54 protein-coding genes and 1 pseudogene (2 of these 55 cut by a window edge) are annotated in these 55579 nt (G+C 72.2%); 36 read left to right on the top strand and 19 right to left on the bottom strand.

What is annotated here, in order from left to right; translation table 11 throughout:
- The 5 genes from sucB to ACIHEJ_RS12250 form a co-directional block, all read left to right on the top strand.
- A protein-coding gene (gene sucB / locus ACIHEJ_RS12270; protein WP_400134547.1) for a 2-oxoglutarate dehydrogenase, E2 component, dihydrolipoamide succinyltransferase crosses the window boundary here: on the top strand, positions 1-288 show its 3' portion. The gene continues 1515 nt to the left of window position 1, outside the view; the window shows 288 of its 1803 coding nt (coding positions 1516-1803); the start codon falls outside the window, past its left edge; it ends in the stop codon at positions 286-288.
- A gap of 183 nt (positions 289-471) precedes the next feature.
- Positions 472-1095: a GntR family transcriptional regulator gene (locus ACIHEJ_RS12265; protein WP_031173098.1), complete on the top strand. Its 624-nt coding sequence runs from the start codon at positions 472-474 to the stop codon at positions 1093-1095.
- A gap of 262 nt (positions 1096-1357) precedes the next feature.
- Positions 1358-4060, top strand: coding sequence for a pyruvate dehydrogenase (acetyl-transferring), homodimeric type (gene aceE, locus ACIHEJ_RS12260; protein ID WP_400134545.1), 2703 nt, complete (start codon positions 1358-1360; stop codon positions 4058-4060).
- A gap of 86 nt (positions 4061-4146) precedes the next feature.
- Positions 4147-5133 (top strand): helix-turn-helix transcriptional regulator, encoded by a 987-nt coding sequence (locus ACIHEJ_RS12255; RefSeq protein ID WP_400134543.1) that lies wholly within the window; start codon positions 4147-4149, stop codon positions 5131-5133.
- 66 nt (positions 5134-5199) lie between these two features.
- Positions 5200-5718, top strand: a complete 519-nt coding sequence (locus ACIHEJ_RS12250; RefSeq protein WP_400134541.1) for a DUF4240 domain-containing protein — start codon at positions 5200-5202, stop codon at positions 5716-5718.
- A 13-nt stretch (positions 5719-5731) separates the two neighbouring features.
- On the opposite strand, the gene ACIHEJ_RS12245 is transcribed toward ACIHEJ_RS12250, so the two are convergent.
- Both ACIHEJ_RS12245 and ACIHEJ_RS12240 read right to left on the bottom strand, forming a co-directional pair.
- Positions 5732-5959 carry a hypothetical protein gene (locus tag ACIHEJ_RS12245; RefSeq protein WP_400134539.1) on the bottom strand — a complete coding sequence of 76 codons (228 nt, stop codon included), beginning with the start codon at positions 5957-5959 and terminating at the stop codon, positions 5732-5734.
- Between the two features lie 73 nt (positions 5960-6032).
- On the bottom strand, positions 6033-6851 hold the full coding sequence (locus ACIHEJ_RS12240) for a peptidoglycan recognition protein (protein ID WP_400134538.1): 819 nt from the start codon (positions 6849-6851) through the stop codon (positions 6033-6035).
- A 196-nt stretch (positions 6852-7047) separates the two neighbouring features.
- On the opposite strand from ACIHEJ_RS12240, the gene ACIHEJ_RS12235 reads away from it, so the two are divergent.
- On the top strand, positions 7048-8232 hold the full coding sequence (locus ACIHEJ_RS12235) for a MarP family serine protease (protein WP_400134535.1): 1185 nt from the start codon (positions 7048-7050) through the stop codon (positions 8230-8232).
- A gap of 18 nt (positions 8233-8250) precedes the next feature.
- On the opposite strand, the gene ACIHEJ_RS12230 is transcribed toward ACIHEJ_RS12235, so the two are convergent.
- A complete protein-coding gene (locus tag ACIHEJ_RS12230) occupies positions 8251-8739 on the bottom strand; it encodes a GNAT family N-acetyltransferase (protein ID WP_400134534.1) in 489 nt (162 codons plus the stop codon).
- Positions 8740-8812: 73 nt separating this feature from the next.
- On the opposite strand from ACIHEJ_RS12230, the gene ACIHEJ_RS12225 reads away from it, so the two are divergent.
- Together ACIHEJ_RS12225 and ACIHEJ_RS12220 are read left to right on the top strand one after the other, a co-directional pair.
- A complete protein-coding gene (locus ACIHEJ_RS12225) occupies positions 8813-9706 on the top strand; it encodes a TIGR01777 family oxidoreductase (RefSeq protein ID WP_400134532.1) in 894 nt (297 codons plus the stop codon).
- A gap of 192 nt (positions 9707-9898) precedes the next feature.
- Positions 9899-11263 carry an NAD(P)/FAD-dependent oxidoreductase gene (locus tag ACIHEJ_RS12220; RefSeq protein ID WP_400134530.1) on the top strand — a complete coding sequence of 455 codons (1365 nt, stop codon included), beginning with the start codon at positions 9899-9901 and terminating at the stop codon, positions 11261-11263.
- A gap of 96 nt (positions 11264-11359) precedes the next feature.
- Here the strand turns inward: ACIHEJ_RS12220 and ACIHEJ_RS12215 are convergent, their stop codons facing one another.
- Positions 11360-12811 (bottom strand): regulator, encoded by a 1452-nt coding sequence (locus ACIHEJ_RS12215; protein WP_400134528.1) that lies wholly within the window; start codon positions 12809-12811, stop codon positions 11360-11362.
- Between the two features lie 232 nt (positions 12812-13043).
- On the opposite strand from ACIHEJ_RS12215, the gene lipB reads away from it, so the two are divergent.
- The 4 genes from lipB (at position 13044) to ACIHEJ_RS12195 (ending at position 16101) form a co-directional block, all read left to right on the top strand.
- On the top strand, positions 13044-13841 hold the full coding sequence (lipB, locus tag ACIHEJ_RS12210; protein WP_400134526.1) for a lipoyl(octanoyl) transferase LipB: 798 nt from the start codon (positions 13044-13046) through the stop codon (positions 13839-13841).
- Positions 13842-13960: 119 nt separating this feature from the next.
- Positions 13961-14926 carry a lipoyl synthase gene (gene lipA / locus ACIHEJ_RS12205; protein WP_400134525.1) on the top strand — a complete coding sequence of 322 codons (966 nt, stop codon included), beginning with the start codon at positions 13961-13963 and terminating at the stop codon, positions 14924-14926.
- Between the two features lie 229 nt (positions 14927-15155).
- Entirely contained in the window at positions 15156-15353 is a 198-nt protein-coding gene (locus ACIHEJ_RS12200) for a hypothetical protein (protein ID WP_208901281.1), read from the top strand.
- A gap of 58 nt (positions 15354-15411) precedes the next feature.
- On the top strand, positions 15412-16101 hold the full coding sequence (locus ACIHEJ_RS12195) for a DUF4191 domain-containing protein (protein WP_400134522.1): 690 nt from the start codon (positions 15412-15414) through the stop codon (positions 16099-16101).
- Between the two features lie 22 nt (positions 16102-16123).
- Here ACIHEJ_RS12195 and ACIHEJ_RS12190 read toward each other — a convergent pair whose 3' ends face one another.
- Positions 16124-17260: a ferritin-like protein gene (locus tag ACIHEJ_RS12190; RefSeq protein ID WP_400134521.1), complete on the bottom strand. Its 1137-nt coding sequence runs from the start codon at positions 17258-17260 to the stop codon at positions 16124-16126.
- 203 nt (positions 17261-17463) lie between these two features.
- Here ACIHEJ_RS12190 and ACIHEJ_RS12185 point away from each other — a divergent pair, with 203 nt between their 5' ends.
- Both ACIHEJ_RS12185 and ACIHEJ_RS12180 read left to right on the top strand, forming a co-directional pair.
- The gene (locus tag ACIHEJ_RS12185) at positions 17464-18588 is read left to right on the top strand and encodes a nitrous oxide reductase family maturation protein NosD (protein WP_400134519.1); all 1125 of its coding nucleotides are present in this window, start codon (positions 17464-17466) and stop codon (positions 18586-18588) included.
- Positions 18589-18724: 136 nt separating this feature from the next.
- Positions 18725-19720, top strand: coding sequence for a methyltransferase (locus ACIHEJ_RS12180; protein WP_400135135.1), 996 nt, complete (start codon positions 18725-18727; stop codon positions 19718-19720).
- Between the two features lie 76 nt (positions 19721-19796).
- On the opposite strand, the gene ACIHEJ_RS12175 is transcribed toward ACIHEJ_RS12180, so the two are convergent.
- Genes ACIHEJ_RS12175 through ACIHEJ_RS12145 form a run of 7 tightly spaced genes read right to left on the bottom strand, consistent with a single transcriptional unit; the run spans position 19797 to position 24948 of the window.
- Positions 19797-20129 (bottom strand): TcmI family type II polyketide cyclase, encoded by a 333-nt coding sequence (locus ACIHEJ_RS12175; protein WP_400134517.1) that lies wholly within the window; start codon positions 20127-20129, stop codon positions 19797-19799.
- 20 nt (positions 20130-20149) lie between these two features.
- Positions 20150-20629, bottom strand: a complete 480-nt coding sequence (locus ACIHEJ_RS12170) for an SRPBCC family protein (RefSeq protein WP_400134515.1) — start codon at positions 20627-20629, stop codon at positions 20150-20152.
- A 1-nt stretch (position 20630) separates the two neighbouring features.
- The gene (locus ACIHEJ_RS12165; protein WP_400134513.1) at positions 20631-20885 is read right to left on the bottom strand and encodes an acyl carrier protein; all 255 of its coding nucleotides are present in this window, start codon (positions 20883-20885) and stop codon (positions 20631-20633) included.
- A 22-nt stretch (positions 20886-20907) separates the two neighbouring features.
- On the bottom strand, positions 20908-22152 hold the full coding sequence (locus ACIHEJ_RS12160) for a ketosynthase chain-length factor (RefSeq protein WP_400134512.1): 1245 nt from the start codon (positions 22150-22152) through the stop codon (positions 20908-20910).
- The gene (locus ACIHEJ_RS12155) at positions 22149-23417 is read right to left on the bottom strand and encodes a beta-ketoacyl-[acyl-carrier-protein] synthase family protein (protein WP_400134510.1); all 1269 of its coding nucleotides are present in this window, start codon (positions 23415-23417) and stop codon (positions 22149-22151) included. Before ACIHEJ_RS12155 ends, ACIHEJ_RS12160 begins: the two co-directional genes overlap by 4 nt.
- Entirely contained in the window at positions 23414-23851 is a 438-nt protein-coding gene (locus tag ACIHEJ_RS12150) for a cupin domain-containing protein (protein WP_400134509.1), read from the bottom strand. Before ACIHEJ_RS12150 ends, ACIHEJ_RS12155 begins: the two co-directional genes overlap by 4 nt.
- Before the next feature lie 35 nt (positions 23852-23886).
- Entirely contained in the window at positions 23887-24948 is a 1062-nt protein-coding gene (locus tag ACIHEJ_RS12145; RefSeq protein WP_400134507.1) for a SchA/CurD-like domain-containing protein, read from the bottom strand.
- 199 nt (positions 24949-25147) lie between these two features.
- On the opposite strand from ACIHEJ_RS12145, the gene ACIHEJ_RS12140 reads away from it, so the two are divergent.
- On the top strand, positions 25148-26794 hold the full coding sequence (locus tag ACIHEJ_RS12140) for an FAD-dependent oxidoreductase (protein ID WP_400134505.1): 1647 nt from the start codon (positions 25148-25150) through the stop codon (positions 26792-26794).
- 144 nt (positions 26795-26938) lie between these two features.
- Here ACIHEJ_RS12140 and ACIHEJ_RS12135 read toward each other — a convergent pair whose 3' ends face one another.
- Positions 26939-27409 carry an RDD family protein gene (locus tag ACIHEJ_RS12135; RefSeq protein ID WP_400134503.1) on the bottom strand — a complete coding sequence of 157 codons (471 nt, stop codon included), beginning with the start codon at positions 27407-27409 and terminating at the stop codon, positions 26939-26941.
- A gap of 209 nt (positions 27410-27618) precedes the next feature.
- On the opposite strand from ACIHEJ_RS12135, the gene glnA reads away from it, so the two are divergent.
- From glnA to ACIHEJ_RS12105, 6 genes and pseudogenes are all read left to right on the top strand, one after another.
- Entirely contained in the window at positions 27619-29028 is a 1410-nt protein-coding gene (gene glnA / locus ACIHEJ_RS12130) for a type I glutamate--ammonia ligase (protein ID WP_400134501.1), read from the top strand.
- Positions 29029-29122: 94 nt separating this feature from the next.
- Positions 29123-29572, top strand: a pseudogene (locus tag ACIHEJ_RS12125) (GlxA family transcriptional regulator); the annotation flags it as partial.
- A gap of 100 nt (positions 29573-29672) precedes the next feature.
- Positions 29673-29930 (top strand): hypothetical protein, encoded by a 258-nt coding sequence (locus tag ACIHEJ_RS12120; RefSeq protein WP_366016065.1) that lies wholly within the window; start codon positions 29673-29675, stop codon positions 29928-29930.
- Between the two features lie 8 nt (positions 29931-29938).
- On the top strand, positions 29939-31342 hold the full coding sequence (locus ACIHEJ_RS12115; protein WP_400134499.1) for a hypothetical protein: 1404 nt from the start codon (positions 29939-29941) through the stop codon (positions 31340-31342).
- Between the two features lie 108 nt (positions 31343-31450).
- On the top strand, positions 31451-32371 hold the full coding sequence (htpX, locus tag ACIHEJ_RS12110; RefSeq protein ID WP_400134497.1) for a zinc metalloprotease HtpX: 921 nt from the start codon (positions 31451-31453) through the stop codon (positions 32369-32371).
- Between the two features lie 2 nt (positions 32372-32373).
- The gene (locus tag ACIHEJ_RS12105) at positions 32374-32958 is read left to right on the top strand and encodes a hypothetical protein (RefSeq protein ID WP_400134496.1); all 585 of its coding nucleotides are present in this window, start codon (positions 32374-32376) and stop codon (positions 32956-32958) included.
- A gap of 16 nt (positions 32959-32974) precedes the next feature.
- Here the strand turns inward: ACIHEJ_RS12105 and ACIHEJ_RS12100 are convergent, their stop codons facing one another.
- Entirely contained in the window at positions 32975-33247 is a 273-nt protein-coding gene (locus ACIHEJ_RS12100) for a hypothetical protein (protein ID WP_400134494.1), read from the bottom strand.
- 134 nt (positions 33248-33381) lie between these two features.
- Here ACIHEJ_RS12100 and ACIHEJ_RS12095 point away from each other — a divergent pair, with 134 nt between their 5' ends.
- Positions 33382-34128 (top strand): alpha/beta hydrolase, encoded by a 747-nt coding sequence (locus ACIHEJ_RS12095; RefSeq protein ID WP_400134492.1) that lies wholly within the window; start codon positions 33382-33384, stop codon positions 34126-34128.
- A 315-nt stretch (positions 34129-34443) separates the two neighbouring features.
- Here the strand turns inward: ACIHEJ_RS12095 and ACIHEJ_RS12090 are convergent, their stop codons facing one another.
- The gene (locus ACIHEJ_RS12090) at positions 34444-34758 is read right to left on the bottom strand and encodes a hypothetical protein (protein ID WP_400134490.1); all 315 of its coding nucleotides are present in this window, start codon (positions 34756-34758) and stop codon (positions 34444-34446) included.
- Positions 34759-34977: 219 nt separating this feature from the next.
- Between ACIHEJ_RS12090 and ACIHEJ_RS12085 the strand changes: the two genes are divergently transcribed.
- Complete coding sequence (locus ACIHEJ_RS12085; protein WP_400134489.1) at positions 34978-35346, top strand: arsenate reductase family protein; 369 nt, start codon at positions 34978-34980, stop codon at positions 35344-35346.
- Positions 35347-35466: 120 nt separating this feature from the next.
- Positions 35467-36192, top strand: a complete 726-nt coding sequence (locus ACIHEJ_RS12080) for a hypothetical protein (RefSeq protein ID WP_400134487.1) — start codon at positions 35467-35469, stop codon at positions 36190-36192.
- Positions 36193-36195: 3 nt separating this feature from the next.
- Here the strand turns inward: ACIHEJ_RS12080 and ACIHEJ_RS12075 are convergent, their stop codons facing one another.
- On the bottom strand, positions 36196-37053 hold the full coding sequence (locus ACIHEJ_RS12075; protein WP_400134485.1) for an alpha/beta fold hydrolase: 858 nt from the start codon (positions 37051-37053) through the stop codon (positions 36196-36198).
- A gap of 82 nt (positions 37054-37135) precedes the next feature.
- Between ACIHEJ_RS12075 and ACIHEJ_RS12070 the strand changes: the two genes are divergently transcribed.
- The 7 genes from ACIHEJ_RS12070 to ACIHEJ_RS12040 all read left to right on the top strand — a co-directional run bounded on the left by ACIHEJ_RS12070 (position 37136) and on the right by ACIHEJ_RS12040 (position 44672).
- Positions 37136-37618 (top strand): MarR family transcriptional regulator, encoded by a 483-nt coding sequence (locus ACIHEJ_RS12070; RefSeq protein WP_400135134.1) that lies wholly within the window; start codon positions 37136-37138, stop codon positions 37616-37618.
- Between the two features lie 140 nt (positions 37619-37758).
- Entirely contained in the window at positions 37759-38790 is a 1032-nt protein-coding gene (glnII, locus tag ACIHEJ_RS12065; RefSeq protein ID WP_400134483.1) for a glutamine synthetase, read from the top strand.
- A 559-nt stretch (positions 38791-39349) separates the two neighbouring features.
- A complete protein-coding gene (locus tag ACIHEJ_RS12060; protein WP_400134481.1) occupies positions 39350-39922 on the top strand; it encodes a winged helix-turn-helix domain-containing protein in 573 nt (190 codons plus the stop codon).
- 65 nt (positions 39923-39987) lie between these two features.
- Positions 39988-41043 (top strand): NAD-dependent epimerase/dehydratase family protein, encoded by a 1056-nt coding sequence (locus tag ACIHEJ_RS12055; protein WP_400134479.1) that lies wholly within the window; start codon positions 39988-39990, stop codon positions 41041-41043.
- Between the two features lie 31 nt (positions 41044-41074).
- Complete coding sequence (locus tag ACIHEJ_RS12050) at positions 41075-42340, top strand: sensor histidine kinase (protein WP_400134477.1); 1266 nt, start codon at positions 41075-41077, stop codon at positions 42338-42340.
- On the top strand, positions 42325-42975 hold the full coding sequence (locus ACIHEJ_RS12045) for a LuxR C-terminal-related transcriptional regulator (protein WP_400134475.1): 651 nt from the start codon (positions 42325-42327) through the stop codon (positions 42973-42975). Before ACIHEJ_RS12050 ends, ACIHEJ_RS12045 begins: the two co-directional genes overlap by 16 nt.
- A 137-nt stretch (positions 42976-43112) precedes the next feature.
- Entirely contained in the window at positions 43113-44672 is a 1560-nt protein-coding gene (locus ACIHEJ_RS12040; RefSeq protein WP_400134473.1) for a DUF1996 domain-containing protein, read from the top strand.
- Between the two features lie 79 nt (positions 44673-44751).
- Here the strand turns inward: ACIHEJ_RS12040 and ACIHEJ_RS12035 are convergent, their stop codons facing one another.
- Positions 44752-45150, bottom strand: a complete 399-nt coding sequence (locus tag ACIHEJ_RS12035; protein ID WP_400134471.1) for a hypothetical protein — start codon at positions 45148-45150, stop codon at positions 44752-44754.
- A 113-nt stretch (positions 45151-45263) separates the two neighbouring features.
- On the opposite strand from ACIHEJ_RS12035, the gene ACIHEJ_RS12030 reads away from it, so the two are divergent.
- The 5 genes from ACIHEJ_RS12030 (at position 45264) to ACIHEJ_RS12010 (ending at position 50465) form a co-directional block, all read left to right on the top strand.
- Complete coding sequence (locus ACIHEJ_RS12030) at positions 45264-45764, top strand: tetratricopeptide repeat protein (protein WP_400134469.1); 501 nt, start codon at positions 45264-45266, stop codon at positions 45762-45764.
- Positions 45765-45813: 49 nt separating this feature from the next.
- Positions 45814-47721 (top strand): hypothetical protein, encoded by a 1908-nt coding sequence (locus tag ACIHEJ_RS12025; protein WP_400134467.1) that lies wholly within the window; start codon positions 45814-45816, stop codon positions 47719-47721.
- Between the two features lie 69 nt (positions 47722-47790).
- Entirely contained in the window at positions 47791-48690 is a 900-nt protein-coding gene (locus ACIHEJ_RS12020) for a metal-dependent hydrolase (RefSeq protein WP_400134465.1), read from the top strand.
- Positions 48690-49739 carry a PDR/VanB family oxidoreductase gene (locus tag ACIHEJ_RS12015; protein ID WP_400134463.1) on the top strand — a complete coding sequence of 350 codons (1050 nt, stop codon included), beginning with the start codon at positions 48690-48692 and terminating at the stop codon, positions 49737-49739. Before ACIHEJ_RS12020 ends, ACIHEJ_RS12015 begins: the two co-directional genes overlap by 1 nt.
- A 36-nt stretch (positions 49740-49775) precedes the next feature.
- On the top strand, positions 49776-50465 hold the full coding sequence (locus ACIHEJ_RS12010; protein ID WP_400134462.1) for a TetR/AcrR family transcriptional regulator: 690 nt from the start codon (positions 49776-49778) through the stop codon (positions 50463-50465).
- Positions 50466-50477: 12 nt separating this feature from the next.
- On the opposite strand, the gene ACIHEJ_RS12005 is transcribed toward ACIHEJ_RS12010, so the two are convergent.
- Entirely contained in the window at positions 50478-50837 is a 360-nt protein-coding gene (locus ACIHEJ_RS12005; RefSeq protein WP_400134460.1) for a 5-carboxymethyl-2-hydroxymuconate Delta-isomerase, read from the bottom strand.
- Positions 50838-50869: 32 nt separating this feature from the next.
- On the bottom strand, positions 50870-55579 hold the 3' portion of the coding sequence (gene pulA / locus ACIHEJ_RS12000; protein ID WP_400134458.1) for a pullulanase-type alpha-1,6-glucosidase. The gene runs 663 nt beyond the window's last position; the window shows 4710 of its 5373 coding nt (coding positions 664-5373); the start codon falls outside the window, past its right edge; the stop codon is at positions 50870-50872.

Here is a 55579-nt window from a genome sequence, read left to right as displayed (position 1 = left end):
CTGTCCGGTGCGACCTTCACCATCTCCAACACCGGTTCGCGCGGCGCGCTGTTCGACACGATCATCGTGCCGCCGGGCCAGGTCGCGATCCTCGGCATCGGTGCCACGGTCAAGCGTCCGGCCGTCATCGAGACCGAGGAGGGCACGGTCATCGGCGTCCGCGACATGACCTACCTGACCCTCTCCTACGACCACCGCCTGGTGGACGGCGCCGACGCGGCCCGTTACCTGACGGCGGTCAAGCAGATCCTGGAGGCGGGCGAGTTCGAGGTCGAGCTCGGCCTGTAGTCCCCGGCTCCTGTGCCTGTACGACGCCCCGTCCGGAGCTTTCTCCGGACGGGGCGTTTCGTGTTTGTCGGCACACGGTGCGTGTAAGGCTCGTCTCACCTGCGCAAAAGCGCCCCCGCACGCCGTACCCCCGGAGCGAACCCGCCGTATTGTCTAAACGTCAGCCCTCCCTAAGGAGCCCCCATGACCGCGCCCGTCGTCCACTCGCTGCGCGAGCAGATCCGCGAGCACATCGTGGAAGGAATCGTGAGCGGGCGCTGGCAGCCGGGAGAGCGCATCGTCGAGCGGCGGATCGCCACGGAGCTGGAGGTCAGCCAGACCCCGGTACGCGAGGCCCTGCGCGAGCTGGAGTCGCTGCGCCTGATCGAGTCGGCCCCCAACAAGGGCGTCCGTGTCCGCAATCTGACCGCGGCGGACCTGGAGGAGAGCTACCCGGTCCGGGCCGGCCTGGAGGCCATCGCGGCGGAGCTCGCGGCCGAGCGCCTCGCGGTGGACTGCTCGGCCCTGGAGCCGCACGTGGCGGCGCTCTACGACGCCGACCGGCAGGCCGACGGCACCGCGCAGGTCCGTCACACGGTCGGCTTCCACCGGGAACTGGTCCGCGCGGCGGACAACTCGGTGCTGCTGCACACCTGGGAGGGCCTGGGCATCGAGGTGTTCACCGCGCTGTCCATCCGCTGGCTGGGCACGGTGCAGCAGTCGTACGCCGAGGAGCACGAGGAGCTGGTGCAGGCGTTCAAGCGCCGGGATCCACGGATCGCGGAACTGGTGAAGGCACACGTCCTGGGGTGCGCCCCGCGCCCGTGACCGCACCCGAGCGTCCCCCCGCTCACCTGCGAAAACCCACCCTTTTCGGCGTCACCCGGTGCCATCGGCAAAGGCACCCGGTGCCGACTTTCTCGAAATCGAGAGGTTTTCGCCCTCAACCCTTTGATCGATCATCGATCAGGGAGTTACAGTCGCCGACGGACCTCCACCGAGGTCCGCTGCCCTGTCCTGCCAAAGACACAAGGGCACACCCGAACCCTTACCTGTGAGGGAACCCCCTTCGACTGAGGAAGGCGGCGACATGACCGACCCCAACGCCATCCAGCCGAGCGCGCTCGACCAGCTCCCGGACCGCGACCCGGAGGAGACCGCCGAGTGGCAGGCCGCCCTCGACGCCGTCGCCAGGGAGGCCGGGCCGCACCGCGCCGCGTACCTGATGCGGCGCACGCTGGAGCGCGCCGAGGCGGGCGGCATCGCGCTGCCGAAGCTCCTCGAGACGGACTACGTCAACACCATCCCCACCTCCGCGGAGCCGGGCCTGCCCGGTGACCCGGAGATGGAGGCCCGGATCACCGCGTGGAACCGCTGGAACGCGGCCGCGATGGTGACCCGTGGCGCCAAGCACGGCGTCGGCGGCCACATCGCCACCTTCGCCTCCGCCGCCTGGCTGTACGAGACCGGCTTCAACCACTTCTTCAAGGGCAAGGAGGGCGACGGCTCCGGCGACCAGCTGTACATCCAGGGCCACGCCTCCCCCGGCATCTACGCCCGCGCCTTCCTCGACGGCCGGCTGAACGAGGCGCACCTGGACAACTTCCGCCAGGAGGCCGGCGGCAACGGCCTGCCGTCGTACCCGCACCCGCGCCGGCTGCCCTGGCTGTGGGAGTTCCCGACGGTGTCGATGGGCCTCGGCCCGCTCTCCGCGATCTACCAGGCGCGCTTCAACCGCTACCTCACCAACCGCGGCATCAAGGACGTCTCCGCCTCCCACGTCTGGGCCTTCCTGGGCGACGGCGAGATGGACGAGCCGGAGTCGACGGCGGCCCTCGCGCTCGCCGCCCGTGAGGAGCTGGACAACCTCACCTTCGTCATCAACTGCAACCTGCAGCGCCTCGACGGCCCGGTCCGCGCCAACTTCAAGATCGTGCAGGAGCTGGAGGCCCAGTTCCGCGGCGCCGGCTGGAACGTCATCAAGACGCTGTGGGGCACGGCCTGGGACGAGCTGTTCCAGCTCGACACCACCGGCGCGCTGGTACGCCGGCTGCGCGAGGTACCGGACGCGCAGATCCAGACGTACCAGACCCGCGGCGCCGCCTACATCCGCGAGGACTTCTTCGGCAAGGACCCGGCGCTCGCCGAGTTGGCGAAGCTGCTGAGCGACGACAAGATCCTCGAGTGCTTCCACCTCTCGCGCGGCGGTCACGAGGCCCGCAAGGTCTACGCCGCGTACAAGGCCGCCGTCGAGCACAAGGGCGCGCCGACCGTGATCCTGGCCCAGACGGTCAAGGGCCACACCCTCGGCGAGGGCTTCGCGTCGAAGAACGCCAACCACCAGATGAAGAAGCTGACGGTGGACGAGTTCAAGACGATGCGGGACCTGCTCGGCCTGCCGATCAAGGACAGCGACTTCGTCGACGGCGTGGTCCCTTACGGCCACCCGGGCGCCGACAGCCCCGAGGTCCGCTACCTCCAGGAGCGCCGCGCGGCCCTCGGCGGCCCGGCCCCGGCCCGCCGCACCCACGCCCTGGCCCCGCTGCCGGTCCCGGCCGAGAAGGCGTTCGCCTCCTTCGACAAGGGCTCCGGCTCGCAGAACGTGGCCACCACGATGGCCTTCGTCCGCCTGGTCAAGGACCTGGTCCGCGACAAGGAGACGGGCAAGCGCTGGGTGCCGATCGTCCCCGACGAGGCGCGCACCTTCGGCATGGAGTCGCTGTTCCCGTCGCTCGGGATCTACTCCCCCAAGGGCCAGACGTACGAGCCGGTCGACCGCGACCAGCTGATGTACTACAAGGAGGCCAAGAACGGCCAGATCCTCAACGAGGGGATCACCGAGGCCGGTTCGATGGCCGACTTCATCGCCGCGTCCAGCGCGTACGCGACGCACGGCGAGGCGATGATCCCGTTCTACATCTTCTACTCGATGTTCGGCTGGCAGCGCACCGCCGACCAGATGTGGCAGCTCGGCGACCAGCTCGGCCGCGGCTTCCTCGTCGGCGCGACGGCGGGCCGTACGACCCTCACCGGTGAGGGCCTGCAGCACGCCGACGGCCACTCCCCGGTCATCGCCGCGACCAACCCGGCCGCGCTGACGTACGACCCCGCGTTCGCCTACGAGATCGCGGTGATCGTCCGTGAGGGCCTGCGCCGGATGTACGGCGAGGCCAAGCCGGGCGAGGACCAGAACGTCTTCTACTACCTGACGGTCTACAACGAGCCGCTGCCGCAGCCGGCCAAGCCGGCCGGGCTCGGCATCGACGAGGGCATCGTCAAGGGCCTGTACCGCTTCAACACGGCGGAGTCCGCGGGCGTCACCGCCCCGGCCAACGCCCCGCGCATCCAGCTGCTCGGCTCCGGTACGGCGATCCACTGGGCGCTCGAGGCCCAGAAGCTGCTCGCCGAGGAGTGGGGCGTGGCCGCCGACGTGTGGTCCGCGACCTCCTGGTCCGAGCTGCGCCGCGACGCGCTGGAGGCGGACGCCGCCCTCCTGCGCGGCGAGGAGCGGGTGCCGTTCGTCCGCCAGGCGCTGCAGGGCGCCGAGGGTCCGGTGCTGGCCGTCTCCGACTACATGCGCCAGGTCCCGGACCAGATCGCGCAGTGGGTGGAGCAGGACTGGTCCTCGCTGGGCGCCGACGGCTTCGGTCTGTCGGACACCCGCGAGGCCGCCCGCCGCCACTTCGGCGTCGACGCCCAGTCGATCGTCGTCGCGGCCCTGGCCCAGCTCGCCCGCCGCGGCGAGGTGAAGGCCACGGCCGTGAAGGAGGCCCGGGAGAAGTACGGGCTGTAGTCACCGCTGTGTGACCGAGGTCCTGTGAAGGGGTACGGCCGTGGCCGTACCCCTTCCTTGTCGGTGGCCCCCGGCATCATGGGCGCATGCGTGCCGCCCGCCTCATCAAGATGGTGCTCCTCCTGCAGTCCAGGCCGTCCATGACCGCCGCCGAGCTCGCGCGGGAGCTGGAGGTCTCGGAGCGGACCGTGACGCGGGACGCGCAGGCGCTGTCGGAGGCGGGGGTCCCGGTGTACGCCGACCGGGGGCGGGCCGGCGGGTACCGGCTGGTCGGGGGGTACCGGACGCGGCTGACGGGGCTGGCCCGGAGCGAGGCCGAGGCGCTGTTCCTGAGCGGGGTGCCGGGGGCGCTGCGGGAGATGGGGCTCGAGGACGCCGCCTCGGCCGCGCGACTGAAGGTGACGGCCGCCCTGCTGCCCTCCCTGCGGGACGCCCCGGACAGCGCGGCGCGGCGGTTCCATCTGGACGCGCCCGCCTGGTTCCGGGAGCCGGAGACGCCTCCGCTGCTGCCGGCGGTGGCCGAGGCGGTGTGGGACGACCGGTGTGTCCGCGTCCGCTACCGGCGCGCGGACGGCGAGGTGGAGCGGACGCTGGAGCCGTACGGGCTCGTGCTGAAGGCGGGGGTCTGGTACCTGTGCGCCCGGGTGGCGGGCGGCGGCCCGTTCCGGACGTACCGGATCGACCGGTTCGGCGCGGTGGACGCCCTGGACGAGTGCTTCGACCGGGATCCCGGTTTCGACCTGCCCGGCCACTGGGCCGGACAGGCCGAGCGGTTCGCCCGCTCGATCCTGCGGGCCGAGGTCGTCGTACGGCTGTCCCCGGAGGGCGCGCGCAGGCTGCCGTACGCCGTCGATCCGCTCTCCGCTCGGGAGGCGCTGGCCGGGGCGCGGGAGCCGGACGCCGAGGGGTGGGTGACGGTGACCGTGCCGGTGGAGTCCGAGGAGGTCGCGCACGCCCAGCTGACCGCGCTCGGGCCGGAGGCGGAGGTGGTGGCACCGGCGGCCCTGCGGGAGCGGTTCGCGGGGGACGCGGCCCGGCTCGCCGCTCGGTACGGGCGTCCGGACGCCGGATAACGATCCGCCGTACTCCGCCCTACTCCGCGTGCGCCCCACCGGTGGAGGCCCGATGCTGGAGCCGTGATGGACGAGACGGAGTTCTGGGAGCTGATCGACGCCAGCCGCGAGGCCGCCGAGGGCGACCCCGAGGAGCAGGCCGACCTGCTGGTGGAGCGGCTGCTCCGGATGGACCCCGAACTGGTCCTGGACTTCGCCCGTCACTTCGAGGCCCGCTACAACCGCGCCTACCGCTGGGATCTGTGGGGCGCCGCCTGGGTGCTGCTGGACGGTGCCAGCGACGACGCGTTCGACTTCTTCCGGTGCTGGCTGATCGGCCAGGGGCGGGAGGTGTTCGAGGGGGCACTGCACGACCCGGACTCGCTGGCCGAGCTGCTGGACGACTTCGACGAGGAGGTCGACGGCGACGGCGAGGAGCTGGGGTACGCGGCGGACGAGGCCTACGAGCAGCTGACCGGCACGGTCGCGCCCGAGCTGGGCATCGCCCCGGCGCCCGCCGAGCCGGAGGGCAGGCCGGTCGACTTCGAGGACGAGCGGGCGCTCGCGGAACGGTATCCGCAGCTGTGGGACCGTTTCCGGGAGTAGCCTGCCGCCCCGGTCACCCGGCGGTGCGCCTGCGCACGGTGTCCGCCGGCAGATGCGCCCGGGTCTGCCCGGCCTTCACCGCGTGGTGCAGCGGGGCGGCGTTGGCCTGGTCGAGGGCGGACGCGGTGACCGCGGCCGGGCCGAGGACAACGGTCGCGACCGCGCCGAGAACGGCCCAGGGGCCGCCTCCGGTCCGGGGCCGGCCGGTCCGTTCCGCGGCTGCCGTACGACTGCTGTTCATGGGTCCCCACCTCCGGTCGGCCTGTGCCGTGCCCGACCGTAGGGCGCCGGGATCGGAGCGGGCTGCGTGCGGCCTATCGCCTGCCTGTGGACGCGGGCGGCGCGAACCGGCCCTGCAGCCGGGCGGCCTTCTGCCGGATCTCGGGGAGGCGCGCGACGAGGGCCGCGCCGGGGCAGTCGGTCCGGAAGCCGTCGCTGTGGCCGGCCACGACGGGCAGGGTGGCGGCGGTGCCGGCCTTGTAGCGGCTGAGGCTGTTGCTGGAGACCAGGCGGACGCGGTCGCGCGGGTCGATGTCGGCCAGGCCGAGTTTCCAGGCGACGAGGGCGGCGATCGCGTCGGTCATGGCCTGGGGCACCGGGACGCCGGCGGTGAAGGTGCCGAGGGCGGCGATGCCGGCGGTGCGGTGGTTGAAGCCCTGGGCGTGGGCGCCGGTGACGGGCCGGTCGACGCCTCCGGCACGGCCCTCGTAGATGGTGCCGCAGCGGTCGACGAGGAAGTTGTAGCCGATGTCGTCCCAGTGGCGGGCGCCGGTCTGGCCGGCGTACAGGTGCCGGATGAGGCGGGGCGCGTCCGCGCAGGCGTAGCCGCCCGGCGAGTCGGTGTGGTGCACGAAGACGGCGACCACCTCGTCGTCGTAGCGGGGCGGCGGCCCGCTGGGGCCGGGGGTGGGGCCGAGCCAGGCGGAGCGGGGCACGATGGCCGGCCGGCCGGCGCGGTGCACGGCGGCGGCCCGCGCCTCGGCGGGGTGGTCGAGGCGGACCGGGACGGGACGCTCGCCCCCGCGGGCGCACAGGGCGAGTGCGACGACGGCCAGCAGTCCGGGCAGGCAGCCGAGGAGCACCAGCACGGGGCCGGGTGTCAGGAATCCCGGCTTTCCGGGGACGACGCGCATGACCCCACTCTGTCCTCGCCCCATCCTGCCCGCGATGTGCGTTGTGCCACCTGGTGGAACCATCGTCCTGGTCCGGGACGTTTCTGGTGGTACACACGTAGTGGCCGGTTCGCCGTCCGGTGGCCGCTTGCGTGTGGGTGACTGATCAAGGGGCCCGTCCCGTCCGTACTGAGGGGTCCGAGAGAAAGGCGGCTCCGTGGACCTGCTCGACCTGGTGCTCGTGCTGGTGATGCTCGTCTACGCGGCGTCCGGTTACCGGCGGGGGCTGGTGGCCGGCTGTGTCTCTCTGGCCGGGTTCGTCGGCGGCGCCGTCGTCGGCGTGTGGGCGCTGCCGTGGGTGACGGCCCTGGTGGCGCGGGGTACGCCGACGGCGGCGGTCCTCGCGGTGCTGACGGTGCTGGTCCCGGCGGTGGTGGGGCACGGGCTGGCGGCCCGGCTGGCGCTGCGGCTGCGCGGGGAGCTGGACCGGGGTCCGCTGCGGGTGGCGGACGGCATCGGGGGCGCGGCGGCGAACGCGGTGGCGGTGCTGATCGTGGGCTGGGTGGCGGCGAGCGTGCTGGCCGCGGCCCCGGCGCAGACGCTGACGACGGCGATCCGGAACTCGACGCTGCTGGGCGCGGTGCAGAAGGCGATGCCGGACACGACGCCCGCCTGGTTCTCGCGGGCCACGTCGGCGCTGACGGAGGCGGGCTTCCCGCAGGTCTTCAACCCGTTCGAGAACGAGTCGACGGCCCAGGTGCCCCGGCCCACCGGCGACAGTGTGACGCCCGCCGCGTCGCACGCCGCCAAGGTGAGCACGGTGAAGATCGAGGGGCTCTCGGGCGGCGAGGGCCGGGAGGGCAGCGGCTTCGTCTACGCGGCGCGGCATGTGATGACCAACGCCCATGTGGTGGCGGGCATCGACCACCCGAGCGTGCGGGTGGGCGGCGTCGGGCGGTCGTACGCGGCGCGGGTGGTGCTCTTCGACCCGGATCGGGACGTGGCGGTGCTGTATGTGCCGGCGCTGCGCGCTCCGAAGCTGCGTTTCGACACGAGTGCCGTGCGCGGGGACTCCGCGGTGGTGGCGGGCTATCCGCAGGACGGGAGCCTGAATCTGCAGGCGGCGACGGTCGGGAGCCGGGTGGAGGCGACCGGCCAGAACATCTACAACGACCGCGCGGTCACCCGGGAGATCTACTCGATCCGCTCCACGGTCCGGCCGGGCAACTCCGGCGGCCCGCTGCTCACCGCCGACGGCCGGGTGTTCGGGGTGGTCTTCGCCCGCTCCACCTCGGACGCCGAGACGGGGTACGTGCTGACGGCGGCCGAGGTGGCGGCCGACGCACAGCACGCGGCCACGGCGACGGCGCGGGTGGACACGGGGAACCTGGTCAGCTCCTAGACGTCACGGGCTGCGGCATCACAGGCTGCGGCCCATGCACACGTCGTCCACGTAGCGGCCGTCGAGGAAGAACTCCCCCGGCAGCACGCCCTCGACGGCGAAGCCCTCGGAGGCGTACAGCGTGCGGGCCGGGGTGTTGTGCCCGAGCACGCGCAGGGTGAGGCGGCGCGCCCCGCGCTCGCGCGCCTCCTGTACGGCGGCCCGGATCAGCGCGCGCCCGATGCCCCGCCCACGGGCCTCCTCCGCCACGGTGAAGCCCTGGATCTGCAGCACGTGCGCGTTCGCGGCGAGCGGGGTCGGGCGGCCGAGGCGGACGTAGCCGACGGCGTGCCCGTCGAGTTCGGCGACCAGGTAGTCGCGCGGGACGTGGCGTTCGTCGAAGAACGGCTGGTACGGAGGCTGCGGCGCGGGCTGCACGGCGTGCAGCGTGGACCAGGTGGTCCGGTCGAGGAGGGCCAGCTCCTCGTCGTCGTCGGCCAGGGCGATGCGTATGTGGGGCTCGGGCATGCCGATCACCCTACGGCGGGCAGGAAAGGCCTCTCACCGGGTTTTGTGCCCGCCGGACCGTCATGCTGGGCCCATGGAACGTTCACGCATCGCGGTGGCCGGCGCGTCCGGTCTCATCGGCAGCGCCCTGGTGCGGTCCCTGACCGCGGACGGGCACGAGGTCGTACGACTGGTCCGCCGGGCAGCGGCCGGCCCGGGCGAGGTCTGCTGGGATCCCGAGGGACAGTACGTGGACGCGGCCGGGCTGATCGGCTGTGACGCGGTGGTCAATCTGGCCGGGGCCGGGATCGGCGACCGGCGGTGGACGCCGTCGTACAAGCGGCTGCTCCGGGACAGCCGGGTGCTGGGCACGGCGGCGCTGGCGGAGGCGGTGGCCGCGCTGCCCGAGCCGCCGCGGGTGTTCGTCAGCGGCAGCGCGATCGGCATCTACGGCGACACCGGCGACCGGGCGGTGGACGAGGACGCCCCGCCGGGTGACGGTTTTCTGCCCTCGCTGTGCGTGGAGTGGGAGGAGGCCGCGGCGCCCGCCCAGGAGGCGGGCGTGCGGACGGTGTTCGTGCGCACGGGGCTGGTGGTGGCCCGGGGCGGCGGGGCCTGGGGCCGGCTGTTCCCGCTGTTCCGGGCGGGGCTCGGGGGGCGGCTGGGCGACGGGCGGCAGTACTGGTCGTACATCGCGCTGGCCGACGAGGTCGCGGCGATCCGGCATCTCGTCGACGGCGCCACCCTGTCGGGACCGTTCAACCTGACGGCCCCGCAGCCGCTGACGAACCGTGAGATCACGGCGGCGATGGCCCGTGTGCTGCACCGCCCGGCCCCCTTCGCGGTTCCGGCACAGGTGCTGCGGGCGACGCTGGGCGAGATGGCCGGTGATGTGCTGAGCAGCCAACGGGTGCTGCCCAGGCGGCTGTTGGAGTCGGGATTCCGGTTCGCGTTCCCGGACATCGAGCAGGCCATCCGGGCGGCCTGACGGACACCAGCGGTGCCCTGCGGCCTCCTGCGACCTCTTGTGACCGTATGCGACCTCCATGCGACCGTGCCCTGTCGATGCGCGACTGTTTATGACCGATCACGGCCCTACCCTCGAGCCGAACTCGGGTATCGCTGGAGCCAGTTGGGGGCATGACGTCTCCACCGGCCGTGCAACCACAGGAGGGGCCTCGTGCTTGAGCCCGCGTACCAGGTGGACGTCGTCGTCGTGGGAGCCGGAACCGCCGGACTCTCGGCGGCTCATCGGCTGACCAGCGCAGGAATATCGACCGCGGTCCTGGAGGCCGCCCCCTACGTCGGCGGCCGTATGTCGACCGAGAAGATCGACGGCTTCCGGCTCGACCGCATCGGACAGCTGTTGTCCACGTCCTACCCGGAACTCCGCCTCACCCCCGGCCTGGACTCCCTGGCGCTGCGCCCCTTCGCGCCGGGCGTTTTGCTGCACCGCGACGGCCGCAGGCACCGCGCGGGCGCGCCGGCGGCCGGGGGGAGCACAAGGGGCGCACTCCATGTAGTGCGCGCCCTTGCGAGCGCTCCCCGCGGGGCGGCGGTCAGTCCCGTGCGGACCGGCGCGCCGGTGGGCGGCGCGGTCGACCAGGCCCGGTTGGGTGCCGCCCTGGGCCGGATCGCCTCGACCCCCGTCGACCGCATCCTGGCCCGACCGGAGATGCCCGCGGGCCAGGCCCTAGCCCGACGCGGAGTGCCGGCGCGGACCATCGACGGCTTCCTGCGTCCGCTGCTCGCCGCGCTGCTGTGCGACCCGGAGCTGAGCACGTCCAGTCGGTGCGCCGATCTGGCGCTGCGCGCCTTCGCGAGCGGCCGGCTGTGTGTGCCGGAGGGCGGTGCGGACATGCTTCCGGAGCTGCTGGCCCGGGCCCTGCCACCGGGGACCGTGCACACCGGGGTGCGGGTCACGTCCGTGTGCACGACCTCGGTGACCACCGCGGAGCACGGGGTGGTCCGCTGCCGGGCGGTGCTGCTGGCGACCGACGCGCGCGCCGCTGCGGAGCTGCTGCCGGGCCTGCGGGTGCCCGACTTCCACCCGGTGACCGTGGTCCACCACACCACCGACGACCCCACGGTGGCCTTCTCCACCGGCACCTCGCTGCTGCTGGACGCCGACCGGGGCGGGCCGGTGGCGCACACGGCGGTGCTCAGCAACGTCGACCCGAGCCGGGCGCCGGCCGGGCGGACGCTGATCGCCTCGACGGTGCTCGGCACCCCGCCCGAGGGCGTGGACACCGCCGTCCGCATCCACCTCTCGAGGCTCTACGGCACCTCGACGCGCCGCTGGGAGACGCTGGCCGTGCACCACACGCCGGAGGCGGTCCCGGCGATGCGCCCGCCGCACGACCTGCGCCGACCGGTACGGCTGCTGGCCGGCCTGTACGTGTGCGGCGACCACCGGGACACCAGCACGGTCCAGGGCGCCCTGCACTCGGCCCACCGGGCGGCCTCGGCGATCGTCTCCGACCTGGGCGCGGCGGGCTCGATGCACAGCGCGGACCCGGCGCCGACGCTGCCGCGGGCGGCGTGAGCGCCACGAAGGGGCGTGGGGAACCGCGCGGCCGGCCACGACGGCGGCCCGGAGAGCGGACACCCGCGCCCCTCGACGGCGCGTGGCGGCGCTGAGCTAGCCCAGCGCCGCCACCTTCTCCCGGTACCCCCGCACCGGCGCCGCGTCCTTGTACGGCTCCAGGCGCCGCTCGAAATCCTTCACGTACTCGATCGCGCGAGCGCTCCGCATCTCCGCCGCCTGCCCCGCCGCCTCCGCGGCCAGCGCGCAGGCCTGGTCGAGTTCGCCGAGGCCCAGTCGGGCCGTGGCGAGGACGACCCGGCAGAAGAGACGGCTCCGGGCGTAGGAGGGCGCCCGGAGCTGGAGGGAACGCTCGGCGTGCTGCGCGGCCGCCCGGAACTGCTGCAGGTCCCGGTGGCAGTGCCCGAGCTCGTCGGCGAGCTGGGCCTCGTCGAAGAACTTGGCCCAGTACGGCACCTCCTCCCCGGGCCGGGCCGCCTCCAGGGCGCGCTCGGCCCGGACCAGCGCCGCGGTGCACGCTCGTACCTCGCCGAGCACCCCGTGCGCCCTCGCCTCGGCGGCGTGCAGCAGCGCCTGCACGACCGGCGGCGCGCCGGTGCCGACCCCCTGCTGGGCGACCCGGGCGAGCTGCACGGCCTCCCTGCCGTGCCCGAGGTAGACGGCCTGGCGGCTCATGGTGACCAGGACGAAGGAGCCGTAGGGCCGGTCCCCGGCCGCCTGGGCCAGCCGCAGGGCCTGCACGAAATAGCGCTGGGCGAGCCCGTGGGCGGCGATGTCGTACGACGTCCAGCCCGCGAGCCGGGTCAGGTCCGCCGCCGCGGCGAACAGGCGGCGGCCGGTCTGCTCGTCGTACGCGCCCCGGAGCATCGGCTCGCACTCGTGCTCCAGGTAGCGCACGAGGGCCTGCCGGGCGTGCCCGCCGCCGAACCGGTCGTCGAGGGTGCGGAACAGCTCGCCCACCGAGCGCAGCGCGGCGATGTCCCCGCCGGAGACCCTGTGGCCGGGGGCACGCTCGGCCTGTCCGCGGATCCGGGGCGCCAGGAGGGACTTGACCGCGGCGGGGCGGACCTGCGCGGGTACCCGGGGTGCCGGTTCGCGGGCGACCCGGTCGTCCGGCTTGCCGATCAGCCAGTCCCGGCTGGGCACGACGAGCCCGGCCGGGGTGAAGGCGATCTTGCGCAGCTCGGCGTGGCTGCCGGAGTCCTTGCGCCACAGGCCGCTGACGATGTCGACGGCCTCCTCCGGGGTGGCCGCGAACTCGAGCCCGGCGTACACCGGCGCACAGGCGTCCAGGCCGAGGTCCTGGGCGGTGAGGCGGCGTCCGAGCCGGCGGGTGAAGACCTCGGCGATGAGGGCCGGGGTCGTACCGCGCGGCTGCTGACCGCGCAGCCAGCGGGTGACGGAGGTCTTGTCGTATCTGAGGTCCAGCCCGTGCTCCAGACCGAGCTGGTCGACGCGACGAGCCAGACCTGCGTTGGAGAACCCCGCTTCTGCGATGAGCGCGGCGAGCTGGCGGTTGGGGGTGCGCTGCGCGGGTCGGTCCGTCATCTGCGGTGCGGTCTCCTGCCTTCCGGGCCTCTGAAGTGCCCGGATTGCCTTTGAGCAGCCCTTATGGCCTCACGAACGGCGCGAATGTAGCGGAGAGTGAGCATGCGACCACATCATTCCCTCTGCATTCATCCGATCGTGTGAGAAAAGCCCGCACGGCTGACGTGCGCCGGGCGGACGTACAGTGGCGTGGGCGCGTTACGAGCCTGACATCGCGAGGGAGGCGCTTGCCGTGAGTGAGTTGCGGTTCGTCCGCATGGGTTTCGGTGCGGATGCCGTCGAGTACCAGCAGGCCTGGGACGAGCAGCGCCGGGTGCACACGGCCCGGTTCGCCGACGAGGTCCCGGACACCGTGCTGCTCCTGGAGCACCCGCCGGTGTACACGGCCGGCCGGCGCACCGAGGACAGCGAGCGCCCGCTGGACGGCACCCCGGTCGTCGACGTGGACCGCGGCGGCAAGATCACCTGGCACGGCCCGGGCCAGCTGGTGGGCTATCCGATCCAGAAGCTCCCGCGCCCGGTGGACGTGGTCGCGCATCTGCGCCGCCTCGAGGACGCGATGATCCGGGTGTGCGCCGAGTTCGGCGTCGAGACCTCCCGGGTCGAGGGCCGCGCCGGGGTCTGGGTGCTCGGTGACCCGGTCGAGCAGCGCCCCGCGCTCGGCGGTCTCACCCTCGACTTCGACCCGCGCACCGACGACGAGGAGTTCGACCACCGCCTCGTCGGCCCCGACTACGCCCCCTCGCGGGCGGGGCGCCGCCACGAGGACCGCAAGATCTGCTCCATGGGCATCCGCGTCGCCAAGGGCGTCACCATGCACGGCTTCGCCCTGAACGTGAATCCCGACACCTCGAACTTCGACAAGATCATCCCGTGCGGGATCCGGGACGCGGGCGTCACCTCCCTCTCGCACGAACTCGGCCGCGAGGTCACCATCGACGAGGTGCTGCCGATCGCCGAGAAGCACCTGCTGGACGTCCTCGGCGACGCGGACCTGAAGCCGCGGGTGATCGAGCGGGCGACCGCCTGACCCGCCCGGCCGTCCGGGGAATGCGCCCTGCGACCACGAGGTTGGTCTCACCGGCAGGGCGCAATGAACACGGGCGTACCCTGGTGTGCGCCGAGGAATCAAAGCTTAGGGAGCCGGTCGTGTCCGCAGTCGCACCCGACGGACGCAAGATGCTGCGCCTGGAGGTCCGCAACAGCCAGACCCCCATCGAGCGCAAGCCCGAGTGGATCAAGACCCGGGCGAAAATGGGCCCCGAGTACACGAAGATGCAGAACCTCGTGAAGAGCGAGGGCCTGCACACGGTCTGCCAGGAAGCCGGCTGCCCGAACATCTACGAGTGCTGGGAGGACCGCGAGGCGACCTTCCTCATCGGCGGCGACCAGTGCACCCGGCGTTGCGACTTCTGCCAGATCGACACCGGCAAGCCCGAGGCGCTCGACCGCGACGAGCCGCGCCGCGTCGGCGAGTCGGTGGTCACCATGGACCTGAACTACGCCACCATCACCGGTGTCGCCCGCGACGACCTGGAGGACGGCGGCGCCTGGCTGTACGCCGAGACCGTGCGCCAGATCCACGCGCAGACGGCGGAGCGCGAGGGCGGCCGTACGAAGGTCGAACTGCTGGCCCCCGACTTCAACGCGGTCCCCGAGCAGCTGGCCGAGGTCTTCTCCGCCCGCCCCGAGGTCTTCGCGCACAACGTCGAGACGGTCCCGCGGATCTTCAAGCGGATCCGCCCCGGCTTCCGCTACGAGCGCTCCCTGAAGGTCATCACCGAGGCCCGCGACTTCGGCCTGGTCACCAAGTCCAACCTGATCCTCGGCATGGGCGAGACCCGCGAGGAGGTCGGCGAGGCGCTGAAGCAGCTGCACGAGGCGGGCTGCGAGCTGATCACCATCACCCAGTACCTGCGCCCCTCCGTCCGGCACCACCCCGTCGAGCGCTGGGTGAAGCCGCAGGAGTTCGTGGAGCTGAAGGAGGAGGCCGAGCAGATCGGCTTCTCCGGCGTGATGTCCGGCCCGCTGGTGCGGTCCTCCTACCGTGCCGGGCGCCTGTACCAGATGGCCATCGAGAAGCGTGGCGCCTACATCGCCGTCCAGGCGGTGTGAGCCAAGCGTGTGAATTCACGCACAAGGTATTACCGGCCAGTAATGGCCGAGACGACGCGGTCCTGACCGTCCTCGCTGATGAGGGCACACGTCAGGGCCGCGTCAGCGTTTTACCGCCCCGCATCAAGGTTTCATTGGCGTTTGACCGCTCGGACACGCCCTGGTAACACCAATCAGTGACTCTCGTATCACGCCCCGTACATCGCTCGCTCCAAGGGGGACCTCGATCATGCAGGCCGCGCCCGTACGCGCCACCGCCATCCCGTCCTTCACCGACGCCCTCCGTGCCGTGGAGTCCCTGCTCATGAGCGGCGGTCAGCGCACCGCCCGCCGCAATGCCTGGACCTCCGTGCTGGAGGACCGCCGTCGCGCCAAGGACCGCGTGGAGGCACAGCGCTTCCTGGAGCAGGCCGCCGGCCGCTCCTGACCCGTCCGCCCGGGCACTGCCGTCGTCGGCACTCCACGGGCCACGTAGACTTCGTGACATGGCGAGGAAGGAACCCGCGGCGGACGCCGCGAACGCAGGGCGACTGAAGCAGATCGCTCTCACGTACAAGATGACCCGCAAGGCCGACAAGAAGATCGGTCTTGTACTCGCGGCCGTCGGCATCGGCACCCTCGGTGTCTTCCTCGCGATCGGCTTCTTGATCGGTCACCCGATCTATCTGGGCATCTTCGGCCTGCTGATCGCCCTGCTGGCGATGGCGATCGTGTTCGGCCGCCGGGCCGAGCGGGCCGCCTTCGGCCAGATGGAGGGTCAGCCGGGCGCCGCAGCGGCCGTGCTGGACAACATCGGCCGGGGCTGGACGACGACTCCTGCGGTGGCGATGAACCGCAGCCAGGACGTGGTGCACCGGGCGGTCGGCAAGGCCGGCATCGTGCTGGTCGCCGAGGGCAACCCGAACCGGGTGAAGAGCCTGCTGGCCGCCGAGAAGAAGAAGATGAACCGCATCGTCGCGGACGTGCCGGTGCACGATGTGATCGTGGGCAACGGCGAGGGCCAGGTGGAGCTGAAGAAGCTGCGCACCACCCTGCTGAAGTACCCGCGCGTGCTGACCGGTCCGCAGGTCACCGCCACCAACGACCGGCTGCGGGCGCTGGGCGACCTGATGACCAACATGCCGCTCCCCAAGGGCCCGATGCCCAAGGGGATGCGCATGCCCAAGGGCCGCTAGCGCGCCGGCCCCGGTCCTCCCCTCAGACAGGCCGGAACTGGGGGCCGTAGGTGCCCGGGGCGTTCGGGATCTTCGTCTCCATCAGCTGTACCGCCGGGCCCTCCATGCCGCGCATCGCGTGGACGGCCGCCCCCAGGGCGCTCGGGCCGCCGCCCCGCCAGGCCCTGTCGAGCGCGTCCAGCACCGCGTGGTAGGTGCCGTCGAACTGGGCCAGCAGCCGTCGCACGGGTGCCGGCGGGTGGGGCCGGCCGCCGGCCGGGACCCGGGCCATGGGGCGCGCGTCGGGGAAGGGCACGGCGGCGCCGGTGAAGTGCCAGCCGTGGGCCGTCCTGCGCAGTCGACGCCCGTGGTAGATCTCCGCGAAGGCGTAGTAGTGCGCCGGATGGTCGCCGTGGAAGGCGTCGGCCGGGGAGGCGGCGGTGCCCTCGCCCTGCTCCTTGATGATCTCGATGGAGCGCTCGACGTCGTCGAGGGTGCGCACCGGCCGCAGCACGTCGGAACCGATGCGGTCGGACAGCTGCCCCCGCGGCGAGAGGTGCGGCGCCGTCCTGCGGAACGCCGCCATCAGGTGGCCGTAGAAGTGACCGATGCTGTGCGCCTGCGTCGTCCGGGCGAGCGGGTGCTCCGGGGCCTCGATCGCCATCATCACGTCGTGCACGAAGGCCCTGGTGAGCCCCGAGAGGTACACGTGCACCCCGGGACGCACCCCGCCGGGCAGTGGTCCGGGGTAGTGGGGTGCCGCCTGCCTGATCCGGGGCCGGCCGCCGACGGCCACGAGCAGGTTGCAGACGACGCCCAGGTGGTACATCTCGTCGCCGACGACGCGCCGGATCAGCCGGGCGGCCTCGCCGCGGCGGTCCCTGATCGACCACCAGCCGCACAGGTACGGCGGGATGGTGGCGAGTTCGAGCTCCACGGCGACCTGCAGGGCACTGCGGAGCCAGCCGATCCCCCGGCCGGCCTCGGGCACGGCGAGCAGCCGCGCGACGGATCCGCAGCCGTCCGCACCGGCCGGACCGCCCGTCGGCCGGGCGTCGGCGTGTGCGGGATCGGCGGCCGGGACCGGCGCGGCGGCGGCCAGGGCGGCCGAGGTCAGGAGACTCCTGCGCCTGACCGGCGGGACCGCGGGCCCGTCCGGATGCTCACTCGTGCCCGTCACCGTCGCCTCCGCTCCCGGCGGTGCTCACCGCCGTGCCTTCGCCCCGGAGCACGTCCGGGACGTTTCGACAGCTCGCGAAGCTAGCAGCCGGGACGGCCGTCGCCCGGACACCGGGGCGCCGGTGGATGCGGACTCCCTCCTGACACGCCGCCGAACGGCGTATCCAGCCGGTAATCGGCTCATGCGCTCCTAACCTTCGGAATGTGACAAAACGCCAAATTACGTACCTCGCCTGCAGCGCGGCGCTTCTCGGCGCCGTCCTCACCACCAGCCCCGCGTCGGCCGCCCACCGGATGCATCTGGTGCACCCGGGTGAGTCGATCCAGAAGGCGGTGGACGCCGCGCGGACCGGCGACACGGTGGTCGTGCTGGCAGGCACGTACCACGAGAGCGTCACGGTGAAGACACCGGGAGTGACCCTGCGCGGTGTGGGCCCCGGTACGGTGATCAAGCCGACCGCGAAGCAGCTCGCGGCGGCCGCGGCGAGCACCGCGTCGGCCACGAAGAAGTCCACGCCGGGTGCCCGGAAGGCCTCCGTCAGCTGTGCGGAGGGAGGCAACGGCATCTGTGTGGTCGGGGCGAAGAACACGGCCCTGAAGAACGTCACCGTCTCCGACCTCACGGTGTCCGGCTTCCCACGGATCGGCCTGTGGTCGATGGGGACCGACCGGCTGACCGTGCGGCGGGTGTACGCCGTCGACAACGGGCAGTGGGGCATCGGCCAGGAGCACTCCACCCGGAGTCTCTTCCAGCACAACGTCGCCCGGGGAAGCGGTGACGCCGGCCTGTTCCTCGCCAACAACGTGACGGCCGAGGAGGGCGCCCGGGACACCCTGGGCACGGTGATCGAGGGCAACGACCTGGAGGCCAACCGCATCGGCATCACCGTCCGCCGGCTGCGCGACCTCTCCGTGACCCGCAACTACCTCACCGGCAACTGCGCAGGCGTGTTCGTCATCGGCGACGAGAACAAGCCGAAGGGCGGCGCCCTGACGGTCAGCGAGAACCGCGTCGTGCAGAACAACAAGTACTGCCCGAAGACCGACCGGCTGCCCTTCCTGCAGGGCTCCGGCATCGTGCTGACCGGCGTCGATAACACCCTGGTGACGCGGAACGTGGTCACCGGGCACTCCGGCAAGTCCCCGATGTCCGGCGGCATCGTCCTGTTCAAGAGCTTCGTGGGCGCGACCGGCGAGCGGAACCGGGTCACCGGCAACAGCCTGGCGGGCAACTCCCCCGCGGACCTCGTGAACCAGGAGAACGCCAAGAGCGCCAACGCCTTCGACCACAACGTCTGCCGGGCCTCGAAGCCGGCGGGGCTGTGCTGAGCGGACGCCCGTAACCCTTCCCCGAGCCCCATCCACGCAAGCCCATCCACGCAAGGAAGGAAGGCGGCACATGACCGCATCCCCCGAGCTCTCGGCTCCCGTCGAGCAGGGAGCGCCCCCCTCCCCTCCGCCGTCGATGCGGCTGAGAGAGCTCGTGTTCGGGGCGGCCTGTGCCGCCGCCGTCCGCGCCGCCGCCCGGCTGGGCGTCGCCGACGCCCTCGGGGACGTCCCCATGTCCGCGGAGGAGCTGGCCGCCGCCGTGCGGGCCGAGCCGAAGCCGGTGCGCCGGCTGATGCGCGCCCTGTCCTGCTACGGCGTCTTCACCGAGCGCCCCGACGGCACGTTCGCCCACACCGAGATGTCCCGGCTGCTGCGCGAGGACGACCCGAACAGCCTGCGCAACATCTGCCTGTGGTGCACCGAGCCGTGGACCTGGGACGCCTGGCCCCGGCTGGACCAGGCGGTGCGCAGCGGCCGGAACGTCGTCGAGGACCTCTACGGCAAGGAGTTCTTCGTCTACCTGAACGAGGACGCCCCGGAGTCGGCCGACGTCTTCAACCGCGCGATGACGACGTCCAGCGAGCAGTCGGCCCGCGACGTCGCCGCGCTGCTGGACCTGTCGGGCGCCTCGTCGGTCGCGGACCTCGGGGGCGGGCAGGGGCACGTGGTGGCGTGCCTGCTGGACAAGTACCCGTCGATGCGCGGCTTCCTGCTCGACCTGCCGCGGGTGGTGGAGAACGCCGTGCCGCGGCTGTGCGAGGGCGGCGATCTCGCGGACCGCGCGCGCATCGTGCCCGGCGACATCCGGGAGGCCGTCCCGGTCCAGGCCGACGTCTACATCATCAAGAACATCCTGGAGTGGGACGACGAGTCCACCGCCCGGCTGCTGCGCAACGTCGTCGAGGCCGGCGGCCCCGGCACCCGCGTCGTGGTCATCGAGAACCTGGTCGACGACACCCCGTCGATGCGGTTCAGCACGGCGATGGACCTGCTGCTGCTCCTGAACGTCGGCGGGGCCAAGCACACCACCGACAGCATGGTCCGCCGGCTGACCGGCGCGGGCCTGACCGTCGGTGACATCCGGCCGGTCAACCCCTATCTGCACGCGTTCGACTGCACGGTCTCCGCCTGAGCGCCGCTCCCCCGCAGCGCACCGGTGCCGGGCCCGCGTCGGACGCGGGCCCGGCACCGGTGCGCCGGACGGGGGATCAGACGTCGGCGTCGCGCTCCCAGACGTAGAAGCGCTGCGCCATCGCGTCCTTCGGGGACCGCCAGGTCTCCGGGTCGTACGCGCTGACGTACGCCGAGAGCTGCTCGCTGATCTGCTGGAACTGGGGGTGCGAGCTGACCTTGGCGATGGCCGGTCCCGGATCGCGCCGGGACTCGATGAGGTGCATGTACACATCACCGAACTGGAAGAGGCTGCGCCGGACGACGCCGACGAGGTGGGGCAGCTCTCCCCGGTCGGACTCCGCGAACACCTTGGCGATGTCGGGAGCGGAGCCCGGGGCCATGCGGGCGACGATGAGGGCCTGGTGCACGGTCTTCTCCTCCGTCCGGCTCAGTCGGCCAGGGCCGGGGCGGGACGGTGTCCGGCCGCCGCCTTCTCGATCTTGTCCCGGATGAGGGCCAGCTGGACCTTCGAGTTCTTGTTGATGTTGTCGGTCATCCAGGCGTCGTCGACGGGCGCCTCCGGCTTCATCGCGAAGTCCTGGGTCCAGACCATGCGGGTGCCGGCCGGAACCTCCTCGTACTGCCAGTGGATGTTCATGTGGGCGAAGGGGCCCGTCTCCACCCGGCGGGCCCTGACGCTGAGATGGGCGCGGTCCGTCTCGCGCTCCGAGACCCAGCTCCACACCTTGCCGTTCTCGTCGGGGTGCATGGTGAGCCGGAAGGTGACCTTGTTTCCCTCCTCGGAGAGGATCTCGGCGCTGGCGTACTCGCTGAACAGCTGCGGCCAGTTCGCCACGTCGTTGGTCATGTCCCAGACCAGGTCGACGGGCGCGGCGATGGTGATCTCGTTCTGGGTGTGTCCGGCCATGTCAGGCTCCTGCCATCAGGGTGCTGTTGACGAGGTTGAGGAACTGCCGGGGCGTCTTGCAGCGCTCGGCGTCGACCGGCATCGGGGTGCCGTGCGCGTTCTCCAGTTCGCCGACGATGCCGAGCAGGCCCAGCGAGTCGATGCCGAGGACGTCGAAGCCGGTGTCCGGCTTCTCCTGGAGCTGCTGCGGGGTGACGGTGACCCCGGCGGCCTTCTTCATCAGTGCGGCGAGTTCTTCCACGGTGATCTGGGACATGTGTTCTCCTCCTTTGCTGTGCTCACTCGGCGGCGCCGTGGCGCAGCACGAGCGCGGAGTTCGACCCCATGAGCCCCCGGCTGAGGACCAGCGCCGTGCGCAGCTCGGTGGCGCGGGCCCGTCCGGTGACGAGGTCGAGGTCGTGGCAGATGTCGGCGACGCCCGGGGTGGGCGGGATCAGGCCGTGCTCCATCGCGAGTACGGCGGCCGCGGTGTCCAGCACGGGGGCCGCGCAGTAGCCGCGGCCGATGCCGGTCTTGGGTGCCGTGACGGGGACGCGCCGGCCGTGCCCGCCGAGGGCGTCGGCGAGGGCCAGCGCCTCGGCCCGGTCGGCCTCCGGTACGCCGAGGGCGTCGGCGAAGACCACGTCGATCTCCTCCGGGGCGCAGCCGGCCTCGTCCAGGGCGCCGCGGATGGCGTGCGCGAGCCCGTCGCGGGACTCCGCCCAGCGGGAGGCGCCGGTGAAGGTCGCCGCGTGTCCGGCGAGGGTGGCCCGTACGGGCACCCCGCGCTCGCGCGCCGCGTCCGTCTCCTCCACGACGATCATCGCGCCGCCCTCGGCCGGGACGAACCCGCAGGCGCCGTCGGTGAAGGGCCGGTAGGCGCGGGCCGGGTCGGTCTCGCAGCTCAGCTCGGGGTAGCCGAGCTGGCACACCATCGAGTACGGGGCGAGCGGTGCCTCGGTCGACCCGGCCACGATCACATCGGTGCCACGCCGCACGGCACGGGCCGCGTGGGCGAGGGCGTCCAGTCCGCCGGCCTCGTCGGCGGCGACCACCGAGCAGGGGCCCTTGAAGCCGCGCCGGATGGAGATCTGGCCGGTGCTGGCCGCGTAGAACCAGGCGATGGACTGGTAGGGGCCGACGAACTTGCTGCCCTTGCCCCACAGCTGCTGCAGCTCGCGCTGGCCGAACTCACCGCCGCCGGAGCCGGCCGCGGTGACCACGCCCACGGAGAACGGCTCGCCGTCGGTGTCGGCCCGGCCGAGCCGGGCGTCGTCCAGAGCGAGGTCGGCCGCGGCCATCGCGTAGTGCGTGAAGCGGTCGGTCTGGACCAGGAAGCGCCCCTCGATCGTGGCGGCGGCGTCGAAGCCGCGGACCTCGCCGGCCACCCGCAGCGGCAGGTGCTCACAGCCTTCGCGGGTGATCCGGTCGAGGACGCTGACGCCCTCCTGGACGGACTTCCAGAAGGTCTCGGTACTGGTTCCGTTGGGTGCGACCACGCCGATTCCGGTGACGGCCGCCCGCCGAGGATGTGGTTCGCTCATCGTGTCCTCTCTCTCGGCCGGGTCAGGACCACCGCGGACTGGAAGCCGCCGAAGCCACTGCCGACGGACAGCACGCCGTTCAGCGTCCGCTCGCGGGCGACGCGCGGCACGTAGTCGAGGTCGCACTCGGGGTCGGGAGTCTCGTAGTTCGCCGTGGGCGGTACGACCTGGTTCGCCAGGGCCAGGACGCAGGCCACGATCTCGATCGCGCCGATCGCCCCGAGGGAGTGGCCCACCATGGACTTGATGGAGCTCATGGGGGTGTCGTAGGCGTGCTGCCCCAGGGCCCGCTTCACGGCGGCGGTCTCGTGGCGGTCGTTCTGCCGGGTGCCGGAGCCGTGCGCGTTGACGTAGTCGATCGCGGTGGGGTCGAGGCGGGCGTGGTCCAGGGCGACGTCGATCGCCCGGGCCATCTCCAGGCCCTCACTGGTCAGGCCGGTCATGTGGTAGGCGTTGCCGAAGGTGGCGTAGCCGCCGAGCTCGCAGTACACGTGCGCTCCGCGGGCCCGGGCGTGCTCCAGCTCCTCCAGGACGAGCACCGCGCCGCCCTCGCCCATGACGAACCCGTCACGGTCGTTGTCGAAGGGCCGCGAGGCGTGCGCGGGGTCGTCGTTGTTGGGGGAGGTGGCCTTGATCGCGTCGAAGCACGCCATGGTGATCGGCGATATCGGCGAGTCCGAGGCCCCGGCGATGCATATGTCCGCCCGGCCCTCCTGGACGGTGTGGAAGGCGTAGCCGACGGCGTCCAGGCCCGAGGTGCAGCCGGTGGACACCGTCTGCACCGGACCCTGGGCGCCGAAACGTTCCGCCACCGCGGAGGCGAGGGTGCTCGGCGAGAACGCCCGGTGCAGCTGGGGTTCCGCCCGCCGGTGGTCCACGTCCCAGCGCTCACCGGCGCTGCTGACCAGCACGTAGTCGTGCTCCAGGCGGGTGGTGCCGCCGACGGCGGTGCCCAGGGAGACTCCGACCCGCCAGGGGTCCTCCCGGGCCAGTTCGAGACCCGAGTCACGGACCGCCTCGTCACCTGCGACCAGGGCGAACTGTATGTACCGGTCCGCCCGCTCGACCTGCTCGGCGTCCAGGCCGTACGCGGCCGGGTCGAAGTCGCACTCGGCGGCGATCCTGGACCTGAGGCCGGCGGGGTCGAAGAACGTGATGCCCCGGGTCGCCGTACGGCCTTCGGCGAGCAGGTTCCAGAACGCGGGCGCGCCGATCCCGCCCGGAGCGACGATGCCTATGCCGGTGACCGCCACCCGCCGGGTCATGACAGGACCTGCCCCCGGTCGGCCGGCTCGGCTGCGACGGCGGCGTGCTCCGTCTCCTCCGTGTCGACGTGACCCAGGTTCGGGCGCGGGGCCAGCGGGCCCAGGTGGAAGACGATGCGGGCCTCGGACCTGCCCACGTTGCGGAACCGGTGCCGCATGTTCATGGGGATCATCAGCCCCTGCTCCGGCCGGAGCGGGTGCGGCTCGCCGTCCAGGTCGACCTCGAGCTCGCCGCAGACGACGTACACGAACTCCTCGGAGTACGGGTGGTAGTGCTCACCGATGCGGTCGCCGGGGTTGATGAGGGCCACGCCCATGAAGCCGCTGGTGGAGCCCACCGTGGTCGGGGTGAGCATGGCGCGCAGATCGCCGCCGCGCCGGGTGTTGGGCTCGATCTCGCCGAGGTCCACGATCTTCGGAAGGGGTTTGATCACGACGTTCCTCCGTGGGTGTGCTGCGCCGGCCGGGTTCAGGCGCCCGGCGAGCGGCGGTCGGTGATGAGCTCCATGCGGACCGCGGAGCCCGTCAGCAGGTCGGCCAGTGCGGCCGGCGGGTCGAGGTCCGGACGCTGACCCGCGCGTACGTCGATGAGCCGTACGACGTCGTCGTCACGCTGGTAGATCGTGCTGCGCAGGATCGGGCCGCCCGCGTCCTCCGCCGCCGCCACGTCTCCCTGCGCGAGCAGCTCGGCCAGCCGCATCCCGGAGCCGGGGCGGGCCTGGTAGTGCAGCGCGTGCCGCTCGCCCTCGGCCGCCTCGTCCGCGGTGACGTGGTGCACGGCCGGCAGCGCCGCCCGGGTGAAGAACACCCGTGCGGACTCCTGGTCGTTGAGGTCCCGGTGCTGCTCCAGGTACGGGTTGATGGCCTCCTCGACCGCCCGCACCTCGGGCTGCTGGGCGACGTGCCGCAGCGCCGCGAGCAGGTCGCCGCGCACCTCGATGGCCCGAACCACCCGGTTGCCGTGCATGAAGAGGGAGGTGCGCAGCAGCCGCGTGGTCTCGTCGACCTGCGCCTCGGGCGAGGCGTAGTCCGCGAGGATCCGCGCGACCTCCGGCTCGCTGCCCGGCTTGACCGTGAAGGTGAGCGCGTGCCGGATCACGCCGTCGCCGATCCGCGGGGACACCTGCAGCCGGCGCCCCGCGGAAGGGGCTCCGTTGCCCGTCTCGCGGACGATGTGGAAGCGCAGCGACCGGGTGTCCCGCACGCAGCTGTGCAGCGGCTTCACCATGCGGACGTGCTCCTCGCTGTTCACCCATGCGAGGAACGGCGGAGCGCTCTCCCACTCACTGGTGATGAGCCATTGGGAGGGGTTCTCGATCGACTGGCACAGCTGGTCGCTGATGTGGCCGGGCACCGCCGCGACCTGTTTGCCCAGCTGTTCGTAGGCCTCCAGGAACTGTTGCTGGGCGCCGTCGTGTACGTCCACCAGCAGGACGACCCGGAGGTGGGAGCCGTCGAAGACTGACTGGGAAACCCGTTTCGACACCTGTCGCGTCGACTGTTCCGAAACCTGTTCCGACGTGGTGGTCATGCCGCACATCTCCTTACCGGGGGCAGAGGCCTGCGCCGCCGTCATGACGCGACGTCAGCGCTTTTTGATCCTGTTCCGGTCCTTCGAAGCGCGCGACTCGCGTGAACCAGGCGGGTGATTGAACACGCCAAACCCCTCCCGAGAGGGCATGGAAACTGCAACGCGCCCCACACCCGCACCCCTGCCTCTGGAGCCCCTGATGCAGCAGAAAGCCGATCACCAGGTTCCCGTCCTCGTCGTGGGCGGCTCTCTCGTGGGCCTGTCCCTCTCCCTGTTCCTGGGCCGTCTCGGCGTACCGCACATGCTCGTCGAGCGGCATTCCGGAACCTCCCTCCATCCGCGTGGCCGCGGCAACAACGTGCGGACGATGGAGCTGTTCCGGGTGGCCGGCATCGAGCGGGACATCAAGACGGCGGCCTCGCTCCTCTCGGACAACCACGGGATCCTGCAGACGCCGACGCTGGTCGGCGACGCCGGCGAGTGGCTGTTCCGGGAGATCGACCCCGGCGGCGGGATCGCCCGGTTCAGCCCGACGGCGTGGTGTCTGTGCAGCCAGAACGACCTGGAGCCGGTGCTCCTGAAGGGGGCCCGCGCGCTCGGCGGCGACCTCAGGTACTTCCACGAGCTGGAGTCCTTCTCCCAGGACCCCGAAGGAGTGACGGCGTACGTCCGGGACCGTGACAGCGACGACCTGTACACCGTCCGGGCGGACTACCTGGTCGCCGCCGACGGCCCGCGCAGCCCCGTCCGGAACCGGCTCGCCATCGGGCAGAGCGGCCCCGGCGACATCTTCGCGAACGTGAGCGTCACCTTCCGCTCCAAACTGCTCGCCGACACCGTGGGCGACCGGCGTTTCATCTGCTGCTACCTCACCAGCCCCGAGGCCGACGGCGCCCTGCTCCCCGTCGACAACAAGGAGCACTGGGTCTTCCACGCGCCCTGGCACCCCGAAAACGGCGAAAGGCTCGAGGAGTTCACCGAGGAGCGGCTCCAGCGGCACATCCGCCTGGCCGTCGGCGTGCCCGACCTCGACGTCGAGGTCACCGGCAAGGCGTCCTGGCGCGCCGCCGAACGGGTCGCCGAGCGCTACCGGCACGACCGGGTCTTCCTCGCCGGGGACTCCGCGCACGAGATGTCGCCGACCGGGGCGTTCGGTTCCAACACCGGCATCCAGGACGCGCACAACCTGGCCTGGAAACTGGCCGCCGTCCTCGACGGCTGGGCCGGGCCGGGGCTGCTGGAGACGTACGACGCCGAGCGCCGGCCCGTCGCCCTGGCGACCAGCGCCCGGGCCTCGGCCCGCTCCGTGGAACACAGCCACCCCGGCTTCGCCCCCGCCCCCGGCATCGGCGGCGGCAAGCGCGGCGGCATCCTCAACGTGGTCCTCGGCTACCGCTACCCGCAGGGCGCCGTCGCGGGCGCCGACCCGGACCAGGACGTCGTACCCGACGAGATGCGGCTGACCGGGGAACCGGGCAGCCGGGCCCCGCACCTGTGGCTGCGCCGCTCGGGCGAACGGCTGTCCACGCTCGACCTCTACGAGCGGTCACTGGTGCTGCTGAGCGACGCGGGGTCGGCGGCAGGGGCCGCCTGGCAGGCCGCGGCGCGGCGCATCGCCGGGACGGAGGGGGTACGGCTGGACGCCTACCGGATCGGCGCCGGGGCGCGGGCGGAGCTGCGGTACGACGCGGAGGGCGACGACTGGGCGGCGGCACACGGCACGTCGGTGGACGGGGCGGTGCTGGTGCGGCCGGACGGGTTCGTGGCGTGGCGCGCGGAGGACGCGGCGGCGGATCCGGAGGCGGCGCTGCGGGAGGCGGTCACTGCGGTGCTGCGGAGAGGGTGAGCCGGGGCGTCTCCCCTCCCTCGAGGCACTCGGCGACCGCCCGGGGCGCGGGACCGGACACCCGCACACGGCTCCGCAGTGGGGGCGCGACCGGCCACGACGAAACCGCGTCCCGCAGCCGGGCCGCAGCTCGACGGCGCCGGCTCAGACGCGTACCTCGACCGTCTTCGCCAGCCGGTCGTGCAGCCCCCTGCCGTCGCGGTCCCAGATCAGCGCCGGGATCGCGACGCACAGCAGGACCGTGCGCAGCAGGGCACGCAGCGGGTTGACCGTGCCCGTCTCCAGCGCCACCACCCGGATGCCGAAGATCCGCTTGCCCGGCGTGAAGCCGATCGTGCCGACGGTCAGCACGCTCATGACGAAGAAGACACCCAGCGCCCAGTCACTGGTCGCAGGCACCTTGTAGCCGCCGGTGATCAGGCTGTATGCGATCAGAACGCTCAGACCCCAGTCCACGGCGAGCGCGCCCAGGCGCCGGCCGGGCCGGGCGATCGAGTTGGGCCCCTCTTCGGGCAGCCCGAGCTGTTCGCCCCGGTATCCGAAGTCGGCGCCCGCCTCTTCCATGGCCGCGCGCGGCCCGGAGAGCCACGATCCGATTGCTTGCCTGTTGTCCACGCGACCACGGTACTGCGCCCGAAATGACCGGGGTACGGCGGGGTGTCCCGGGGCTAGGGTGGACTGGTGGCCGGTTAACTTCTGCGAAACAAACGGGTCACGCCCGAGAAATCACCCGTCCCTAGGGTCGAGACCAGCGTGTGCCACCGCACTGGCCGCACGAACGATCTACCACCCCGGCGAGGACGGTCGGGAGTAGGAGGAGCTGGATGTTCCAGAACGCCGACGAGGCCAAGAAGTTCATCGCGGACGAGGAGGTCAAGTTCGTCGACGTCCGCTTCTGCGACCTGCCGGGCGTCATGCAGCACTTCACGGTGCCCGTTGAGGCGTTCGACCCGGACGAGGAGCTGGCCTTCGACGGATCGTCGATCCGTGGCTTCCAGGCCATCCACGAGTCCGACATGGCTCTGCGTGCCGACCTGTCCACGGCCCGTGTCGACCCGTTCCGCCGGGACAAGACCCTCAACATCAACTTCTTCATCCACGACCCGATCACCGGTGAGCAGTACTCCCGTGACCCGCGCAACGTGGCGAAGAAGGCCGAGGCCTACCTCGCGTCGACCGGTATCGCGGACACCGCGTACTTCGGTCCCGAGGCCGAGTTCTACGTCTTCGACTCCGTCCGCTTCGCGACCAGCGCAAACGAGTCCTTCTACCACATCGACTCCGAGGCGGGCGCCTGGAACACCGGCGCCCTGGAGAACAACCGCGGGTACAAGGTCCGCTACAAGGGCGGCTACTTCCCGGTCGCGCCGGTCGACCACTTCGCCGACCTGCGCGCCGAGATCTCCCTCGAGCTGGAGCGGTCGGGCCTGAAGGTCGAGCGCCAGCACCACGAGGTGGGCACCGCCGGCCAGGCGGAGATCAACTACAAGTTCAACACCCTGCTGGCCGCCGCCGACGACCTGCAGCTCTTCAAGTACATCGTGAAGAACGTGGCCTGGCGCAACGGCAAGACCGCGACCTTCATGCCGAAGCCGATCTTCGGTGACAACGGCTCGGGCATGCACGTGCACCAGTCGCTGTGGAGCAACGGCGACCCGCTGTTCTACGACGAGGCCGGTTACGCGGGCCTGTCGGACACCGCCCGCTACTACATCGGCGGCATCCTCAAGCACGCCCCGGCCCTGCTGGCCTTCACCAACCCGACGGTGAACTCGTACCACCGTCTGGTGCCGGGCTTCGAGGCGCCGATCAACCTGGTGTACTCGCAGCGCAACCGCTCCGCGGCCATGCGTATCCCGATCACCGGTTCGAACCCGAAGGCCAAGCGCGTCGAGTTCCGCGCGCCCGACTCCTCCGGCAACCCGTACCTCGCCTTCTCGGCCCTGCTCCTCGCGGGCCTGGACGGCGTCAAGAACAAGATCGAGCCGGCCGAGCCGATCGACAAGGACCTGTACGAGCTGGCTCCCGAGGAGCACGCGAACGTCGCCCAGGTCCCGACCTCGCTGAACGCCGTCCTCGACGCCCTCGAGGCCGACCACGAGTTCCTCCTCCAGGGCGACGTGTTCACGTCCGACCTGATCGAGACGTGGGTCGACTTCAAGCGCACCAACGAGATCGCGCCGCTGCAGCTGCGTCCGCACCCCCACGAGTTCGAGCTGTACTTCGACGTGTGATGTCGCCCCAGGTCAGAGCGGGTAACCGCTCCCCTGGGCCGTCTGTGGGCCGTCGGCCGGCTCTCCCAGCACGGGAGAGCCGGCCGACGGCTTTTCGCTCCGCTCCGATGACTTCGGCGAGGCCGTCGCCCTGCGGGTGGCCCGCCAGCTGGTCATGTACCTGAAGCGGCCGAGCGGGCAGAGCCGGTTCAGCGTGCCCATCGAGCCGGTCTCGACCACCCGGCGCATGACCGGGCTGCGCCACTTCGTCGCCGAGCACATCGCCGAGCCCCTGACCATCGGCGACCTCGCGCGCCACGCCCACCTCAGCGAACGCCAGCTCACCCGGATCTTCAAGACCGAACTCGGCACGACACCGGCCGCCTATGTCGAGGCGGCACGGGTCGAAGCGGCACGGAACCGGCTCGAGACCACCGACGAGACCCTGGAACGCGTCGCGGGCACGTGCGGCTTCGGTACGACCGACACCTTCATCCGGGCGTTCCGGCGCAGACTGGACACGACCCCGACCGAGTACCGCAACCGCTTCCGCCGCTCCGGCTGACCGGCTCGCACACCGCGTGCAACCTTTCCCGCTTCCCAGGCTTCCTACTTTCGGGGGATCATCCCTCTGACCGTGGCGGAACGAGAGAGGTTGAACGGGGATGCCGGAACAGGACGACTGGGAGCGGGAGTTCGACCACAGATGGGCGAACTCCGCCGAGCACAAGGAGCCCTCGGCCCGTGCCCGGATGCTCGCCGCCCGCTGGAAGGAGAACCCGCCGGACCCGGCGCCGTTCCGCGCCGACCCCGACCCGGCGGCACCGCGCCGGTCGTCCTGGGTGTCGACGACGATCGTGCTGGGCTGTGTGGCCGTGGTGATCGTGCTGCTCGGGTACGCGCAGATGCGCTCCCCTTATTAGGAGTGTGCGTGCGGGAGCGGAGCGGGGCGGCGCAGCGGCTCGCCGAGGGCGCGGCGCTGCGGGACGTGCTCGACACCGGTGACCCGGCGGCCTGGCTGGAGCTGGACGAGGGCACGCGGGCCGAGGAGTGGTACTGGCCGCCGGACGCCGGCGCCGGGTGGGAGCGAACGCACGACGGCCGCTCGCTGCTCGCCGCCCTGGCCGCCGGCGCCCCGCTCACCGACGGCCGGCTGGCACTCGCCCTGTGCCACCGCGACGGCCGGGTCCGGCACCGGGCGCTGGGCCGGGCCGCCGGCCGTCCGGAGCTGCTCCCGCTGGTGGCCGTACGGTGCACCGACTGGGCGGAACCGGTCCGCGCGCGGGCCCGGAAGCGGCTCGCTCAGGCCTTGGACGCGGAGACGGCCGCGCGGCTCGCCCCGCTGATCCGGCGCCTCGGCGACCGGTACCGGGGCGACTTCGGGCTCGGACTGCTCGGCGACGTGCTGCGCCGGGCGCCCCGGGAGCGGCTGGATCCGCTCCTCGCCTCCACCGACCGCGCCGTACGCCGGTTCGCCCACGGTCTGGCCGTCGAGACGGGTTCCCTCTCCCCCGTCGAACTGGCCCGCACCGCCGCCCGGGACGACGACGCCGTCATCCAGACGCTGTGCGCGGAGGCCGCGCTCGCCGCCGTCACGGTGGAGAACGCGGCCGAGGTGCTGGACCCGTTGCTCGCGGCGCGCAGTCCACGGGCCCGGTCCGCCGGGGTCACCGCGCTGCGCCGGCTCGGCCGGCCGGAACGGGCCACCGGCTTCCTCGGCGACCGGTCGGCGCTGGTGCGGGCCTGTGCACGGTACGTCCTACGGCAGCACGGGATCGATCCGCTGCCCTGGTACAGGGAGCGCTGCGCCGACCCGGCCGGTCCGGCGCTGCCGCCCGGCGCCGCGATCGGGCTCGGGGAGTGCGGGGAGCGTGCGGACGCCGCACTGCTGTGGCCGCTGCTCGACCACCCGGTGCCGGGGGTGCGGGCGCGGGCGGTGGCCGGGCTGCGGACACTGGACGTGACGGACGTGTCGCGGATGCGGCCGATGCTGGACGATCCGTCGCCCGGGGTGGTCGGCGAGGCCACGCTCGCCCTGCTGCCCTCGGCCGGCTCGCTGCCGGCGCAGTGGCTCCTGCGGCGGCTGGACCCGGCGCGGCCCCGGTGGGAGCGGGTGTCGGCGTGGCGGCTGCTGGACGCCCACGGCGAGGCCGTACGACTGCGGGCGGCCGTGGCGCTGCTGGAGGATCCGGACGTACGGCTGCGCGCGCGGGCGGCGCCGGTCGTGCGGCGGGCCCTGGTGTGGGGGGTGGCGAGCCGGTCGGAGCCGGGGGTCACCGAGCTGCTGGACCGCGGCCGCGCCGTGCTGGAGGGGTCCGCGGCCGCCCCCCGGTGACGCACGGGGAGCCTTTGCTGCTCCTAGGGCCGTTCGGAACCATCCCATGGGAATCGGCGGGTGCACACTGGACAGCGGGACGAGTGCCTGACTGCGGGGTGATGCAAGATGCAGAGCCGCTTCCGGAGTGATCGGCGACTGACCGTGCGCATGGGTCTCACGCTGTTCCTGCTCGGGTTGCTGTACGTGGGGTTCGTCGCCGCGTTGATCGTGCTGCTGAAGTCCTGGCTGCTGGTCGTCGTCCTGGTCGGGGCGATGTTCGTGGCGCAGTTCTGGTTCTCCGACAAGATCGCCATGTTCGCGATGCGCGGGCGGGTGGTGGAGCGGGAGGAGTATCCCGAGCTGCACGCGGTGGTCGACCGGCTGTGCGCGATCGCCGACATGCCCAAACCGGTGGTCGCCGTGTCCGAGATGGACATGCCGAACGCGTTCGCGACCGGGCGCAACCCCGATCACGCCGTGGTCTGCGTGACCACCGGGCTGCTGCGGCGGCTGGAGCCGGCGGAGCTGGAGGGCGTGCTGGCGCACGAGCTGTCGCACGTGGCGCACAAGGACGTGGCCGTGATCACGATCGCGTCCTTCCTCGGGGTGATCGCGGGCCTGATCGTGCGGTTCGCGTTCTACTCACAGGTCCTCGGCGGCGGCCGCAGGGACCAGAACACCGCCGCCGTGTTCGCCGCCGTGATCGGCGTCTCCGCGGCCGTGTACGCGATCAGCTTCCTGCTGATCCGGGCGCTGTCCCGCTACCGGGAGCTGGCGGCCGACCGGGCGGCGGCGCATCTGACCGGGCGGCCCTCGGCGCTGGCGTCGGCACTCACGAAGGTCTCCGGGGACATCGCCCGGATCCCGACCAAGGACCTGCGCACCGCCCAGGCCTTCAACGCCTTCTACTTCACCCCCGCGACCGGCAAGGAGCCGGGCATCGAGCGGTTCTTCTCGACGCACCCGACCCTGGAGCAGCGCCTCCAGCAGCTGGGCCGGATCTCCGCGGAGCTGGGCGAGGCCGCCACCCCCGGGAAGGCGGGCTGAGCGTGGGGCTGCTGGACATTCTGCTGGGCCGTACCAAACCGGTCGCACCCGATCTCGACCAGCTCTTCGCGCTGCCGTCGGCGGCCGTGACCCTGCAGGTCGCAGCCGGTTTCACCGCGACCGGGGGCGGAGCGGTGTGCTTCGCCACGGTGGAGGGAGCCGCCTTCGAGCAGACCCACCGGGAGGTGCAGGCGCTGCTCGACGCGGACACCGACCGCACCGGCCCGCCGGTGGAGCTGCGGCGGGACGACTACGGCTACTCCTGGCTGGTCTCGCAGCGGACCCCCGACCAGCTGCCACAACTGGTCAACGATCTGCACGCGGTGAACAGCTCGATGGAGATCAACGGCTTCGGCCCGCAGCTGCTGTGCTCGCTGGCGGCCTTCGCGGACGACACGGGCCGCAGGCTGGCGCTGGTCTACCTCTACAAGCGCGGCACCTTCTACCCGTTCTGTCCGCTGCCCGGCGCCGCCCAGCACCGGGACAGCGCGCTGGAGCTGCAGGTGAAGGCGGCGCTCGGGAACGACCTGCGGATCGAGCCGGAGCTCAGCCGCTGGTTCCCGGTGTGGGGCGCCCCCGGTCTGTGACCGGGGACGCGCTTGCTCAGCCGCTCTTCTCGCGCTGCTGCCGGCGTGACTCGAAGGGGCGCTCCCGGCGGTAGCGGCGCTCCCACTTGGCCTGCCGGTCCCTGCGGTCCCGGTAGGCCCGGTAGCTGTCCGGCAGGCCGGCCGGGCCGGCGGGCGGTGGCGTGCCGGGCGAACCGCGTCCGTGCGTCGCGTACAGGTACAGCAGGACGACGGCGGCGAGCCACCAGAGGTGGTTTCCGATTCCCAGGATCACCAGGACCAAGGTCCCGGTCACGACGATGCCACGCATGACGGACCTCCGTGAGGTGAGTGCGGTGGGGGTGGAGTGTGTCGGCTTCGTGCCGTTTGTTCAGCGTAGGGAGGCCCGGACCGCCGCTGCATCCCGTTTTCCGGGCCGGGGCCGGCCGTGAGTGAATGGCCGGCATGGGTGAACTCTCCGATTTCGTACACGACTTCGACGGCGAACGGCTCAGCGGGGTGCGCGCCGGGACACCGGGAGTGGCCACTGCGGTGCTGCTGCACGGCGCGGGGAACGGCAGCAAGGAACGGCTGCTGCCGGTGCTCGCCGAGTTCACCGCACAGGGCTGTCACACCCTGGCGTTCGACTTCTCGGGGCACGGCGGGAGCACCGGCACGCTCGGGGAGCTGAGCCTGCGGCGCAGATACGAGCAGGCGGTGGCGGTGCTCGACGCGCACGCCCCGGCGGACGATCCGCTGGTGCTGGTGGGCTTCAGCATGAGCGGCCAGACGGTCGCGGATCTCGTACGGCACTACGGGCGCCGGGTGGCGGCCGTCGGGCTGTGCTCGCCCGCCGTCTACTCCCCCGAGGCCTGGGAGGTGCCGTTCGGGGACGGCCGGGGGCGGTTCAGCGAGATCATCCGTACGCCGGACAGCTGGCGGAACTCGCCCGCGCTGGAGGCGTACCGGACGTACCGGGGCCGGGCGGTGCTGGCGGTCCCGGGCACGGACGCGGTGATCCCGCCGGCTGTGACGGAGGCCGTCCAGGACGCGCTGTCGGTGCGGGCCCGGTACGCGCGCTTCGACCTCCCCGGCGCACAGCACCGGTTGGGGCTGTGGTTCCGGGAGCATCCGGCGGATCTGCGGGAGTTCGTGGCCACCCTGCTGGCGGGGTCGGCCGAGCGGGAGCCGTATACGGTCGGGTCGGCGTAGGCCGCGGCCCGCGCACGGCCGGGCGAACGGCACCCCCGCCCCGGCGCCCGAACGCCGGCCGCCCGGCTCTGTGCGCAGTTCGCGGCGGCCACGGCGGGCAGGGGCTGCGCGGCCCGCTGCGGCACGCCGGGCACCTGCGGCACGCGCGCGCCGGCGCCGGACGTGTCGCCCGCGCCGGGCCTCTGCCGCGGAACGCCGGCCCCGGCCCGGCCTCGACCCCGGCGGGCGACGGCTGGGCTGCGGCGGGCGCCACGGGTGTTCACGGCGGACGTGCGCCGGGCGCCCCGTGCAGCGTGGGATGCCCGGCGCCGGGCGTCAGCGGCTGTAGCGCATGAACGCGCGCACCATGTGGCAGGTGATGTCGGACGGCGGACGCATGCCGATCTCCTCCGCCGTGCTGCGGATGGTGTCGTCGCGGGCCTGGGCCGGCGCGTAGATCCCGGAGTCGAGCAGGGCTATGGCGAGGCGCATGGCCTTCAGGCGGCGGTTGTGCGTGACGTACCACTCGCGCGGCCGGCCGGCCGGCAGGGGCCGCTTCGTCACGGGCTCGTAGGGCGAGTCGAACAGCACGGAACGCTGGGCGGTGGACTGGGTCGGCAACGGCTTCGACTTCAGGGCGGCAGCGGGCACGGGCATCCTCCTGTCGCGGTCAGGCAGCCCTCCGGGGTTCCGGCGACTGTCTCGAACACTGCTTCCAGTCTACCGGCGGCCACTGACAATCGGGGGTTCGCGACGACTGGCAAATGCGCAGGTGGAACGGGAATTTGATGCCCTGTGACAGTCGGTCAGGATGGGGCTGCGGAGGCGCCAGAAATTCGAACAGAGCCGGGGCCGAGTACCGTGTGCCGCATGGAAATCTGGATCAATCCGGCCTGCTCCAAGTGCCGGAGCGCCATCAGCCTGCTCGACGCCGAGGGGGCCGAGTACACCGTCCGCCGGTATCTGGAGGACGTGCCGAGCGAGGACGAGATCAGGGCCGTGCTCGACCGGCTGAACCTCGAGCCGTGGGACATCACCCGCACCCAGGAGGAGGCCGCCAAGGAGCTGGGGCTCAAGGGGTGGGCACGGGACGACGGCACGCGGGACCGGTGGATCACCGCGCTCGCCGAGCACCCCAAGCTCATCCAGCGCCCGATCATCACCGCCGACGACGGAACGGCGCTGGTGGCCCGCTCCGAGGACGCCGTCCGGGAGGCCCTGGCCCACAACAAGAGCTGAGCGACGCTCAACTCCCTTGTGACGCAGGTTACTTCATGGACCTCGAGAACCGCTGAGTAACCTCGTTCGGCATCTCGTACATAGCGGCGTACGCTCCCCTACCTCTTTCAGGAGGCGCGCATGTCGCGTAGGCGAACACTCGGCACGAAGAAGAAGGTCGCGCTGCTCGTCACCGCCGCCGCGGTGGCGGGCGGCGGGGCCTTCGCACTGGCCACCACGTCCAATGCCGCCCAGTCGGCGCACGACGCGAAGACGCTGTCGGCCGGGAACTCGACGGTCTGCCAGGGGCTGGCCACGGCCCACGGCAACAACGACAAGTTCATCGCGGACCAGAAGGCGCACCCGGACGCCCAGTCGGCGGCCCGGATCGCCAACCGCGAGGCGGTCATCAAGCAGATCGAGGTCCAGCAGAAGGCGGCCGGCTGCACGGTTGGGGAGTCGGCTCAGGACTCCCAGGCGGCGCAGGGCGGCGACAACGGCGGTCAGCAGGCCGGTGGCAACGGTGGCCAGCAGGCCGGCGGCGCTCAGGCGGGCGCTGCCCCCTCGCAGTCCGCCCCCGCGGCGGGCGACAACTCCGGTGGCGCGGCCGCGGGCTCCGGCCAGCAGGTCTGCAAGGGCTCCACGGTGACCCTGTCCGGCGAGGCCGGTGCCCCGGCCGCGTCCAGCAACCAGTTCCCGGCGGGGACGACCCTGAAGGTCACCAACCTGGACAACAACAAGTCCACGACGGTGAAGGTCACCTCGGTCTCCGGCAGCTGTGTCCTGCTCAACAACGCGGCCTTCGAACAGGTGCGGGAGCCCGGCAAGTTCCTCATCCGCCGAGCGGTGATCGAGAAGGTGGGGTGAGGCTCAGGGACCGGACAGGAAATCCATGAGATGGCGGTTGAGGGCGCTCGGGCCCGTCTGCGGCAGCGCGTGGTGCGACACGTCCGGCAGGACGGCGGTCTCCACGCGCGGCAGGAGTCCGGCCGCCCGGGCCGCCACCTCACGAGGGTCATGGGTCCTGCTGTTCGCGGCCACGAGCAGCAGGACCGGCACGTCCAGGCCGCGCAGCGCGTCCGGGGCCGGGCGCGGCCCGGTCACCGGCCGCGCGGCCGGGAAACCCGCGGCCGCCTCCTGAAGGGCGAGCCAGTCCGGGTCCGCAGCACTCCCCCCGCTCTCCCAGTCCAGGAAGGCGCGGACCCGGCGGGGCGTGGGCCGCAGCAGCATCGGCAGGGCGTGGAGCAGGTACGCCGCCTTGAACCCGGCGAAGCACCTGGTCGGGTCCAGGAGGAACAGGCGGCGCACCCGGGCCGGGGCGCGCAGGGCGTGGTGCAGGGCGATCCAGCCGCCGTAGGAGTGCGCGCCCACGTCGGCCGCGACGGCGCCCAGCCCGTCGAGCACGGCGTCCAGCCAGTCGGCCAGGTCGGCGACCGTACGGGGGTGGCGGTCGCCGGCCGGGGCGCTCAGGCCCGCGGCGCCGGGCAGGTCGGGGGCGTACACGCGGCGGACGCCGGAGAGGTCCGCCGCCTGCGCGTACCAGGAGGCCGAGGTGGCCCCGCCGCCGCCCGGGAGCAGGAGCAGCGGGGGCGCGTCGCGCGGGCCGCAGGCGTTGACCCGGGTGTCACCGAAGGGCGTGGCGACCGTCAGCGCCTCGCGGTCCCCGGGCCATTTCGCCAGAACCTTGTCGTACGCGGCACGGAAGGCCTCGTCGTCGTGTCCCGCCACGGGATCGCCCCCTTATTATCTCGCTGAACGAGATACTCGCTCAGCGAGATAATAGCGCCGGAGGCCCCGCTTGCAGCCCGAAATGGAGATCGTCCATCTGCTGCGTGCCGTAGCCGTCGAACTCGGCCTGCACAGCGCCCGGTTCGCGGACCGCAACGGCATGCACCCCACGGACGTACGCGCCCTGATCGCGCTCATGGACGCGCGGCGGGCGGGCGAGGAGATGACCGCCGGGCGGCTCGGAGTCGCGCTCGGGCTCAACTCCGCGGGCACGACCGCGCTCGTCGACCGGCTGGAGCGGGCCGGTCATGTGCGGCGGGTGCGCGCGGAGCGGGACCGGCGACGCGTGCTGATCGAGGTGGAGGAGCGCGCCGTCGAACTGGGGTGGGCGTCCTTCGGGCCGCTGATCGAGCGGTCCGTGGAGCTGCTGCGCGGCTACGACGACCAACAGCGCGCCGTGATCCGGGAGTTCCTCGACGGGGTGCGCAACGCCGCGGCGGAGAGCGGCCCTACTCGACCCGAGGACGCCTCACAAGGTGATCCGCACCACAAAACCCCCAGGTAACACGGGGTTCACATTCGAGCAATGACCGGGAAACCGCCTGTTGACAGGCTGCGGGACAGATCGAACACGGCGCCCCGATGCCGCAGCGCCGCAGCACCAGCACCGAGTGCGCCCGCCCCACCCCCGAAGGATGTGCCCCCGTGACCTTCAAGGCTGAATACATCTGGATCGACGGCACCGCGCCGACGGCGAAGCTGCGTTCCAAGACGAAGATCATCGCGGGCGCCTTCGCCGGTCTCGAGACCCTGCCGATCTGGGGCTTCGACGGCTCCTCCACCAACCAGGCCGAGGGCCACTCCTCGGACCGCGTGCTCAAGCCGGTCTTCACCTGCCCGGACCCGATCCGCGGCGGCGACGACATCCTGGTGCTGTGCGAGGTCCTCGACATCGACATGACCCCGCACCGGTCCAACACGCGGGCCGCGCTGGCCGAGGTCGCCGAGCGGTTCGCCGCGCAGGAGCCGGTCTTCGGCATCGAGCAGGAGTACACCTTCTTCGACGGCTCCCGTCCGCTGGGCTTCCCCGAGAACGGCTTCCCGGCCCCGCAGGGCGGCTACTACTGCGGCGTCGGCGCCGACGAGATCTTCGGCCGTGACGTCGTCGAGGCCCACCTGGACAACTGCCTGAAGGCCGGTCTCTCGATCTCCGGCATCAACGCCGAGGTCATGCCCGGCCAGTGGGAGTTCCAGGTCGGCCCGGTCTCCCCGCTGGAGGTCTCCGACCAGCTGTGGGTGGCCCGCTGGCTGCTGTACCGCACCGCCGAGGACTTCGGCATCTCCGCGACCCTGGACCCGAAGCCGGTCAAGGGTGACTGGAACGGCGCGGGCGCGCACACCAACTTCTCCACCAAGGCCATGCGCGAGGGCTACGACGCGATCATCACCGCGTGCGAGTCGCTCGGCGAGGGCTCCAAGCCGCTGGACCACGTCAAGAACTACGGCGCCGGCATCGACGAGCGCCTGACGGGCCTGCACGAGACCGCCCCGTGGGACGAGTACTCCTACGGCGTCTCGGACCGCGGCGCCTCGGTCCGTATCCCGTGGCAGGTCGAGAAGGACGGCAAGGGCTACATCGAGGACCGCCGCCCGAACGCCAACGTCGACCCGTACGTGGTGACCCGCCTGCTGGTGGACACCTGCTGCTCCGCGCTGGAGAAGGCCGGCCAGGTCTGATCCCTCCCCGCCTTCCGCCAGGGGCGCCCACCGTGACGGTGGGCGCCCCTGCTGCGTGTCGTGCGGCCCGTGGAGACGGTGCGCCCCCTCGCCCGGCGGCTGGTCGCCGCGGCTTCCGGCGACCGCGAAGCTGTTCGACCGCCCCTCCTGTCCGCATGCCGAGACGGCGTTCCGGTACGTCCGTCGGCGGCAAGCCGCTGATCAGGGCCGTAGGCCCGCCCCGGAGGCTCACATGTCGTCAACTTCACGCCATGGAAGCGTCCAAGCAGTGAGAGAGGACTCCTGTCCGGCGCCCGGGTCTGCTTCAATGGGCGCATGGCAGGCTTCCAGAACCACACCGCGACGGGTCGCCATGACCTCGAGCCGTTCTGGCCTTCCCGTCAGCACCACGACTTCGACCGTGTGTGTTGCCGCGCGATGAACGCGCGGGCCCTCTAAAGCCGTAACCCCCCGGCCTTCGGCCAGCGCGAAACGACGAACGTCCCTCCGGCGCGCCCGACCACGAATCGCGGCCGTCGCACCTCCCGACGAACTCCTCGCGCGAAAGAGCTGACCTCTCATGGCGACCACTCGTTCTCTCTCCACCACCCTGGCCTCCCCCGCCCCGAACGGCACCCGGCACCGGCTCCGGGCCGTCGACCGGGACGAGGTGGTCGACGTCGCGGACTTCCTGCCGCCCGGCGCCACCTGGCTGCCCGCGCCGCAGCACACCCTCCCCGCCCTGCCCGGCCGGCCCCCGATGGTCGGCTACCTGGTGCTCGTCCCGGCCGACCAGCGGCCGCCGTTCCTGCCGGTCGCGGTCCCGGACCAGCCGGAGGCTGCCCCCGGCACGGACACCGACCCGCTGGTGCGGATCGACCCCGTGCAGCGCACCGCCAGCGTCGACGGCCGCGAACTCGACCTCACCTACCTGGAGTTCGAGCTGCTCACGCACCTGGTGGCGCACCCGCACCGGGTGCACACCCGCGACCAGCTGGTCACCACCGTGTGGGGTTACGGCCACGTCGGCGACGGCCGCACCGTCGACGTGCACATCGCCCGGCTGCGCCGCAAGCTCGGCGCCGAGCACCGCCGCACGATCCAGACGGTGCGCCGCGTGGGCTACAAGTACACCCCGCCGACCGGCCGCTGACTCCCCGCTCTGCCCTCGGCAGAGGGCCGTACCGCCGCGCGCCCGGGGCGGGCATGCTCAGCCGCATGAGACTTCTGGTGCTGGGCGGTACGGAGTTCGTGGGGCGGGCCGTCGTGGAGGCCGCGCTGGGCCGCGGCTGGGAGGTGACCGTCTTCCACCGGGGACGGCACCGGCCCCCGCCCGGCGTGCGGTCGTTGCACGGCGACCGCACCGCCCCGGACGGGCCGGCCGCCCTCGCCGCGGACACCGGCGGCTGGGACGCCGTGGTCGACACCTGGTCGGCCGAGCCCCGCGCCGTGCTCGCCGCGGCACGGCTGCTGCGGGGCCGTGCCGGGCGGTACGTGTACGTCTCCAGCCGCTCCGTGTACGCCTGGCCGTGGCCCTCGGCGGGCGGTGCCGCCGAGCGCGGGCCGCTGGTCGAGGGCGCCTTCGCCGACGCGGAGCGGACCGACTACCCCCGGGACAAGCGGGGCGGCGAGCTGGCCGCCCAGGAGGCCTTCGGCGACGAGGACGCGCTGCTGGTGCGGGCCGGGCTGATCCTCGGCCCGTACGAGAACGTGGGCCGGCTGCCCTGGTGGCTGACCCGGATCGCCCGCGGCGGCCCGGTCCTGGCCCCCGGTCCGCGCGATCTGCCCCTGCAGTACATCGACGCACGCGACCTCGCCGAGTGGATCCTGGGCGCGGTGGAGCAGCGGCTGAGCGGGCCGTACGACCTGGTCGGCCCGTCCGGGCACACCACCATGGGCGAGTTCCTCCAGGAGTGCGTCCGGGCCACCGGCGCGGACGCCGAACTGCGCTGGACCGACCCGGAGGTGATCCTGGCGGCCGGCATCGCGCCGTGGACCCAGCTGCCGGTGTGGGTACCGCCGGGCGGCGAGTGGGACGGCGTCCACCACGGCGACGTCTCGCGCGCCCTGGCCACGGGCCTGGTGTGCCGGCCGGTGGGCGAGACCGTCGCGGACACCTGGCGGTGGCTGTCCCGGCTCGGCGGGCCCGCGCCGCTGCGCCCGGACCGTACGGCCAAGGGCCTGGACCCGGAGACGGAGGCGAAGGTGCTGGCCGGGGCAGGCGCGGGGGGTGTACCTGGCACCACCCCCGAGGAGGGGGCCTCGGGCGAGTGACCCCCGTGCGGGTGTCGGCGAGACTGGCGCCATGAACACCGACAGCAAGAGCGACGACCGACGTACCCGCGCCCGTCGGACGACACTGGCCGGCGTGCGGGGGCTGGTGCTGGCCGTCTCCGTACTGCCGTTCAGCGTGGTGTTCCTCGTCCTGACCCTCGTGTCGCTCGCGCTGGTCCCGCTCGGCATCGGGCTGGTCACGACCCCGATGGTGCTGAGCGGCGTACGGGCTCTGGCGGACACCCGCAAGCGACTCGCGGCCGAGTGGTGCGGGGTGCGGATCGGGTCGGCGTACCGGCCGGTCCCGCCCGGTGCCTGGCCGTGGACCCGTACCTCCGTCATGCTCCGCGACCCGCAGACCTGGCGGGACGTGCGCTGGCTGCCGGTGGACATGACGGCGGGCTTCGTCACGGCACTGCTGCCGGCCCTGCTGCTGTTCTATCCCCTCGAGGGGTTCGCGGTGGCGGCCGGGCTGTGGCGGGTGGAGGACGGGCCGTACTGGTATCTCTTCGTGCCGGTCCAGGGCACCCTGACCGCGCTGGCCGCCGCCGCGCTGGCCGCCGTGCTGCTGGTCGTCGCCCTGCGGTACACCCCCCGCCTGCTGACCGTCCACTTCCGGCTCACCCGGGCCGTCCTCGGCACCGACATCGGCGAACTCACCGAGCGTGTGCGGGTGTTGACGGAGACCCGGCAGGACGCCGTGGACACCTCCGCCGCCGAGCTGCGGCGCATCGAGCGGGACCTGCACGACGGCGCGCAGGCCCGGCTCGTCGCCATGGGCATGGACCTCGGAACCGTGGAGATGCTGATCGAACGGGACCCGGCCCAGGCGAAGCGGCTGCTCGCGCAGGCCCGCCGGAACTCGGCCGAGGCCCTGGAGGAGCTGCGTGACCTGGTGCGCGGCATCCATCCGCCGGTCCTCGCCGAACGCGGACTCGGTGACGCCGTACGGGCGCTGGCGCTGCGGCTGCCGCTGCCCACGGAGGTCACCGTGGAGCTGCCCGGCCGCCCGGACGCCCCCGTGGAGTCGGCGGCGTACTTCGCGGTCAGCGAGGTCCTCACCAACGCCGTCAAGCACTCGGGTACCGACCGGATCCGGGTCGACCTGCACCACGCGGACGGCATGCTGCGGATCACCGTGACCGACCACGGCAAGGGCGGCGCGACGGTCGGGGCCGGGTCGGGGCTCGCCGGGGTCGAACGCCGGCTCGGTACATTCGACGGCGTCCTTGCCGTCAGCAGCCCCGCCGGCGGACCCACCCTGGTGACCATGGAGATGCCGTGCGCGTTGTCCTAGCCGAAGACCTCTTCCTGCTGCGCGACGGGCTGGTGCGAATGCTGGAGGCCTTCGGCTTCGAGATCGCCGCCGCCGTCGAGTCCGGCCCGGAGCTGTCCAAGGCGCTGGCCGAGCTGGACCCTGACGTCGCCGTGGTCGACGTACGGCTGCCGCCCACGCACACCGACGAGGGCCTGCAGTGCGCGCTCGCGGCCCGGCGGGCGCGGCCCGGGTTTCCGGTGCTGGTCCTCTCCCAGCACGTGGAGCAGCTGTACGCCCGCGAGCTGCTCGCCGACGGCACCGGCGGGGTCGGCTATCTGCTGAAGGACCGGGTGTTCGACGCGGAGCAGTTCGTGGACGCCGTACGCCGGGTGGCGGCCGGCGGTACGGCGATGGATCCGCAGGTGATCCAGCAATTGCTGTCCCGGCGGGCCGACGACCGGCCGCTCGCCCGGCTCACCCCGCGTGAGCTGGAGGTGCTGCAGCTGATGGCGCAGGGCCGGTCGAACGCGGGCATCGCGGCGCAGCTCGTGGTGACGGAGCGGGCCGTCGCCAAGCACACCTCCAACATCTTCACCAAGCTGGGCCTGGAGGTGTCGGACGACGACAACCGGCGCGTGCTGGCCGTGCTCGCCCATCTCGACCGGGACCGCTGACCTGCCAACTCCGCTGTTTCTGCGAGGAATTTGTGAGACCGGTGAACACCTCTGGGGCGGCGTCCGTATGGAAGGGCGCCGCTTCACTCCTGTCGGGCGCCTCGATGCTGCCCCGCCAAGGAAGTCAGAGGAGTTCCATGGGACGCAACACACGAAAACGCCGTACGCCGCTGGCCACCAAGGCCATTGCCGCATCGGCGGCCCTAGCGCTCGGTGGGGGCGGGCTGATCTGGGCGAACTTCTACGCCTCGGCGCACGAGCCGAGCCACCAGTCGTGGGGAGGCAACCAGACGAAGGCCGCGACGGCGCAGGTCGCGACGATCTCCTGCCCCGACGTCCAGCAGAAGCTGACCAACGTGCCGAACGCGGCGCGCTACGGCGTGGCGCGGGAGCTGGCGAACCTCGACCGGCAGATCACCGAGGCCTACAACCGGCTCGCCTCCACGCGGGACGCGCAGGCCAAGGACGCGAGCTTCGTGCAGAACTCGATCGTCGGCCCCCTGAAGGAGAAGCGGTCGGCGACCATCGACCGGATCAGGATCGACATCCAGCGGGTCGGCGGCTCCTTCGACAACTCGCTCAAGCAGCTCGCCGCCTGTACGACGCAGTCCGCCAACCAGACCACCGCTGGGGGGAACACCGGTGGTCAGCAGCAGAACACCGGTGGTCAGCAGCAGAACACCGGCGGCCAGCAGCAAGGCGGCCAGCAGCAGGGTGGCCAGCAGCAGGGTGGCCAGCAGCAGGGTGGTGCCGGGCAGAACATCGGCGGGCAGGCCGGCAACGGCCCGGTCGCGGCCGACTTCGTCGACATCACCAAGGTCGCGCCGAACGTCCAGGGCAAGCCGCGACAGCTGCAGAACGCCTCGACCGGCACCTTCACCACGCGCTGCGGTGTCAACGCCAACAAGAACCACAACACCGACAACGTGATCGTGGCGCCCGGCGTGACCAACGGCGCGCACCACCTGCACGACTACGTCGGCAACCAGAAGGTCAACGCGTTCTCCAGCAACCAGACGTTCCTGCAGGGCGGCACCAGCTGCCAGAACAGGAACGACCTGTCGTCGTACTACTGGCCGGTGGTCCGCGTCCAGGACGGCTCGCAGGACTTCGACCAGAACGCGGACGGCGGTGGCAAGGAAGGCAACGTCGGCAAGATCCTGACCCCGGTGCAGGCCCAGATCAAGTACGTGGGCAGCCCGGCGAGCAAGGTCGTCGCGATGCCGCAGTTCCTGCGCATCATCACCGGTGACGCCAAGACGACCACCAACGGTCTGGCCAACGCCAACGCGCACTGGAGCTGCACCGGCTTCGAGAACAAGGTGCAGCTCACGCAGCAGTACCCGATCTGCCCGCAGGGCAGCAAGGTGGTGCGGACGTTCGCCTTCCAGAACTGCTGGGACGGGCAGAACATCGACAGCGCCAACCACCGCACGCACGTGGCCTTCGCCGACCCGGCGAGCGGCGTCTGCGGGAACGGCTTCAAGGCGATCCCGCAGCTGACGATGCGCCTGGTGTACGACATCACCCCGCCGACGATCCAGAACGGCCAGGTGAAGAACGCCTACGCCGTGGACGGGTTCCCGGAACAGCTGCACAAGCCGGCGACCGACCACGACGACTTCATCAGCGTCACGACCGGTGGCCTGGCCAACCGGATCGCCAACTGCGTCAACCGCGGCCAGAACTGCGCCTGACCGACTGACGCGGGCCACGAACGAGGCCGGTGACGGACCCCCCTCCCGTCACCGGCCTTCCCGCGTGTGCGGGACCGGCTCAGCCCGCGTGGGAGTGCGCGTGGTGGTCGGTGCCGATCTCCACGTCCCCGCCGAGCGTGCCGCGCAGCGCCTTGACCACGCCGTCGTCGCCGACGGCGACCCATTTGCGGCCGACGAGGTAGTAACCGCCGTAGTCCTTGGCGTCGTTGATCCACTCGCGCTGGCCGCGGTCGGTGGCGAAGGTGGCGAGAATGAACTTCCCGTCCCTGTTGTCGCAGATGGCCTGGCGGATCTCGTCGGCGTCGGTCTGCATGTTCGGCTTGCACTTCACCTCGGCGGCCAGGCGCTCCAGACTGCCGGTCGCGGTCGGCGGGACCGCCTCGGTGTCCCCGCCCGAGCCGCAGCCCGCCAGCGCCAGGACGGCCGCGGCGGCCGGCAGCAGTCGTGTCACCCTCATCTGTTCCTCCGGTCCTGTGGGCCCAGCATGCCTCAGCTCCTTCGGATACGGCCGGCGGCGGCCGTCCGCTCAATTCCGGTGCCGGTGGCGCACGGGTGTGCGAGGGTGATCCGGTGAACCAGAACTGGGAAGACCGTGTGGCCGCTGCCTGGGCGACCTTCGACGACTATCCGGAGGAGCGCGCGCAAGAGTTCCGCGCACTGATCGACGGGCTCGTCGCCGAGCTGCCGGACGACAGCCCGCTGGGCCCCTTCGAGCAGGCCTGCGCCTGGGACTCGACCGGGCACTCGGACAAGGCGGTGCCGCTGTACCGGGAGGCGCTGGCCCGCGGGCTCAGCGGCTACAAGGGCCGCCGGGCCAGGATCCAGCTGTCCAGTTCGCTGCGGAACGTCGGCCAGGCGGACGAGGGCGTCAAGCTGCTCACCCCCGAACTGGACGCGCCGTCGGACGAGTTGGACGACGCGGTACGGGCCTGTCTCGCACTGTGCCTGTCCAGCCTCGGCCGCGACCGCGAGGGCCTGTCCCTCGTGCTCGGCGCACTGGCCCCTCATCTGCCGCGCTACCAGCGGTCGATGGCCAACTACGCACGGGCACTGGTCGAGCCGGAGGACTGAGCCACCCGCTCGGCGGTGACCAACGACCGGCTCGCTCGTTTTCCCGGACGTGCAGTCACAGGATGTAGCCCCGCGTCACGCGCCCGCCTCCGGACCGGTCGACGTCGAGCAGGCCGAGGCCGCGCTCGTCGAGCACTATCCACGACTGGTCCGGATCGCCTACCTGGTGCTGCCGTCCGGCCTCGGCCGCGGCCGCCGGGTCCTGACCGCACACTCGCTCGTCCAGCGGGCCCTGCCCCGGGGCCGCAAGCAGACGTCCCTGATCCCGGCACAGGCCTCGGGCCGGGAGGGCGACCCGGGATACGCCTGGCTCCGTGAGCGCGTGCTGCGGACGGCGCTGGCGGCGGCCCGCCCCCGCACAGGCCTGCCCCGGCTCGCCCAGCTCCCGCCGCTGCTGCCCCAGGTGTGGGGCCTCAAGCTGTTCCCGCGCTCGGGCGGTGCCGACGAACTCGCCCTGGACCAGCGGCTGTCCGCCCTGTCCGGACCGGCCCGCGCCGCGTATGTGCTGCGCGGCCTGGAGAGGCTGCCCGACGACGACATCCGCGCGCTCCTCGAGGCCGCCGGGGTCGACGACCCGGGCGGCGCGCTGGCCGCGGCGAACGGCGTGCCCACGCAGCCCGCGCTGCTGTCCTCCCCCGAGTTCGACCCCTGCTCGCTGCAGGCGCGGCCCACCGACCTGATGCGCCGCCGCCAGCACACCAAGGCCGCCCTCGCCGCCGCTGCCGCGCTCGCGGTGTGCGGGGCGCTGGTCGCCCTGCCGGGCGGCGGCTGGGGTCCGGACGGCGCCGCCGCGCCCGTCTACGCGGAGAACCCGTCCGCCGAGGCCGCCCTCGACCCGGCCGGACTGACCCGCGTCCCCCCCACCGCCTGGGAGACGTCGGCGCGCACCGACTTCTCCGTGTGGCCCGCGCGCGGCCCGCTCACCGGAGACCGGGATCTGCTGCGCCGCGCCCTCGCCGTCTGGGCCCGCCCCGGCCGGCAGGTCCGGGTCTCGGCCACGCCCGGCACCCAGACCGGCGGCCCGGCGGGCCCGCCCCAGCTGCTGTACGCGGGACAGGTCGACAGCGTCCGGGTGGTGATGCTGTACGACGGCCTGCGCATCGCCCGCTACGCCGAGCCGACGGACGGCACGCAGGGCGCGGCGCTCGACCTCGCCCGGGTCGACGGCGCGACCGGCGCCGAGGCGAGCGCGCTGGTGCTGGGCCGCTCGGACGGCAACGTCCGCTATCTGACGGCGCCGTGGGTGAAGAAGGCGGCCTCGCGGGACCTGACCAAGCCGGACTCCGCCGCGACCGCGCTGACCGTGTCCGGCGGGGTCACCGCCCCGCTGACCAGCCCCGTACTGCAGCCGGGCAGCTGCAGCTCGTGGACCGTGCTGCAGCTGACCGACGCCTTTGGCACCCGGCTCTCCACCGACCTCGGCGAGCTGGTCCCCGCCCATCTGACGGCCGGCCGCCCGGGCTCGGCCGGCGAGGCCGCGGGCGTGGCGGGGCTGCGGGACTGGGCGCCCTTCGCCTGCTCCCTGTCGGCCGAGCGCTCGGCGGGCATCCGCAGCGTCAACGCCTGGGCGTACGCCGACCAGCCGCTCCCCGACGGCAGTGGGGCGGCCGGATGGGTGTGCACCAGGGCCGAGACCTGGCGGGGTGACGGGACGGCGGCGCTGGCCCAGTTCCGGACGCCGGGCGGCCCCGTCGGGGCGGTCGTCGCCAAGGGCACCGATGTGCGGGCCTGCGGGCCGCGTGATCCGCATGTGCTGGCCGGGGTGCTGTGGAAGTCCCGGGCCGGGCACTGGTATCTGCTGGCGGCGGGCGACAGGGACACGGCGTCGATCCGTGCGAAGGGCGGGGTGACCGCAGCCGGTCAGGGGCCGCTGCTGGTGGCCCGGGCCGAGCAGGGGGCTCGGGCCGACCTGGGTGGGACGCTGACGGACGGGCGGTCGATCACCGGGCTCCGCTAGCTGACATTCACGTCAACAAGGTGGTCCGGAGGGGTTCTCACACCGCCTACCCGCCAGTACATTGACGCCATGTCTAACACGCAGGCCCGGCCGGTGGAGTCCGAGCGCATCCCGCTCAAGGCCCGCAACGTGTCCTTCTCGTGGGAGGACACGCCGCTGCACTGGGTGCCCGGCGACCCGTTCACCACGCACACCATCAACGTGCTGCATCTGCTGCTGCCCGCCGGTGAGCGGTGGTTCGTGCACGTCTACAAGCAGGCGCTGCCGCTGATCCGGGACGACCGGCTCCGCGAGGACGTCGTCGGGTTCATCGGGCAGGAGGCCATGCACTCCCAGGCTCACGACGAGGTCCTGCCGCACCTGCGCGAGCTGGGCCTCGACCCGACGCCGTACACCGCCCAGGTCGACTGGTTCTTCGAGAAGCTGCTCGGCGACCGCACCCTGCCGCCGGGCAGGGCCCGCCGCTGGTGGCTGCTGGAGCGGGTGGCGCTGATCGCGGCCATCGAGCACTACACCGCCTTCCTCGGCGACTGGGTGCTGGGCGCGGCGGAGCTGGACCGGCGGGGCGCCGACCCGACCATGCTGGACCTGCTGCGCTGGCACGGCGCCGAGGAGGTCGAGCACCGCTCGGTCGCCTTCGACCTCTTCCTGCACGTCGACGGCAGTTACCGGCGCCGGGTGCGCACCTGGGCCCTGGCCTTCTCGGCCCTGGTGTTCCTGTGGCAGCGCGGGACCCGCTTCTTCATGGAGAACGACCCGACCCTCGTCGACGCCAAGGCCTCCGTCAAGGACTTCTATGTGCGCGGCCGGCAGGGCACCCTGCCCGCCACCGGCGACATGCTGCGGTCCATACCCCGCTACCTCAGCCGCGGCTACCACCCCTCCCACGAGTGCTCCACGGCCCAGGCCGTGGCCTACCTCGCGTCCTCCCCCGCCGCGCTCGCCGCAGAGAAGCGGGAGGCCGTCTGATGCCGAAGCTGCGCACCGTCGCGTTCGTCGCCGGCGCCGCCCTGCTGACCCGGCGGGCGCTGCGCCGCCGGGTCCAGGCCTCGCCGCTGTGGCCGCTGCCCGCCCTGGACCCGCCCCTGTCCGGCCGGCCGCGCTCCCGGGCCCTGCGGCTGCTGCTGACCTCCCACGAGACGATCGCCGACGGGGTCGTACAACTGCGCCTGGAGGGCCGCGACCTGCCCCGCTGGGCGCCCGGGGCCCATCTGGACCTGGTGCTGCCCTCGGGGCTCGTGCGCCAGTACTCGCTGTGCGGGGACCCCGAGGACCGCTCCTCCTACACGGTCGCCACGCGGCTCGTGGCGGACGGCCGGGGCGGCTCCCGGGAGGTGCACGAGCAGCTCACCGAGGGCATGGAGCTGGAGGTGCGCGGCCCCCGGAACCGTTTCCCGCTCGTCGAGGCAGCCGCGTACGTCTTCGTCGTCGGCGGTATCGGCATCACCCCGGTCCTGCCCATGCTGCGGGCTCTGCCGGAGGGGGCCGAGTGGCGGCTGCTGTACGGCGGACGGACCCGGGTCTCGATGCCGTTCCTGGAGGAGGTCCAGAAGCTCGCCGGGGACCGGCTCACGGTCGTAGCCGAGGACACGGACGGGCGCCCCGACCTGGACGCGCTGTTCGCGGACACGGCCGAGGGGACCGCGGTCTACGTCTGCGGTCCGGCGGGCCTGACGGAGGCGGTCGAGGCCCGGCTGCCCGCGGGGGCCACGCTGCATCTGGAGCGGTTCGCCCCGCGTGCGTCCGCCGACGGCACCACCGAGTTCGAGCTCGAGCTCCGCCGCAGCGGACGGACGCTGACCGTCCCCGCCGACTCCACCGTGCTGGCCGCCGTACGCCGTGAGCTGCCGGACACCGCCTACTCCTGTGAGCAAGGCTTCTGCGGGACCTGCCAACAGCGGGTGCTGGAGGGCGAGGTGGATCACCGGGACGAGCTGCTGACGGACGCCGAACGGGGCGACTCGATGCTGATCTGCGTGTCCCGGGCCCGGGGCGATCGCCTGGTGCTCGACATGTGAACGCCGGCGGCCGGAACCGATCGGTAAAGTGTTCGCATGAGTACCGGGGTTCGCCGCAGGATGGGCGTCGAGGAGCGGCGGCAGCAGCTGATCGGCGTCGCCCTCGACCTGTTCAGCCGACGCTCGCCCGACGAGGTCTCCATCGACGAGATAGCGTCGGCGGCGGGCATCTCACGCCCGCTCGTCTACCACTATTTCCCCGGCAAACTCAGCCTGTACGAGGCCGCGTTGAAGCGTGCCGCGCAGGATCTGGCGGACCGGTTCGCCGAGCCGCACGAGGGTCCGCTCGGCACCCGGCTGCTGCGGGTGATGGGCCGCTACTTCGACTTCGTGGACGAGCACGGCCCCGGCTTCTCGGCGCTGATGCGCGGTGGTCCCGCCGTCGGTTCCTCGACGACGAACGCGCTCATCGACTCCGTGCGGCAGGCCGCCTATGACCAGATGCTGTCGCATCTGGGCGTCACGGAGGCGTCCCCGCGCCTGGAACTGGTCGTCCGCTCCTGGATCTCGCTCGCCGAGTCCACCGCTCTGCTCTGGCTGGACGGCCGCCGGGTCCCGCGCGCCGAGCTGCAGCTGCAGCTCGTGCACGACTTCGCCGCGCTGGCCGCGGTCAGCGCCGCCTACGACACGGACATGGCCGACCTGCTGCGCACCATGGTCAAGGACGAGCCGGCCGACGGCCCCTTCGCGGAGCTCGTCGGCCGGCTGGTCACCCTGGGGTCCTGACCCCCGTCCTTCCTAGCCCTCGTACTTGCGGTAGGAGGGGTCGAGGTCGCGGACCTCGGCGGAGGCGTGCAGGGTGACGCCGTCCTCCGGCGGCACGTACGTGCGCAGCAGTTCGAGCGCCGTCTCCGTCAGTCTCGCCTTCGTCTCGTCGGTGCGTCCGGCGAGGAGCCCGAAGGTCACGTGGAAGATCGCGTGCTTCTCCGGGTCCTCGTATCCGAACGCGCGCCAGTCGCTGTACCGGAACAGCGTCTTGCACGCCTCGGGCCTCGCCCCGGCGATCTCGACGGTCGCCTCGTGCAGCGCCCGCGCGAAGCCGTCCAGGTCGAAGCGGTCCTCGGCCGGGGACGAGTAGTCGACGGTGATCTGCGGCATGGGCACTCCTGTTCTACGACGACGCCCAGACCCTACTTCCCCGCCCGGGTGAACACCGCCACCGTCCGCGCCGGGACGGTGAAGGTGCCCGATCCGGCCGCGTAGGAGGAGGTCTTCACCACCGCGTCGGCGCCGGAGGCCTGCACCGGGTGCAGCCGGTAGTGCGCGCCGGCCAGGTCGGCGATCTTCTGCTCCTGCCGCTGCGGGGTGGCGTTGAAGACGACGACCAGATCGCCCAGCTTCATCGTGATCACCCCGGGCGTCTCGTCCTTGCCCGACAGCGGGAAGGACAGCCGGTCCTGCACCTGCGCGGCCGTGCCGAGCGAGAACGCCTGCTCGGTCGTACGGATCTTCAGCAGGTCCTGGTAGGCGGCCGAGGCGCCGGTGATCTGCGTGCACCCCACCTTGACCGAGGTCAGCAGCGGCTCGGCGTACTCCCACTTGGACCGGTTGTCGGCGGCCATGGGCAGCCCGCGCCCGAAGCCGTTGCCGTCGGCGCAGTTCCAGTGGATGGCGTTGAACCAGTCCCCGCTGTCGAAGGAGTTGCGGTCCAGGGACTTCGAGCGCAGCAGGTCGGTGCCCGCCTGGGAGAGGGCCGGCCCCTGCGAGAGGGCCGCCGTGGCCATCGCCAGGACCTGCATCCGGGCCCGGTCGGCGGCCGGGGTGTCCTTCGGCAGCTTGTAGGCCAGCGCGTCGAAGAGGGACTCGTTGTCGTGCGCGTCCACGTAGGCGAGGGCGTCGCCGGGTGCGTCCGCGTAGCCGGCGGGCGAGCCGTTGTAGTCGATCTCGGCGCCGGTGACCTCCTTGCCGTCGGCGTCGGTGAAGCGGTACTTGGCGAGGTTGCCGCTCAGACCGACCTTGATCAGGTCCTGGTAGTGCAGCAGCCGCGCCTTCTGCTCCTCCTTCGAGCCGTTGGCGGTGGAGGAGTTGGGGTCGGTGTAGAGGCCGGACGCGAAGCCCTGGACGCCGGGGTCGGAGTCGAAGGGGCTGCCGCCGCGCACCGCGTCACGGGCGCGGTCGGAGAAGGTGGCGATGCCGGTACCGGCCATGTTCGCCTGGGTGGCCTGCACGAACCGGGCGTCGTTCGCGACCTCCCCGAAGTTCCAGCCCTCCCCGTACAGGATGATCTTCTTGCCGTCGACGCCGTCCTTCTCGGGGGTCAGCGCGTCGAGGGCCTTGCGGACCGCGAGGATGTTGGCCTTCGGGTGGTGCCCCATGAGGTCGAAGCGGAACCCGTCGACCTTGTACTCCTTGGCCCAGGTGACGATCGAGTCGACGACCAGCTTGCCCATCATCGCGTTCTCGGTGGCGGTGTTGGAACAGCAGGTGCTGTCGGCCACCGAGCCGTCGGCCAGCAGCCGCTGGTAGTAGCCGGGCACGATTCTGTCGAGCACGGAGGTGTCCGCCTGGCCACTGGCCGCCGTGTGGTTGTAGACGACGTCCATGACGACCCGCAGACCGTCCTGGTTGAGCGCCTGGACCATCTTGCGGAACTGCACCGTACGCGCGGTGCCGTCCGGGTCGGTGGCGTACGAGCCCTCGGGAACGGTGTAATGGTAGGGGTCGTAGCCCCAGTTGAAGGCGTCCTTCGCGGCGGTCTTCGCCACGCACTCCTGCTGCTTGTCGGAGTCGGCCGCGTAGGAGGCGAGGTCGCAGTCGGGGCTCGCCTGGTCGGCCTTCTTCTCCGGCACGGTGGCGAAGTCGAAGGCGGGCAGGAGGTGGACGTAGGACGTGCCGGACTTCGCCAGTTGCCGCAGGTGGGCCGAGCCGTCGCTGTTCTTGTCGGTGAAGGCCAGGTAGGTGCCCCGGTCCTTCGCCGGGGCGGTCGTGTCGGCCACCGAGAAGTCCCGGACGTGGAGTTCCTGGATCTGCGCGTCCTTCAGCGGTACGGCCTTGGGCTTGCGCAGCCCCGCCCAGCCGCTCGGCGCCAGGGACCTGTCGTCCAGGTCGACGACGAGGCTGCGCGCGGAGTCCGCGGTGAGGGCGACCGAGTAGGGGTCGGTGACCTTGTTGGTGACCGTCCTGCGGACGCTGGGCGCCCACACCTTCACGACGTACCGGTAGGGCTTGCCCTTCCAGGAGGCGGGTCCGGTGACGGACCAGACGCCGGTCGCGGGGTCGCGGTGCATGGCCTTGAGCGAGCCGTCCAGCTCCAGGGAGACACTCTGCGCGGTCGGCGCCCAGACGGAGAGCGTGGGCTTCCCGTCGTGGAAGACGGGACCGAGCTTCGCCCTGGTCGCGCCCGGGTACAGGTCGTCCAGCGCGCCCGCGATCTGCACGCCGGTCGCGGCCAGCACGGCTCCGTTCGCGGCCCGCTGCGAGGCCACGAGCTGACCCTTCAGCGCCTCGCGCACCCGGTCCCGGTCGCGCGGGTCCACCGACCAGGCGGTGTAGTCCTTCAGGTGCGGGAACTTCGTCTTCTGGGCGTCGGTCAGCGTGGTCTTCTCCAGCCGCAGCCAGCGCTCGTCGTCGCTGGTGAGTGCCCCGTCCTCGGCGGCGATGGAGCCGTCGTGGCTGTACAGCAGCTGGGTGGAGGCGGCACCGTCGGCGCCGTTCCAGGCGACGGTGTCCCGGTCGATCCAGATCGCCTTGGAGGTCGTCAGGTCGACCGCGGCGGCGTTGCCCGCGGGCTGCGGCAGCAGGTACTTCTCCTGGCCGTTCAACAGCCACACCTCGTAGCCGTCGGCCTTGAGGTCCAGGGACTGGTCGGCGGCGAGGTCCTTCTCGTCGCCCTTGTGGATGATGTAGCTGAGGCTGCCGGCACCCTCGGTGAGCGGCACCTCGAAGACCGCGCCATAGGCATCAGTCTTCACCGGCTTCAGCGGGTTCGACCAGTCGGTGGGGTTCGCGGCACCCGTCCAGACGTGCAGGCCCCAGCCGTCGTAGTTCCCGTCGGCACGGTGGTAGTGGATGACCGCCTTGGCCTTGTCCTGCGCCGGATAGCCGGGCTTCTGCGTCAGGACGTCCGTCTTCCCCTGCTCGATCCAGACCTCACCCGACTTGGTGACGTCGATCGTCCGGTCGGCGGAGACGTCCTTGTTCCCGTCCTTGTCGATGACCAGGAAGCCCACGTTCGAGGCGCCGGGCTTGAGCTTGACGTAGGCGAAGGCGCCGTAGGCGTCCCGGCCGGCGAACGGGTGGCTGGCCGGCCAGTTCGTGGCCTCGCCGTCGGCGATGTCGCCCCAGGCGTACAGGCCCCAGTCGGCGTAGTCGCCGTCCGTGCGCTTGTAGTGGACGACCGCGTAGTCCCGGGAGGAGGCCGTGGGCGGCTCGGGCGCGGGCGGGGTGCCGGTGGTGCTGCTCGCGGTGGCGCTCGCGGTGTGCCCGGCCGTGTCGACGACGACGGCCTTGTAGCGCAGGGCGGTGCCGGCGGGCACGTCCTTGCCGATGGTCTGGGTGACCTTGTACGGGGCGTGGTCGGCGGAGCCGAGGACCCGCCACTTGGCGTTCCCGACCTGCGCGGCGAAGACGACCCGGTTCAGCTGTCCGCCGTCGACCCCGGCGGTGATGTCCACGGTCCCGGTGGCTCCGGCGGCCGGGGCGGTCAGGGTGACGGCCGGCGCGCCGGCGGGCCGGGCGAGGGTGCCGGCGGCCTTGTAGACGACGGCGGAGCCGGCCGGGACGGTGACGGTGAGCTTGCGGTCGGAGCCGGACTTCAGGGAGTCCTCGGCGCCGTGGATCCCCCGGTACGACATGCCGGCCGAGCCGGTCGTGAAGGTGGCCGTCTTCGCGTCGCCCGCGTTGTTGAGGGCGACCACGTACTCCTGGCCGGTCGCCGCGTCGGTACGGGTGAAGGCGTAGATCCCGGCGCCGTCGGCCGCGTACCGCTCGGTCTGGACGCCGTCGGTCAGAGCCGGGTTGGCCCTGCGGAGCTCGGCGAGCGCGGCGATCTGCCGGTAGAGCGGGCCGCTCGTGTCGTAGGAGTCGCTCGCGTGGGTGCGGTCGGTGCCGATCTCGTCGTCGTCCAGGTAGTCGGCGACCTTGGAGGAGAACATGGTCTGGCGGGCGTCCTTGTCGCCGCCGGAGCCGGTGAAGCCCTGCTCGTCGCCGTAGTAGACGACCGGGTTGCCGCGGCTGAGGAACATCAGCTCGTTGGCCAGTTCGTCCTTCTTCAGGATCTCGGCGTCGGTCGCCTTCGGGTTGTCCTGCTTCAGGAAGTACCCGATGCGGCCCATGTCGTGGTTGCCGAGGAAGGTGACCTGCTCGTACGCGTTGGCCTTGTCGGTCGTGTACTTCCAGTCGTCACCGAAGACGCTCGCCAGCTTCTGTGCGCTGCCGCCCTGGGAGGCGTAGGAGCGGGCCGCGTCCTGGAAGGGGAAGTCGAGGGTGGCGTCGAGGCGGCCCTGGGTGACGTACGGCGAGGTGACGGAGGTGTCGGCGGAGTAGACCTCGCCGAACATGAAGAAGTTCTTCCGGCCGCGCGCCGCCGCGTACTTGTCCAGGGCCGTGGCCCACTGGGTCCAGAACGGCATGTCGACGTGCTTGACGGTGTCGATCCTGAAGCCGTCGACGGCGAAGTCCTTCACCCACCGCTGGTAGATCTTCTCCATGCCGTGCACGACCTCGGGACGCTCGGTCCACAGGTCGTCCAGGCCGGAGAAGTCGCCGTACGTGGCGGACTCGCCGGCGAAGGTGGAGTCGCCCCGGTTGTGGTACATCGTCGGGTCGTCGAGCCACGCCGGGACCTTGCTGTCGCTCGTGACCCGGGGGGTGTACGGGAAGGAGGAGCCGGAGACGGCCGG

This window comes from Streptomyces sp. NPDC052301, assembly GCF_044593395.1.
Classification (GTDB): Bacteria; Actinomycetota; Actinomycetes; order Streptomycetales; family Streptomycetaceae; genus Streptomyces.
This window is presented reverse-complemented; position numbering and strand designations above follow the sequence as displayed.

Excerpts from the sequence above, each read along its gene's own strand:
- ACIHEJ_RS12265 (WP_031173098.1), top strand. The coding sequence starts at position 472 with ATGACCGCGCCCGTCGTCCACTCGCTGCGCGAGCAGATCCGCGAGCAC.
- aceE (WP_400134545.1), top strand. The coding sequence starts at position 1,358 with ATGACCGACCCCAACGCCATCCAGCCGAGCGCGCTCGACCAGCTCCCG.
- ACIHEJ_RS12255 (WP_400134543.1), top strand. The coding sequence starts at position 4,147 with ATGCGTGCCGCCCGCCTCATCAAGATGGTGCTCCTCCTGCAGTCCAGG.
- ACIHEJ_RS12250 (WP_400134541.1), top strand. The coding sequence starts at position 5,200 with ATGGACGAGACGGAGTTCTGGGAGCTGATCGACGCCAGCCGCGAGGCC.
- ACIHEJ_RS12245 (WP_400134539.1), bottom strand. The coding sequence starts at position 5,959 with ATGAACAGCAGTCGTACGGCAGCCGCGGAACGGACCGGCCGGCCCCGG.
- ACIHEJ_RS12240 (WP_400134538.1), bottom strand. The coding sequence starts at position 6,851 with ATGCGCGTCGTCCCCGGAAAGCCGGGATTCCTGACACCCGGCCCCGTG.
- ACIHEJ_RS12230 (WP_400134534.1), bottom strand. The coding sequence starts at position 8,739 with ATGCCCGAGCCCCACATACGCATCGCCCTGGCCGACGACGACGAGGAG.
- ACIHEJ_RS12225 (WP_400134532.1), top strand. The coding sequence starts at position 8,813 with ATGGAACGTTCACGCATCGCGGTGGCCGGCGCGTCCGGTCTCATCGGC.
- ACIHEJ_RS12215 (WP_400134528.1), bottom strand. The coding sequence starts at position 12,811 with ATGACGGACCGACCCGCGCAGCGCACCCCCAACCGCCAGCTCGCCGCG.
- ACIHEJ_RS12200 (WP_208901281.1), top strand. The coding sequence starts at position 15,156 with ATGCAGGCCGCGCCCGTACGCGCCACCGCCATCCCGTCCTTCACCGAC.
- ACIHEJ_RS12195 (WP_400134522.1), top strand. The coding sequence starts at position 15,412 with ATGGCGAGGAAGGAACCCGCGGCGGACGCCGCGAACGCAGGGCGACTG.
- ACIHEJ_RS12180 (WP_400135135.1), top strand. The coding sequence starts at position 18,725 with ATGCGGCTGAGAGAGCTCGTGTTCGGGGCGGCCTGTGCCGCCGCCGTC.
- ACIHEJ_RS12170 (WP_400134515.1), bottom strand. The coding sequence starts at position 20,629 with ATGGCCGGACACACCCAGAACGAGATCACCATCGCCGCGCCCGTCGAC.
- ACIHEJ_RS12165 (WP_400134513.1), bottom strand. The coding sequence starts at position 20,885 with ATGTCCCAGATCACCGTGGAAGAACTCGCCGCACTGATGAAGAAGGCC.
- ACIHEJ_RS12160 (WP_400134512.1), bottom strand. The coding sequence starts at position 22,152 with ATGAGCGAACCACATCCTCGGCGGGCGGCCGTCACCGGAATCGGCGTG.
- ACIHEJ_RS12155 (WP_400134510.1), bottom strand. The coding sequence starts at position 23,417 with ATGACCCGGCGGGTGGCGGTCACCGGCATAGGCATCGTCGCTCCGGGC.
- ACIHEJ_RS12145 (WP_400134507.1), bottom strand. The coding sequence starts at position 24,948 with ATGACCACCACGTCGGAACAGGTTTCGGAACAGTCGACGCGACAGGTG.
- ACIHEJ_RS12140 (WP_400134505.1), top strand. The coding sequence starts at position 25,148 with ATGCAGCAGAAAGCCGATCACCAGGTTCCCGTCCTCGTCGTGGGCGGC.
- glnA (WP_400134501.1), top strand. The coding sequence starts at position 27,619 with ATGTTCCAGAACGCCGACGAGGCCAAGAAGTTCATCGCGGACGAGGAG.
- ACIHEJ_RS12120 (WP_366016065.1), top strand. The coding sequence starts at position 29,673 with ATGCCGGAACAGGACGACTGGGAGCGGGAGTTCGACCACAGATGGGCG.
- htpX (WP_400134497.1), top strand. The coding sequence starts at position 31,451 with ATGCAGAGCCGCTTCCGGAGTGATCGGCGACTGACCGTGCGCATGGGT.
- ACIHEJ_RS12100 (WP_400134494.1), bottom strand. The coding sequence starts at position 33,247 with ATGCGTGGCATCGTCGTGACCGGGACCTTGGTCCTGGTGATCCTGGGA.
- ACIHEJ_RS12095 (WP_400134492.1), top strand. The coding sequence starts at position 33,382 with ATGGGTGAACTCTCCGATTTCGTACACGACTTCGACGGCGAACGGCTC.
- ACIHEJ_RS12085 (WP_400134489.1), top strand. The coding sequence starts at position 34,978 with ATGGAAATCTGGATCAATCCGGCCTGCTCCAAGTGCCGGAGCGCCATC.
- ACIHEJ_RS12080 (WP_400134487.1), top strand. The coding sequence starts at position 35,467 with ATGTCGCGTAGGCGAACACTCGGCACGAAGAAGAAGGTCGCGCTGCTC.
- ACIHEJ_RS12070 (WP_400135134.1), top strand. The coding sequence starts at position 37,136 with ATGGAGATCGTCCATCTGCTGCGTGCCGTAGCCGTCGAACTCGGCCTG.
- ACIHEJ_RS12060 (WP_400134481.1), top strand. The coding sequence starts at position 39,350 with ATGGCGACCACTCGTTCTCTCTCCACCACCCTGGCCTCCCCCGCCCCG.
- ACIHEJ_RS12055 (WP_400134479.1), top strand. The coding sequence starts at position 39,988 with ATGAGACTTCTGGTGCTGGGCGGTACGGAGTTCGTGGGGCGGGCCGTC.
- ACIHEJ_RS12050 (WP_400134477.1), top strand. The coding sequence starts at position 41,075 with ATGAACACCGACAGCAAGAGCGACGACCGACGTACCCGCGCCCGTCGG.
- ACIHEJ_RS12040 (WP_400134473.1), top strand. The coding sequence starts at position 43,113 with ATGGGACGCAACACACGAAAACGCCGTACGCCGCTGGCCACCAAGGCC.
- ACIHEJ_RS12035 (WP_400134471.1), bottom strand. The coding sequence starts at position 45,150 with ATGAGGGTGACACGACTGCTGCCGGCCGCCGCGGCCGTCCTGGCGCTG.
- ACIHEJ_RS12020 (WP_400134465.1), top strand. The coding sequence starts at position 47,791 with ATGTCTAACACGCAGGCCCGGCCGGTGGAGTCCGAGCGCATCCCGCTC.
- ACIHEJ_RS12015 (WP_400134463.1), top strand. The coding sequence starts at position 48,690 with ATGCCGAAGCTGCGCACCGTCGCGTTCGTCGCCGGCGCCGCCCTGCTG.
- ACIHEJ_RS12010 (WP_400134462.1), top strand. The coding sequence starts at position 49,776 with ATGAGTACCGGGGTTCGCCGCAGGATGGGCGTCGAGGAGCGGCGGCAG.
- ACIHEJ_RS12005 (WP_400134460.1), bottom strand. The coding sequence starts at position 50,837 with ATGCCGCAGATCACCGTCGACTACTCGTCCCCGGCCGAGGACCGCTTC.